Genomic DNA, 57,671 nt, shown 5'->3' with positions numbered 1-57,671 from the left:
GGCGTCGGTGACCTGCTGCGAGCGGTTGCCCTTGGCCAGCATGACCTTAGAGCCGCCCGCCGCCTGGAACTGCTCGACGTAGGAATCCATGCGCCCGGCCGTGGTCGGCCCGAAGGAGCCGGAGGCGTAGCCCTCGGGGGTCTTCGCCGGGCCCGCGTAGTACACCGGGTGGTCCTTCAGGTACTGGGGCATCTCCTCGCCCGCGTCGAGCCGCTCCTTGATCTTGGCGTGCGCGATGTCGCGGGCCACGACCAGCGGGCCGGTCAGCGAGAGCCGGGTCTTGACCGGGTACTTGGTCAGCTCGGCGAGGATCCGGTCCATGGGCTGGTTGAGGTCGATCTTCACGACCTCGCCCTCGTCCAGGTGCGCGTCCTCGGTCTCCGGCAGGAAGCGCGCCGGGTCCGTCTCCAGCTGCTCCAGGAAGACGCCCTCGGCGGTGATCTTCGCGACGGCCTGGCGGTCGGCCGAGCAGGACACGGCGATGGCGACCGGGCAGGAGGCGCCGTGCCGGGGCAGGCGCACCACGCGCACGTCGTGGCAGAAGTACTTGCCGCCGAACTGCGCGCCGATGCCGATCTTCTGGGTCAGCTCGAAGACCTTCTCCTCCAGGTCCTTGTCCCGGAAGCCGTTGCCGAGCGCGGAGCCCTCGTCGGGCAGCTCGTCCAGGTAGTGCGCGGAGGCGTACTTGGCGGTCTTCAGCGCGTACTCGGCGCTCGTGCCGCCGACCACGATCGCCAGGTGGTACGGCGGGCAGGCCGCCGTGCCGAGCGAACGGATCTTCTCCTCCAGGAACTTCATCATCGAGGCCTCGTTGAGGACGGCCTTCGTCTCCTGGTAGAGGAACGACTTGTTGGCGGAGCCGCCGCCCTTCGCCATGAACAGGAACTTGTACGCGCCGCCGTCGGTCGCGTACAGCTCGATCTGCGCGGGCAGGTTGGAGCCGGTGTTCTTCTCCTCCCACATGGTGAGCGGAGCCATCTGCGAGTAGCGCAGGTTCAGGTTCTTGTACGCGTCGTAGATGCCGCGGCTCAGCGCCTGCTCGTCGCCGCCCTCGGTCAGCACGTTCTGCCCGCGCTTGCCCATGACGATGGCGGTGCCGGTGTCCTGGCACATGGGCAGCACGCCCGCGGCCGCGATGTTCGCGTTCTTCAGCAGGTCGAGGGCGACGAACTTGTCGTTGGCCGAGGCCTCCGGGTCGTCGATGATGCGGCGCAGCTGGGCCAGGTGCGCGGGCCGCAGGAAGTGCTGGATGTCGTGGACGGCCTCCTCGGCGAGCTTGCGCAGCGCCTCCGGCTCGACCTTGAGGAAGGTGCGCCCGTCGGCCTCGAAGGTGGAGACACCCTCGGCGGTCACCAGCCGGTACGGGGTGGTGTCCTCTCCCAGAGGGAGCAGATCGGAGTACGCAAACTCTGGCATGACGCCCAATTCCTCACTTGGCAGACAGCACGCGCTCGCCTCCATTGGCGGCACCCGACCAGCGTAGAACGGGCGGGGCGCGAGGTGCCGGTGAGGTAAGGCTCACTTGGGCGCGGGCCGCCACGCGCCCGGGCCGGCTACGCGGTGCGGATGCGGCCCATCGAGGGGTAGTCGCGATCTATCGCGTTTGGGTAGGCTGGCGCCGTGGACCTAGAGAAGCGCTCCCAGACACCTCCCCCCGAGGCGCGGCCGGACCTCAGGGCCTCGGACGCCGACCGCGAGCGGGCCGCGGACGTCCTCGCGGACGCGCTCGCCACGGGTCGCCTCGACCCGCAGGAGCACGGCGAGCGGCTCGACGGCGTCTATGGATCGAAGACGCTCGCCGAGATCGCGCCCTATCTGGCCGACCTGCCCGACCCCGAGGCCCACGGCGGGACCTCGCTCGCGAAGGCCCCGACGCGCCCCTCGCCCGGCGCGATCCCCGAGAGCGCCGACGACACGCTGTACGGCGTCTTCAGCGACGCGACCCGCAAGGGCCGCTGGCGCCCCGGCCGCCGCACGCACGCGTACGCCGTCTTCGGGGACGTGCTCATAGACCTCAGCGAGGCGGTCTTCGAGCACCGCCAGATCGTCGTCAAGGGCTTCTCCGTCTTCGGCGACGTGAAGGTCCGCGTCCCGGAGAACGTGTCGCTGCGCGGCCGCGGCACCGCCGTCTTCGGCCGCTTCGAAGTGGACACCCTCGAAGCCGCGGAGCGTGACGCCCCGGTGGTCTTCGTGGAGGGCTTCGCCGTCTTCGGCGACCTCACGGCCCGACCCCGGCACGGCAAGCTCATCCGCGACCTGCGTGGCCTGCTGCGCAAGCGCCTGGAGGGCTGAGCGGGCCGCCGCGTCCCCGGCGCACCCCGCGGCTCCCCGGTGGCGGCACGTTTCGGCCAGGCGAACTCGGTATCAGGAACCGGAACTTCCGTGCACCGGGACTCAGTGCATAGGCCCGCACACAGCGGGTAGAGCTTCGTGCATCGTCTCTCGCTCGCGAAGCCGTCGTCAGGAGTAGACCGTGCTGCAACCGACGCATCAGTCCCTGCAGGTCGCCGTCCCGGCTGAAGGGGCCTCCCCTGCACGAGCGCAGCCGAGTGCGTGGGGAAGGGTGCCAGTGCGGGAGCGGGACCAGGACAACCCATGGCACTCCGACGCCGTCTGCCGCCGCGACGAGGCCGGACTGTTCTTCGCCCCCTCCAAGGAGCCCACCGCCGCGCGCCTCTCCCGCGAGGAAGCCGCGAAGCGGGTCTGCGCGCGCTGTCCCGTCATGGTCGAGTGCCGCGAGCACGCCCTGCTCCAGCCCGAGCCGTACGGCGTGTGGGGCGGTCTGACCGCCGCCGAGCGCCGCGTGGTCCTCGCCCGGCGCCGCCGGCGCGACCTGGAGCTGAAGAAGGCGGCCCGCACGGCCGGCGCGGTAGCGGCCGCGGGCTAGTGCCCTCACGCCGGCCCCGGCCGACCCCTCGGCCACGTACGACGACGGGGGCGCTCCCCGCACGGAGCGCCCCCGTCGTCGGTCGGTCTCCGCGCTACTTCGCCCGCTCGAAGTCGATCGCGCTGTAGGCGCGCAGCTTCGCCAGGCGGTGATCGGAGTCGATCTTCCGGATCGTGCCGGACTTGGAGCGCATGACGAGGGACGAGGTCGAGGCCATCTCGGCGCCGTAGCGCACGCCGCGGAGCAGCTCGCCGTCCGTGATGCCGGTGGCGACGAAGAACACGTTCTCGCCGCTGACCAGGTCGTTCGTGGTGAGCGTGCGGTCCAGGTCATGGCCCGCGTCGAGCGCGCGCTGCTTCTCCTCGGCGTCCTTGGGCCACAGCTTGCCCTGGATGACACCGCCCAGGCACTTGATGGCGCAGGCGCTGATGATGCCCTCCGGCGTGCCGCCGACGCCCATCAGGAGGTCGACGCCGGTGCCCTCGCGCACGGCCATGACCGAACCGGCCACGTCACCGTCCGAGATGAACTTGATGCGCGCGCCGGTCTCGCGGATCTCCTTGACGATGCCCTCGTGCCGGGGCCGGTCCAGGATGACGACCGTGACGTCCTCGGGGGCGGACTTCTTGGCCTTGGCGACGCGGCGGATGTTCACCGACACCGGGGCGTTGATGTCCACGTAGTCGGCGGCCTCGGGGCCGGTGACCAGCTTGTCCATGTAGAAGACGGCGGACGGGTCGAACATGGTGCCGCGGTCGGCGGCGGCGAGGACCGCGATCGCGTTCGGCATGCCCTTGGCGGTGAGCGTGGTGCCGTCGATCGGGTCGACGGCGATGTCGACCTCGGCGCCGGTGCCGTCGCCGATGCGCTCGCCGTTGAAGAGCATCGGCGCCTCGTCCTTCTCGCCCTCGCCGATGACGACGACGCCGTTCATCGAGACGGTGTGGACGAGGGTCCGCATGGCGCGCACGGCCGCGCCGTCCGCCCCGTTCTTGTCGCCGCGGCCGACCCAGCGGCCCGCGGCCATGGCGGCGGCCTCGGTGACCCGGACCAGCTCCAGGGCGAGGTTGCGGTCGGGGGCCTCCGGGGAGACCTCCAATTCGGACGGCAGGTGGTGATGCTCGGTCATCGAGACGCACCTTTCTGATACGACGACGGCCGGATGAGGGTGATGCCCCCGACTCTATCCGCAGGTCGACAAACTGAGCAGAGGGCCCCACGCATGAGCGGACCGGCGGCAGGGGAGGGGGCGCGTGAGAGGCCTGCCGGGGACCTGCGACGATAAGGGGCGTGGCAGGCAGAACTGGCAAGCAGACCGTGCGGAACATGCTGCTCTCGATGGCCGTCATCGGCATCGTCGTGGCAGCTGCCTATGTCTTCATCCCGCACGACGGGTCCAAGGACCCGGTCAAGCGGGTCGACTACCGCGTCGAACTCCTGACGGCCCGGCGGGCGGCGCCGTACCCCGTGGCGGCCCCCAAGGGCCTGCCCGCGTCCTGGAAGCCCACCTCCGTCCGGTACGACGGCGCGGCCCACGACAAGTGGCACCTGGGCTTCCTCGACCCGGCCGGTGAATACGTGGCCGTCAAGCAGTCCACCGGCAAGCCGTCCGAGTTCATCGACGAGGCCACGCGGCAGGCCCGCAGGACGGACGCGACGGAGAAGATCGCGGGCAAGACCTGGCAGCGCTACAAGGGCACGCGATACGACGCCCTCGTGCTCCAGGACAAGGGCGCCACGACGGTGGTCCTCGGCACGGCCCCCTTCCACCAGCTGACGGCGATGGCGGAGTCCCTGGAGATGAAGCGGACCCCGGTGGAGCCGGTGAAGGCGGGCTGACCCGCCCGGCTCGGCTCGTTACGCCAAGAGGCCCCCCGGCGGATGCCGGGGGGCCTCTTGGCGTGCGGTGCGGGTCTCCCCGCCGCGGGCGTCGCTCAGACGGTCGTGATGACCTGGTCGTACTCAAGGCGCGGGGAGCGCGGGAACCAGGCGTCGTCGCCCGGCTTGCCGATGTTGACGACCATCAGCGGGGTGTGGTCGTCGTCCAGGAACTCCTTCTGCACGCCGGCCGGGTCGAACCCGGTCATCGGGCCCGCGGCGAGGCCGGCGGCGCGGATGCCCACGATGAAGTACGCGGCCTGGAGCGCGCCGTTCAGGCCGGCGGCCTGCTCGCGCACCGGGCGCTGCGAGAAGAAGGCGTCCTTCACGCCGGGGGCGTGCGGGAACAGCTGCGGCAGCTCCTCGTGGAACTCGTTGTCCGCCGACAGGATCGCGACGAGCGGGGCCGTCAGGGTCTTCGGGCGGTTGCCCTCCGCCATGTGCTGCACCAGCCGCTCACGGGCCTCCGGCGTACGCACCAGGGTCACGCGCAGCGGCGACTGGTTGAACGCGGTGGGGCCGTACTTGACCAGGTCGTAGACGGCCTGGATCTGCTCGTCGGAGACCGGCTCGTCGGTGAAGGTGTTGGCGGTGCGGGCCTCGCGGAAGAGCAGGTCCTGGGCGGCGGGGTCAAGAACGAGGGACATCTGTTTCAGCCTTCTCAATCTCAGAACGTCGTCGTACGGCGGGCCGTACGTCAGAGGTGGGGACGTGGGGATGACCTTACTCCGGTGAGGTTCAATCTTCAACTAAAGCGGGGGTGGGGTGAGCTACGCAACATCAGGGGGTGAGCCGGGGGCGGGCCCTTGGGGGGCAGGCCCCGGTGAGGCCCGGTGCGGCCCGGTGCGGGCCGGAGCGGGCCCGGGGGCCTGCCCCGGGGCTCAGTCCTCTTCGCCGTCCTCGCCGTCGGCCAGCGCCGCGTCAAGGCGGGCCCGGGCGCCCTCCAGCCAGCGGCGGCACACCGCCGCCAGCTCCTCGCCCCGCTCCCACAGGGCCAGGGACTCCTCGAGCGAGGTGCCTCCGGCCTCCAGGCGGCGCACCACCTCGATCAGCTCGTCCCGCGCCTGCTCGTAGCCGAGCGCGCCCGCCGTCCCGGTGGTTTCGTCCGTCTTGCTGGTCATGCGCCCACCCTAGATGTCGACCCGTACGGGGAAATCGCCCTCGGCGACCCGCGCGCGCAGCTCCTCGCCGCCCGTCACCTCGTCCGCCGCTCGGACGACCGCGCCGTCCTGCTTCTGCAACACCGCGTACCCCCGCTGGAGCGTGGCCTTGGGGGAGAGCGCCACCACGCGCGCGTGCGTGTGGGCCAGCTCCGATTCCGCGCGGTCGAGGAGGTGCCCGAGTGTGCGCCGGGCCCGGTCCACGTACGCCGTGACCTGCTCCTCGCGCTCCTCGACCATGCGGTGCGGCCGCTCCATGCACGGCCGGGCCAGGGCGTGCGCCAGGCCCCGCTCCTCGCGCTCCAGGAACGCCGCCACGCTGCGCCGCGCCCGCTCCCGCAGGAAGGCGACCCGCTCCAGCTCCTCGCCGACGTCCGGTACGACCTTCTTCGCGGCGTCGGTCGGCGTCGAGGCGCGCAGGTCCGCCACGTGGTCCAGGAGGGGGTTGTCCGGCTCGTGGCCGATCGCCGACACCACCGGCGTACGGCAGGCGGAGACCGTCCGCACCAGCTGCTCGTCCGAGAACGGCAGGAGGTCCTCCACGCTGCCGCCGCCGCGCGCCACGATGATCACGTCGACCTCGGGCAGCTCGTCCAGCTCCTTGACGGCCTGCACCACCTGGGGCACCGCGTGCACGCCCTGCACCGCCACGTTGCGCACCTCGAAGCGGACGGCGGGCCAGCGGTGGCGGGCGTTCTCCAGGACGTCGCGCTCGGCGGCCGAGGCGCGGCCGCAGACCAGGCCGATCAGCTGCGGCAGGAACGGCAGCGGCCGCTTCCGGTCGGCCGCGAACAGGCCCTCGCCTGCGAGCGTCTTCTTCAGTTGCTCCAGGCGGGCGAGTAGCTCACCGACCCCGACCGGCCTTATCTCCGCCGCCCGCAGGGACAGCTGGCCCCGCGGCGCGTACCACTCCGGCTTGGCGTGGACGACGACGCGGGCGCCCTCCGACACGACGTCCGCGACCGCGTCGAACACCTGGCGGTAGCAGGTGACGCTCACCGAGATGTCGTGCGACGGATCGCGCAGCGTCATGAACACCACGCCCGCGCCCGGGCGCCGGGACAGCTGCGTGATCTGCCCCTCGACCCACACGGCGCCGAGGCGGTCGATCCAGCCGCCGATGAGGCGCGAGACCTCGCCTACGGGGAGGGGGGTGTCGGCGGACGTGTTGAGACCCATGACGCCCGAGAGTAGCCGCCCCGGCTGACAGCGCCGCCGCTCCGCGGCGGCCGGGGTTCTCCGCCGCTCCGCGGCGGGGTCTCCCACCCGCCCGCCCGTGTCTCCCCTGCTTTGCCGGCGCGGGTCGTATCCCCGCCGCTCCGCGGCGTACTCGCCCACCCGCCCGCCCGCATCTCCCCTGCTTTGCCTGCGCGGGTCGTATCCCCGCCGCTCCGCGGCGTTACCCCACGTCCGGCGCGCCCCTCCGTACGCCCTGCACCGCCAGCACCACCAACCCCACCGCCAACCAGATCGCGCCCACCACCTGGGCGGAGCCCGACGCCTCCGTGATGACCGCGACGACGATCGCCGCGCCGAGTACGGGCATCAGGACGTGCCGCCACCAGCTCACCGGGCCGCCCTGCCTGCGGATCGCGAACCAGCCCACCACGCTCGCGTGCAGCAGGGCGAAGGCCGTCAGGGCGCCGATGTCGACGACCGAGACCAGGTGGTTCATGCCGTCGCCGCGGCGCGCGGCCCACACGGCCGCGACCAGCGTCACGGTCGCCGCGCACAGCAGGGCCACGCGCGGCGTGCCGGACTCCGTACGGGACAGCAGCCGGGGCAGGCGCCGCCCCCGGCTCATCGCGAAGAGCAGCCGGCCCGCCGCGGCCTGCCCGGCGAGCGCCGCGAACGCCGCGCCGACCGCCTTGCTCACCGCCACCAGGTCGTGCAGCCAGGAGCCGACGGAGGCGTCCACGGCGGAGTAGAACGCGGAGCCCTGGCTGTCGGGGTTCGCGGCCAGGTCGGCGGAGGACATCGGGGTCAGGAGCGCCACCAGGTACGTCTGCGCCACGAACAGGACGCCCGTCAGGGCCAGGCAGAACAGGACCGCCCGCGCCACCTTCGCCGAGCCCCCGGTGACCTCCTCCGCGAACGAGGCGATCGCGTCGAAGCCCAGGTAGGACAGGACCGCCACGGACACCGCGCCCACCACCGCGGAGAGCGCGAACGCCCCCTGCGTACCGTCGCCCGACAGGGGGGAGAGCCAGCCCCGCTCCGCCCCGTCGCGCGCGAGGACCACGATCGCGGACACCCCGAACACCACCAGGACCACGATCTCCATGGCGAGGACCGCGAAGCCGACCCGCGCGGCGGGACGTACGCCCCACAGGTTCAGGGCGGTCGTCACGGCCACCGCGATCGCCGTCCACACCCACCGGGACACCTCCGGCACCAGCTCGTGCATGGCGATCCCGGAGAAGAGGTAGGCGACGGCCGGGATCAGCAGGTAGTCCAGCATCGCCATCCAGCCCGCGATGAAGCCGGCGCCGTTGCCGAGGCCCACGCGCGCGTAGGCGAAGACCGAGCCCGCCTGGGGCACGACGCGCACCATCTGGGCGTAGCTGAAAGCGGTGAACGCCATGGCGATCGTCGCCACGACGTACACCAGTGCCACCGCGCCGTGCGACTTGGCGTCAAGCGTCCCGAAGACGCCGACGGGCGCCATCGGGGCGATGAAGAGGAGCCCGTAGACGACGAGGTCGCGGAAGCCGAGGCTGCGCCGCAGCCCCTCGCCCTCCGTCGCGGTCGCGGCGGACCCCTGGCCCCCGTCGGACGGCGGGTGCGCATTCGTGCTGTGGGCGGACATCGTGCCTCCGGGTGCCTGACGCTGATCGCACACTTGGCTCCCAGTCTCCCCACACAGGCGATCTTTGACCTCTCGTATGCGGCCTTACGATGGGCTGTATGACTGCAACGCCTGGCTCCCGCCGTGTCCTGCTCGCCGCTCCCCGTGGCTACTGCGCGGGTGTGGACCGTGCCGTGATCGCCGTCGAGAAGGCCCTGGAGCAGTACGGGGCCCCGATCTATGTCCGCCACGAGATCGTCCACAACAAGTACGTCGTGCAGACCCTGGAGAAGAAGGGCGCGATCTTCGTCGACCAGGTGGAGGAGGTGCCGGAGGGGTCCATCGTGATGTTCTCCGCGCACGGCGTCGCCCCGACCGTGCACGAGGAGGCCGCCGAGCGGAAGCTCGCCACGATCGACGCGACCTGCCCGCTGGTCACCAAGGTCCACAAGGAAGCGGTCCGGTTCGCCAAGGAGGACTTCGACATCCTCCTGATCGGCCACGAGGGGCACGAGGAAGTCATCGGCACCTCCGGCGAGGCCCCCGACCACATCACGCTGGTCGACGGCCCGGACGACGTCGCGAACGTCGAGGTCCGCGACCCGGACCGGGTCGTCTGGCTCTCCCAGACCACGCTCTCCGTCGACGAGACGATGGAGACGGTCGGCGCCCTGAAGAGCAAGTTCCCGAACCTGCTCTCGCCGCCGAGTGACGACATCTGCTACGCCACGCAGAACCGCCAGACCGCGGTCAAGAAGCTCGCCGAGGACGCCGACCTGGTCATCGTCGTCGGCTCCAAGAACTCCTCGAACTCGATCCGCATGGTCGAGGTCGCCCTGGAGGCCGGCGTGCCCGCCTCCTACCTGGTGGACAACGCGGGCGAGATCGACGAGGCCTGGCTGGAGGGCGTGACCACGGTCGGCCTCACCTCGGGCGCGTCCGTCCCGGACGTCCTGGTGGACGGCGTCATCGAGTGGCTGGCCGAGCGCGGGTACGCGGACGTGGAGACGGTGAAGACGGCCGACGAGTCGATCACGTTCTCGCTGCCCAAGGAGCTGCGCCGGGACCTGCGTACGGAGGCCGCGGAGCTGTCCGGGAAGAAGTAGACCACCGCGTCGGCGCCGGTCCGGCGTCGTACGGTGGGGCCATGCAGATCTTCGGTGTGGACATCGGCGGATCCGGGATCAAGGGCGCTCCCGTGGACCTGGACCGCGGGGACCTGGCGGACGAGCGGCACAAGGTGCTCACGCCGCATCCGGCCACGCCCGAGGGCGTGGTCGAGCGCGTGTGCGAGGTCGTCGAGCACTTCGGCTGGTCGGGCCCGGTCGGCGCCACCTTCCCCGGTGTCATCACGGACGGCACGGCCCGCACGGCGGCCAACGTCGACAAGAGCTGGATCGGCACGGACATCCGCGGTCTGATCTCCGAGCGGCTCGGCGGGGCCCCGGTCACCGTCCTGAACGACGCGGACGCGGCGGGCGTCGCCGAGATGCACTTCGGCGCGGGCGCCGGCCGCACCGGCACGGTCATCATGCTCACCCTCGGCACGGGCATCGGCAGCGCCGTCTTCACCGGCGGCCACCTCGTGCCGAACACGGAACTCGGCCATCTGGAGCTGCACGGCCACGACGCGGAGAAGCGCGCCTCGTCCAAGGCCCGCGAGGACGAGGACCTCACCTGGGAGCACTGGGCGCACCGCGTGCAGAAGTACCTGACGCACGTGGAGATGCTGTTCTCGCCCGAGGTGTTCATCATCGGCGGCGGCGTCAGCCGCAAGGCCCACAAGTTCCTGCCCCTGATCAAGGGCGTCCGGGCCGAGCTGATCCCGGCGAAGTTGCAGAACAACGCCGGGATCGTGGGGGCCGCGATGGCCGCGAAGGCCACCGCGGGGGACTAGGGCGGAGCCGGGGCCCCGCGTCCGCGGGGGCCCTCGTCGCGCCGCGCGCTCGTCCTCAGACGCCGGATGGGCTGATTCTGTCCCGCTCGGCGGCTTGTGGGGCACGGCCGCCCGGGCGCGGCGGACGCTGCTGCTTGCGCTGCGCGCGCCGGCGCCCCATCAGGCGCAGCTTGCGCACGGTCACGATCACCCCGGCGACCAGCGTGCCGCCGTACAGCCAGCCCGCGTGCAGGGCCAGCGAGGTGAGCAGGCCCATGACGTGGCCGCCGAAGCCGCCCGTGCCCTCGGCGATGGGCAGCACCCCGGCGGCGAAGGCGATCGGCACGGCGACGGGTGCCGTGACCAGGTCGGCGGGCCGCACCCAGAGCGCCGTGAGCGCGCTGACCGGCAGGAACAGCACTCCGTACGCGACCATCGAGCCGCCGAAGAGCAGCCGCAGCAGGCACGCGAGCAGGAGCATGACGACGGCCGCGAACAGGCCGCTACCGAGCCCGGTCAGGCGCGGGTTCGGCATGCGGCGCAGCTTGCGGTACAGCGGCATCCGGTTCAGGGCGCGGTACACCGGGGTTCTGCGCAGGAGGCGGGTGACCGGGGACGAGGGGCCGGGCGGCCGGGAGGCGGCCCGGTAGACCGCCGCCGACTCCGTGGGGCTGCCCTGCCCTGGCAGGGGCGCGGCGGGGCGCGGCCTGGCGCGCGGGGGACGGGTCCTAGGTTGCTCCACCGCACCAACCTAGGTCGGGCCGGGGGCGGAACCGGGACTGGGACACGCGTTTTGGCCGAGCTTGGTCCCGCGTTCGACGCGGAGGCGGTACGCGGGCGGGGCGCGGGGCGCGGCACACCGTAGACTGGTGGATCGTGCCCCAGGCAGTGCGGGGCCGGTGAGGGACCACCGCGGGCCCGGATGTGCGCCGCGCGCCCCCGGACGCCGGGGACGGCGAGTGCGGCGGCCGGTCCGCCCACGCGGCCCTCACACAGCCCCAGCCAAGACCCCACTCCTCACGTACGGGAAGTCGCAACGTGTCGCTCACGATCGGAATCGTCGGTCTGCCCAACGTCGGCAAGTCGACCCTGTTCAACGCCCTGACCAAGAACGACGTCCTTGCGGCCAACTACCCGTTCGCGACGATCGAGCCGAACGTGGGCGTGGTCGGCGTCCCGGACACCCGCCTGGACAAGCTCGCCGAGATCTTCGGCTCCCAGAAGGTCCTCCCGGCGACCGTCGACTTCGTGGACATCGCGGGCATCGTGCGCGGCGCCAGCGAGGGCGAGGGCCTGGGCAACAAGTTCCTGGCGAACATCCGCGAGTCCGACGCGATCTGCCAGGTCATCCGCGCCTTCGCGGACGAGAACGTCGTCCACGTCGACGGCAAGGTCTCGCCCAAGGACGACATCGAGACGATCAACACCGAGCTGATCCTCGCCGACCTCCAGACCATCGAGAAGGTCCTGCCGCGCCTCCAGAAGGAGTCGCGCATCAAGAAGGACATCGCCCCGAAGGTGGCGGCGGTCGAGGCGGCGAAGGAGATCCTGGAGAAGGGCGACACCCTCTTCTCCGCGGGCATCGTCCAGGGCTCGGGCAACGAGGAACTGCTCCACGACCTGCACCTCCTCACCACCAAGCCCTTCCTCTACGTCTTCAACGTGGACGAGGACGAGCTGACCGACGACGACTTCAAGGCCGAGCAGCGCGCCCTGGTCGCCCCCGCCGAGGCGATCTTCCTCAACGCCAAGCTGGAGGCCGACCTCGCCGAGCTGGACGAGGACGACGCCCTGGAGCTGCTCCAGTCCGTCGGCGCCGAGGAGCCCGGCCTCGCCACCCTCGCCCGCGTCGGCTTCGACACCCTGGGCCTCCAGACCTACCTGACGGCAGGCCCCAAGGAGTCCCGCGCCTGGACCATCAAGAAGGGCGCGACGGCCCCCGAGGCGGCCGGTGTCATCCACACCGACTTCCAGAAGGGCTTCATCAAGGCCGAGGTCATCTCCTTCGCCGACCTGGTCGAAACGGGCTCGGTCGCCGACGCCCGCGCCGCGGGCAAGGCGCGCATGGAGGGCAAGGACTATGTGATGCAGGACGGGGACGTGGTGGAGTTCCGCTTCAACGTTTAATTGAATTTTAATTAAATTTCCATCTGCAGAGTTGCAGATCAAGAGGGGCCCCTCAGTCCGAGACGGGCCCCTCTGGCGGCTCAAAGCACGCAGGTCTGGCGCTCGAGACGGGTGCGCCAATCTGTCCCTGCACGGGCGGCGGGGGCGAGGCAGTGGATCTTGTCGTGAACGGTTTATTTGCCAGATCAGATCGCTTAGTTGGGCATAGGCTAAGAGGTCTTGTCACAGGTAGGGGCCGGATGCGGCCTGGTCAAGGAGCAGCAGCGTATGAGCGGGCAGGCACGGCGTCGTGAGCAAGTCCCGGAGCAGCTGAAGGCAGCGGCCCGGAGGTCTCCCAACTTCGGGCGGCTCTACACGATGCAGCCCCTGCTGGCGATCTACGGCGCACAGGCCGAGCAGTCCGTCTTCACCAACCCCAACGTCTCGTACGTTGCCTCCGGCCAGTTCGGCGAGGTGCTTGCCGAGGAGCTGGTGCGGCGGGCCGGAGTGCGCGTCGAGGGAACCCGGCAGGTCGACCGGCTGGCCGGACTCCAGCGCGCCGGCCTGCTCCCCGGTCGCACTCGGGACGCCTTTGACACGCTCCGCCGGGGGCGCAACGACGCCGCGCATAATCACCTCTTCGACACCAGCAAGGCCCTCAAGGCCGTCGAACTTTGCTTTCACCTCGGCCAGTTCTTCTCCCGCGCAATCGACGACGTGCGAGAGATCGCTGCGTTCGTGCCGCCTCGGCTGCCTAGTGAGGTGGCGGGCGGATCTGCCGAGCTGGCCGAACTCCGCGAGGCGCTCGGTCGCTACCAGCGCAACCTCGCCGAGTCCCGAACTCGCCTCAGCGAGGTTGGTGACCGGCTGGAGGCCGAGCGGCGCGGCCGGGAGGAGGCCGAGAGGCTGACCGAGGCCGCTGAGCGGGCCCGTGCTGAGTCCGAGGCGGAGGTGGCCCGCCACCGGGACGAGATCGAGCGGCTCCGGCGCGCCCACCAGGACCATTACGACCAGGAGCGCCTCAAGCCCCGACCGGTCAGCGTCAACGCCCGTGAGGCGATCGTCGCCCGCGCCCAGCGGCCCGAGCCGCTCAACGAGGTACAGGCTCGCGTCCGCATCGACGAGATGCTCACCCAGGCTGGCTGGACGGTCCAGGATTACGGCGACCTCAACCCACTCGCCTCCCAGGGCGTCGCGGTCCGAGAGTTCAGCCTGGCCACCGGCCGCGCCGACTACGTCCTTTATGTCGATGGCATGATCGTCGGCGTTATCGAGGCCAAGCGTGAGGGCACCCCTTTGGCCGGCGCCCTCGCGCAGAACGAGCGGTACGCGGGCGGCGTCCTCAAGGAGCACTCCATGGCGGTCTGGCGCGAGGGGGAACCGTTCGCCTTCCGCTACGCCACCACCGGCGCCGAGACGTTCTTCCTCAATCTCCTCGACCCGCACGCCCGCTCCCGCTCGGTTTTCGCTTTCCACCACCCGGAGACCTTCGCCGCCTGGATGAAGCGGGCCACAGAGCACCCGGATACCCCCACCTTCCGGGCCGCCCTGCGCACCGCGCTGCCGGTCCTGGAGTCGCACGACCTGCGTACGGCACAGGAGGAGGCGATCGTCGGCCTGGAGAGTTCACTCGCCCAGGACAAGCCGCGCGCACTGATCCAGATGGCCACTGGTGCGGGCAAGACCTACACTGCGGTTACCGCGTCGTACCGGCTGCTCAAGCACGCGCGTGCGCGCCGCATTCTCTTCCTTGTCGACCGCAACAACCTCGGCCGCCAGGCCAAGGCCGAGTTCGACCGCTACAAGACGCCGGACGAGAACCGCAAGTTCACCGACCTCTACAACGTCGACTCACTCGGCCGGTCCGGTCTCCAGGAGACGTCCTCCGTCGTCGTCTCCACGATCCAGCGCATGTACGCGCTCCTCAAGGGCGAGTCGCTGGAGGATACCGCTGAGGCAGAGGACCGCGAGGACTCCTCTACCCTCGACGAGAACTACATGACCGACCGTCCGGTCACCGTCGAGTACAACCCGGCCGTCCCGATCGAGTCCTTCGACTTGATCGTCATCGACGAGTGCCACCGCTCCATCTATGGCCTGTGGCGTGGCGTCCTGGACTACTTCGACGCCCACCTGGTCGGCCTCACCGCCACCCCTACGCGGCAGACCAAGGGCTTCTTCGACGGCAACATGGTCTCCGAGTACACCTACGAACAAGCAGTCGCCGACGGCGTCAACGTCGACTTCGACGTGGTCACCATGGACTCCTCCATACGGGAGGACGGTGGCGCGAAGATCGACAAGGGGACGACGGTCCGTATCCGCGACCGCAAGACCCGCGCCCAGCGTTACGAGGAGCTGGACGAGGACTTCGTCTACACGGTGGGCCAAATCGGCCGCACGGTGATTGCCGAGGACGAGATCCGGGCCGTCCTCACCGCGTACAAGAACAACTGGCAGCGCTGGTTCCCGGGCCGGACCGAACTGCCTAAGACGCTGGTCTTTGCGGCGAGCGATGACCATGCGGACGAAGTCCTCAAGCAGGTCAAGGAGGTCTTTGGGCGCGGAGACGCCTTTGCCAAGAAGATCACCTACCGCTCCCGGGACAAGGGCGACGACCCCGAGCAGCTCGTCAACGACCTGCGAAACTCGCCATTGCTGCGGGTCGCCGTCACGGTCGACATGATCGCGACGGGTACGGACGTCAAGGCCCTGGAGTGCGTGATCTTCCTGCGGGCCGTTCGCAGTCCTGTCCTCTTTGAGCAGATGAAGGGACGCGGCGCCCGCACGATCGACGCCGACGACCTGAAGGCGGTCACTCCAGATCCGGCCGCCGACCTGGCCAAGGACCGTTTCGTTCTGGTCGACGCGGTGGGCGTCACAGCATCGCCGCTGGTCGACACCCGCCCGATGCTGCCGCCGGACGGCGGCAGTCTCAGCTTGATCAAGCTGATGGACAAGGCGGGCAGCCGCTCGCTGACGGCCGAGCAGGCCGAGACGCTCGGGCGCCGGCTGGCCCGACTTGACCGCAAGCTCACGAAGGAGGAGCGGGAGCGGATCGAGCAGGCGTCGGGCGGGGTGTCACTGGCGGACATCGTCCGGAAGATCACCGACGCGGTGGACGTCGACACTCAGGACCGGGCGTACCGGGAAGGCGGCGCGGATCGCGCGCGGCGGCTGGTCCACGACTCTGTCGAAACTCTGACCACACACCCGGAACTGCGGAAGCTGATCATCGGCATCAAGCAGCAGCACGACCTCACGTACGACGCGACGACCGAGGTCACGCTGAAGGTGAATGAGGTCCCGAGGGAGGAGCGGGCGGCGAAGGAGTTGGCGGAATGGCGCCAGCTCCTGGAGAGCCGCAAGCGTGACGAGGCGGCGGCGGAGGCAATCGCTCTGCAGGTGATCCTCGGCAGCGGCTCGAGGGTGCGGCCGCAGGAGGCGCGGGCCCACCTGAAGGAACTGATGGCGGCCATCAAGGCCGCCAGGCGGAACTGGACCCCGAAGGTCATCTGGGACCACTACGAGCTAGTCGGCGAGGCGGCCGAGTCGCTGACGAAGTCAGCTGGCTTGGGTGACCTCATGAACCTGGTCCGCTACACGCTCGGCGCGGACGACCAGCTTCGCCCGTATCGTACGGTGGTCGAGGAGCGCTTCGAGGGCTGGCTGCTGCGGCAGAGCCAGGCGGGTGCGGAATTCACCGAGGACCAGCTTTGGTGGCTGCACCGTATCAAGGACGCGATCGTGGTCGACCTGGGGATGGAGCGTGAGGACTTCGGCCACATGCCGTTCTCGGAAAAGGGCGGCGGTCCGGGCTTTGCGAACGCCTTCGGTGGTAGGAACCAGGCGCTGGAACTGTTGGACGAGCTGAATCGGGGATTGGCTTGAGCGAGGGATTGAGTGACGAGCTGCCAGAGGGGTGGTGTGAGGCATCCCTGTCTGACCTCATTTCCCTCGACGGAGTTTCTTCCGACGGCGACTGGGTCGAGAGTAAGGATCAGGACCCTAATGGTGATGTTCGGCTGGTGCAGTTGGCTGACATTGGAGATGGGGAGTTCCGTGACCGCAGTGATCGGTCACTGAGCTCTGAGACTGCTCAGCGCTTGAAGTGCACCTTCCTGGAGCCCGGTGATGTGCTCGTGGCGCGAATGCCAGATCCGCTCGGTAGGGCTTGCATGTACCCGGGGGGGCCTCGCCGGGCGGCAACCGTGGTGGATGTTCGCATCCTTCGTCCCGGAATTGGTGGCGTGCATCCCAGGTGGCTCATGTGGGCCATCAACTCTCCGCAAGTGCGCAGTCAGATTTATCGATACCAGACAGGGTCAACGCGAAAGAGGATCTCGGGAAAGAATCTCGGCCAGGTTCGTTTGCTTGTCCCTCCGCTGGCTGAACAGCACCGCATCGTCGAGGCCCTCGAAGAGCAGCTCTCCCGGCTGGATGCCGCTGATACGTCCTTGGAACTAGCGATCCGCAGGATCGACTACCTGCGGGTCCGAACCACTGACTTTGTGACAGCCTTCGCCGTACCTGATGGCGTCCCCACAGCCTCGCTTCCTCCTGCTGCTGGGACTATCGATGGCAACTTGCCAAAAATTCCAGAACATTGGACTTGGATGCGCCTGGAGGAGCTGGCTGAGGTTGTCGGGGGCGTGACCAAGGACAAGAAGAAGCAGTCCGACCCGGATATTCCTGAGGTTCCCTACCTCCGTGTCGCGAACGTTCAGCGCGGGCGGCTCGTGCTCGACAGCGTTCATGAGATCCGTGTGCCTACCGCTAAAGCGGATCAGCTGCGGTTGAGATCCGGCGATGTTCTCATGAATGAGGGAGGGGATCGGGACAAGCTTGGACGCGGCTGGGTCTGGGAGGGGCAGGTAGAGAACGCCATTCACCAGAACCACGTATTCAGGGCCCGAATTCGAGGAGATCTAATCAAGCCCGAGCTGTTGTCGCATTACGCGAACGGCATGGGGCGATGGTTCGAGGTGAATGGCAAGCAGAGTACGAACCTTGCTTCAATCAGCCTGAGGAAGATCAAGAGCCTTCCCGTTCCGGTGCCCCCGAGGGGCGAGCAGGACGAGATTCTGCAAAGACTCAAGGAGGGCCTCGCACAGATCGACCGGATGGCAAAGGCTGTCGCTATCGCACGGCTACGTGCGTCCAGACTACGCAACGGCCTACTCCGTAAAGCCTTCAGCGGCGGACTTGTTCCCCAGAACGCGGCAGACGAACCCGCCGCCACCATCCTTGCCCGCATCGCCGCCGAGCGCGACGCTGCCAAGCCGGCCCTCAAGGCCAAGCGCGCCGCGCGCCTCCGCAAGGGGGCAGCCTCGGCCAAGGCGGCCGAGCCTGCCCCAGCCCCAACCCCCGCCCCCCTCACCAGCATTCAGCAGGAGCTCTTCCAGTGACCGCCCCCGCTACAGATGACGCAGCCGCACCCTGCGCCGAGGGTGTCCCGCTCACCGAGACGCCCAAGTCCAAGAAGGCCGCCGCGCAGACCAACACCCTGGTCGCCAAGCTCTGGAACTACTGCAACGTCCTCCGCGACAACGGCATGTCCACCATTGAGTACGTCGAGCAGCTCTCGTACCTGCTCTTCCTGAAAATGGTCGACGAGATCGAGAACGACGAGTGGGGTGGCCGCGACCTTAGCGCCCTTGTGCCCGCCAACTACAACTGGAAGTCGCTAGTCAGCAAGCGCGGTACCGAACTCGAAGCGCACTACCGCGCCATCCTGGAGCACTTGGGCCGTAAGCCCGACACCACCATCGGCACGATCTTCGCCGACGCCCAGAATCGGATCACCAAGCCCGCACTGCTCGAAAAGCTGGTCGTCGAGCTGATCGGCCGCGAGGAGTGGACGGTCACCGGCACCGACCTCAAGGGTGACGCCTATGAGGGCCTGCTCGCCAAGGGTGCGTCGGACACGAAGACCGGCGCCGGCCAGTACTTCACGCCGCGCGCGCTCATCGACGCGATGGTGGACGTGACCCGGCCGGGCCCGGACGACACCATCACCGACCCCGCCTGCGGTACCGGAGGCTTCCTGATTGCTGCCCACGCGTACGTCACCCGGCACCACGTCCGGGACATGGGCATCGACGCCCGCAGGGCGTACGACAGCGGATCCAAGATCTGGGGCACCGAGCTGGTCACCGGCACCGCCCGCCTCGCCGCCATGAACATGCTCCTGCACGGCATCGGCAAGAGCGACGGCCCGAGCCTGATCGACGTCGGCGACGCGCTTGCCGAGAAGCCGAGTGGCCGGCACGCGAGTCTGGTCCTCGCCAATCCGCCCTTCGGCCGGAAGTCCGCGATTACCGTGATCGGCCAGGACGGCGAGTTGGAGAAGGAAGACATTCAGTACGACCGTGACGACTTCACGGCCACCACCACTAACAAGCAGCTCAACTTCCTTCAGCACATCATGTCGTTGACAGCAGTCAACGGCCGTGCTGCCGTCGTCCTCCCTGACAACGTCCTCTTCGAGGGCGGCGCGGGCGAGAAGGTCCGCCGCAAGCTCCTTGACGAATTCGACCTGCATACGATCCTGCGCTTGCCCACTGGCATCTTCTATGCAGGCGGCGTCAAGGCCAACGTACTGTTCTTCGACAAGAAGCCCCCGCGCGCCGACGGCAAGCCGCACACCGCCGTCACCTGGATCTACGACTTCCGCACCGGCCAGCACTTCACCATGAAGCAGCGCCCGCTGACCCGCGCCCACATGGACGACTTCGTCGCCCGGTACAAGGCAGGCGAGCCGCTGACTGCCCGCGTCTCGGACTTGGACGAGAACGGTCGCTGGAAGTCGTACGCGTATGAGGACTTGATCAGGCGCGACAAGGTCAACCTCGACATCACGTGGATGAAAGACCCGGCCCTGGAGGACGCGGACAGCGACCTGGAGCCTGAGGTCATCGCCGAGGAGATCGTGCGCGATCTTCAGTCCGCCCTGGCCGAGTTCACGGCCATTGCGAAGTCCTTGGGCGCGGATGTTGATGTACCGGAGGCAGAAGAGGTCTGACGATGGCCGGAAGGCTTGCGTCACGCGCTGGAGGGCTGCAATGCCGAGTGCCTTGTAGCCCTCGGCTTTTTCGCGCGGTTACTGTCGGCATTCCATCAGAGGTGGCGATGCTGAAGTCCCTACGATGCACTGGCTCGATAATGGAGCAGTTGCGACAGCCACCACGGCGGACATCTGTGGGCCGGCCCAGCCACCTCTTTTGGGACAGTGCCAGCGGCGAAGCCTCCTACGCCGTCTCCGGCTCCGGTAGTGGCCTGGCCTCTGGGCTGATCGCCCAGAACGCTGAGCCAACGCCTCGACGCGAGCCGGCCGACCCCGTACGTGTCGCGGAGCGCTCCGGACGCCTGCTGTAAGGAAGTGAAGGGCCGGACCCGGGGCTGAACCGATCAGATCGAGCCACAACATGACCGGGATCTGAAAAGCCGCTTGACCGGCCTCTGTGCCGTACAGGGAATATCAGGAGTCCACGTTCCGGAGTTCTCCGTTCTCCTACGCGCCGTACAGAGGTATGCATGGCCATCGCGCACCCCCAGACCCGTCAGTTCGAATCGTTCGTCACGAACTTGTCGTACGCACGCAAGATGGTGCGAGCCGGGCAGGCGCTGGAGGTGCTCAGCCCGAAGGGTATCGACACCGCTGATTTCTACCGGGCAGCCTGGGTGCAGTCCATCGCCGCCCTCGAACACTGGGTGCAGGGAGAGGTGTTGCGCCGGGTCGCCGAGGAAGCCGCCAAGGACGATCCGGACATGCCGCGTAAGCTGCGTGAATACCCGTTGCCGCTGCACTGCGTGGAGCGGGTGCAGCGGGGCGAGACGACCACAGCCGAGGTGGTCGCGGAACGGGTGCGCCAGGACATCGCCCACCAGACCCTGCAGAACCCGGACGCCATCGCGAAGGTGATGGCGCTCGTCACCGATGTCAAAGTGTGGCGGGAGGCGGCGAAGTGGGTCAACCGGTGGAGCCAGTATCGGACTTCATACGACGACAAACGGCTACGCGGCCAGTACGTCCTGCTGCTCCGCCGCCGAAACCAGATCGCACACGACGCGGATCTGATCGACGGTGACCTCAAGCAGCGCCGCCCGATCGGCGAGGCTGATGTCACGGACGCGCTGAATTGGATCGAGCGGATTGCACTCGCGCTCGCGTATGCGCTGGAGGGGGAGGCGTCCAAGCCCTCAGGACATCCGGCTCCGGCCCCGACTCCGGCCGGCACTTCGGAAGCGCCAGGTGGAGATCAACTGGACGTCGACTGAATGATCGATGACGAGCCCCGTGAACTGGCCTTCGGGCGCTTTCAATCCTCGGGTTTGACCTTCGGCCATGCGCTCCGCCGATTCAAGTGGCTGACTGCTGTCGTCGACCTGGCGATGATGAGGCATGTTCACCGAAAAGTGTGGATTAGCGGTGAGTGTCTTGCCCGCGTGTGAGGTGATAGTGACGATCTCAAGGACAGGCGTCCGGTAGATCGGAGTGTGGGTGGCGCACGTCTTTCAGAGGGGCAAGCGGGATGTGCGCGATCGGAACTATCCCTGCATGTGCCCAAGATGCGGTCACGCCTGGACCGTGCGGTACCGGGAGCCAGGCGGCAGGCGAGGGCGGCAACGGGAGAAGTCGTTTCCACGGAGGATCGGCCTGGACGGTGCGGACGCCTTCGCCGCCAAGGTGGAGAAGGACAAGAATGCCCGCGGCTGCATCGATCCTGCGCGTGGCGCCATGTTGCTGTCTGTCTGGGCTGAAGAGTGGCTTGATCGAAGAGTCATTGGTGAACCAACCCGCCGCAACTACGAAGGGTTCATCCGTAACCATCTCGTGCCGAGTCTTGGTCGCAAGCCGCTGGCTGGGCTGGCGCGCCGGGACTTTGAGGAGTTCGTCAGGCGCTGCAGCATGAGGGTGGTGCAGTGAACCAGCGCGACGGATACCACGAGAGTCTCCCGATGATGTAGCAGTTCGACGTGGTCATTCTCGGGGAAGTGTGCGCACGGTGCCCCCTGTTGATCAAAAGTGCGACGCTGGCGGTTCGCGAAGTGCAGTAACGGAGAGCGCTGACCGCCGTTGGCCAGTCGTACAACCGGTCATCGTGTTCTCCGCCACGGCCAGCGAGCTGAGGTCGGCCGGCCTGGTCGACCTGGACGGCCATGCCAAGTACAGGCTCGTAGCCTGCGGCACTTCTTGGCCCCCACGGCCTGGCCAACGGTGTGCTGATCCACGAGATGTCGCGCTGGCCGGGCCACCGCTCGGTCGCGACTACGGTCGACATCTACGGGCATCTGTTGCCCAGCGTGTGGGATCGCTGTGGGACGTTCTACAGCACGCCATGCGGCCCGCGTCCCCGAGCGCGACGTCTTTCCCGCCCGAGGAGGCGAGCTGGAGCGCTGGCAATCGCGCTGCGTAGGAGTATGAGAGCTGGCTCGTCTGCATGGTGCTGGGATGGAACGCCCGTGCTGGGATGGTGCTGGGATGGCCCTTGCAAAACCCGCGTTTCCGCAGGTGGGGGCTCTGTACTACGGATTCTGCTTCAACGTCTGATCCGCTCGCGCGGAAGGGGCCGGGTCCTGGTGGACCCGGCCCCTTCCGCGTCGTGCGGTACGGCGTCAGGTCTCGCGGGTGGGGGTGAGCTTGTCTAGGTCGAGGCTGATCTTGAACGGAAGCTCCCGTTCGAGGGTGTGGCGGAAGATGCCGGCCGGGGCGTAGGAACCGGTCGGTTCGTCGAGTTCGTAGACGTGGACGACGGGTGCCCCGCCCTCGTCCTCGACGCACCAGTAGTGGGGGATGCCTGCCTCGGCGTACTTGCGGAGCTTGACCGTGCGGTCCCGGTGGGCGGATTCGGGGGAGGTGACCTCGACGACGAGCTGGACATCCGCCGGGTCGTAGGACGTGCGGTCGGGGTCGTACATGGCTGTCGTCACGAGAAGGTCGGGCTCGGGACGGTTGCGGGTGTCGAGCCGGACGGTCATTTCCCGCTCGACCTCCACCCCTTCCGGGGCCTGTCGCATGAGGGCGACCGTCAGCGCCGTGACGAGGCGGCCGTGCCAGGACCTCTGTGGCGACATCAGGAAAACGAGGGCTCCATCGATCAGCTCGGTGTGGCGCGGGGCTTCCGGAAGGTGGTCCAGGTCCTCCGCGAACCAGCCCTCGGGGCGTGGCGGGCGCATCCAGTCGGGCAACGCGGTCATGCCCTCACCGTACCGAGGGGCGGCTGCCCAGGGGGCGTTGTTGACGCCCCGCCCCCTCGTCCCCACCGTGGTCCGGTATGGATGACGACGATCTCTGTGGGGCCGGGGCCGGGGAACTCGCGCGGATGGTGCGGGAGCGGGAGGTGTCCGCCCGGGAGGTGATGGAGGCGCACCTGGGGCGGGTGGAGCGGGTGAACCCGAGGGTGAACGCCGTGGTCAGCGTGGAGGGCGAGAGGGCGCTCGCCCTGGCCGCGGAGGCGGACGAGCGGCTGGCCGGGGGCGCGGACGTGGGGCCGCTGCACGGGCTGCCGGTGGCGTTCAAGGACACGCATCAGACGCGGGGGACGCGGACCACGCTGGGCTCACGGGTGTTCGCCAACTGGGTGCCCGACGAGGACGAGCTGATCGTGGCGCGGATGCGGGCGGCGGGGGCCGTGGGCTTCGGCAAGACCAACGTGCCGGAGTTCGGGGCCGGGTCGCACACCGTCAACGCCGTGTTCGGCGCGACGCGCAACCCGTACGACCTCGGGCGGTCCGCGGGCGGCAGCGGCGGGGGAGCGGCGGCCGCGCTCGCGGCGGGGCTCCAGCCGCTCGCGGACGGCAGCGACATGGGCGGCTCGCTGCGCAATCCGGCCTCCTTCTGCAACGTCGTGGGGCTGCGGCCGACGCCAGGCCGGGTCCCGTCGTACCCGACGGCGAACGTGTGGGACAGCCTGACCGTGCCGGGGCCCCTGGGGCGCACCGTCGCCGACGTCGCGCTGCTGCTCTCCGTCGTCGCGGGGCCGGATCCGCGCTGTCCGCTCTCGTTGGACACCCCGCCCGCCGCGTCGTTCCGGGCGCCCCTGGAGGGCGAGACCGCGGGGCTGCGCGTCGCGTGGGCGCCGGATCTGGGCGGCCGGGTGCCGGTCGAGGCCGACGTACGGGACGTACTGGACCGGCAGGGCGCGGTGTTCGAGGCCCTCGGGTGGCGGGTCGAGGAGGACTGCCCGGACCTGGACGGGGCCGACGCCGTCTTCCGCGTGCTGCGCGCGCAGTCCTTCCTGCTGGGGCTCGGGCCGCTGCTCGACGAGCACCGCGAGCTGCTCAAGGCGAGCGTCGTGTGGAACATCGAGGAGGGCCGGAGGCTGCGCGGCGCCGACCTCGCGGCCGCCACGGCCGAGCACACGCGCATCCTGCTCGCCGCCGCCGGGTTCTTCGAGCGGTACGACGTCCTCGTGGCGCCGGTGAGCCAGGTCGCGCCCTTTCCGGTGGAGTGGGAGTACCCGCGGGTCGTGGACGGGCAGGCGCAGGAGACGTACATCGACTGGATGCGGTCCGCGTCGCACGTGTCGCTGCTCGGCGCGCCCGCCCTGGCCGTGCCCGCCGGGTTCACGGCGGCCGGCCTTCCGGTCGGGATCCAGATCGTGGGGCCGCCCCGGGCCGAGCGGGCCGTCCTGGAGGCGGGGGCCGCGTTCGAGGCAGCGACGGGGTGGGGGCGCAGGCGGCCCGCGCTGTGAGCAGGGGTGCGGCCCCCGCCCGTGAGGGGGCGGGGGCCGCGGTGCGAAAGGGGGTCAGCCGAGGACGAGCAGGGTGGCGAGGCCGGGCCCGAAGGCGCCGCCGAGCTGGTAGCTGAGGGCGAACAGGCCGATCGCGGTGGGGCGCTGGGCGTCCGTGGTGGCGGATGCGGCGTGCACGGAGAGCGTGGCGTTGGCGCCCGTCGCGGTGAAGGCCGCCGCGCCCGCGGCGAGCAGGAGCAGCGCGCCCGAGGTGGCGAAGACCGCGGTGAGGGCCGCCGCGAGGCCCACGGTGACCAGGACGGCGCGCACCGCCGCGCGCCCCATGCGGACCGAGGCCGCGGCGAGCAGCCAGGACGCGGCCGACGCGACGAGCAGGGTGACCAGCTGGCCGGTGCCGATCGTGCCGGTGGTCCAGCCCGCGCGGTCCTGGAGCAGCCGCGGCACGGTGAACAGGAGCGTGAAGTACGAGGTGGACAGGGCCGCGCCGAGCACCGCGGAGGTCAGGAAGAGCGGCGAGCGCAGGAGCCGGGCCGGGACGAAGCCCTCGGGGCGGCGGCGGACGTGCGCGGCGAGGAGCGCGGCGGAGACCAGGGCGCCGGCGAGCGCGGGCAGCGGGGCGGTCGGCAGCAGGATCAGGGACGTGGCGAGCGCGATGAGGAGCGTGGCGCCGCGGGCGTCGAAGCGGCCCTGGGCGGGCGGGGTCTGCCCCGCGTACCGGGCGACCGCCGGTACGGCGATGAGCGCAAGGGCCGAGACGGCGAGCGCGAGCCGCCACGAGACCGCGTCGGTGAGCGTCGCGCCGAGCAGCGGGCCTGCCGCGCCGAGGACGCCGAAGCCGGAGCTGATCACGCCCATGCGCCGGGCGTTGCCCGCGAGGCTCATCGCGATGGCGACCAGGCCGGCGCCGCCGAGGGACTGGGCGGCGCGTCCGGCCAGGGCCACGGGCAGCCAGGGCGCGGCGGCGACGAGGGCGGTGCCGCCGAGGACGAGGGCCGTGCTCAGCCGCAGCACCGTGGCGAGGCCGCGGCGGCGCAGGAGCCCGGCGAGCAGCGGGGTGCCCGCCGCCATGGCCCAGGCGAAGGCGGTGACCAGCCAGGTCGCCGTGGCCGTGGGGACGCCGAGGGAACGTGCCATGTCCGGCAGGATCAGCACCGGGGCGTTGGCCCCGGCGGCGACGGGCGTGGCGAGCAGGGCCAGCCAGCCGATGGGGACCTGCCCTGAGCGGGCGGGCGCGGTGGCCTTGGCGGCGGCGCCGCGCGGGACGGCCTTGCCGGTGACGGTCGCGGTGGACATGGGAACCCCCTGAAGTGAGTGGTGTGCGGCGGCGGCCGGGTGTCAGACCGTGGTGACGACGTCGGCGTAGGGCAGCCGGGGCGAGCGCGGGAACCAGGCGTCCGGGCCGGGCCTGCCGATGTTGACGACCATCAGGGGCTCGTGGTCGTCGTCCAGGAACTCCGCGCGCAGGCCCGCCGCGTCGTACCCGGTCATCGGACCGGCGGCGAGGCCCGCCGCGCGTACGCCGACGAGGAAGTACGCGGCCTGGAGGGCCCCGTTGAGCACGGCCGACCGCTCGCGCACCGCGCGCTCGGAGAAGTACGTGCGGCCGGTGTCGGGCGCGTGCGGCAGCAGGCGCGGCATCTCCTCGTGGAACTCGTGGTCCGTGGCGAGGAGCGCGACGAGCGGGGCGGTGGCGGTCTTGGCGCGGTTGCCCTCGGCCATGTGCTTCAGGAGCCGCTCGCGCCCCTGCGGGCTGCGGACGAGCACCACGCGCAGCGGCGACTGGTTGAAGGCCGTCGGACCGTACTTGACCAGGTCGTAGATGGCCTGGACCTGCTCGTCGGTGACCGGCTCATCGGTGAAGGTGTTGGCGGTGCGGGCCTCGCGGAAGAGCAGGTCCTGGGCCTCGTGGGTGAGGGCGAGGGCGGCGTTGGCGGTGGCGGGCACGGCGGTCTCGGCGGTGGCGGAAACGGCGGTCTGGGCGGTGGCGGAAACGGCGGTCTGGGGGGTGGCGGGCATGGCGTGCTCCTGGATTCTCTTCGCGTTCGTTCTCTTCACCCTCGTCTTCTGAGGAGTGAGAGTTTCAACGTTGAGATAAAAACACGCGGGTTCGTTCAGCGTCAAGTGTCTTAGCATTGAGAAGACGTCCGTTGAGAGAGTTAAAGCGAAGGAGAGTGGGTCCGCATGAGCGACGCCGTGGACGCCATCGTCGGGCAGTGGGAGAAGGAGCGCCCCGAGCTGACCGACGCCCTGTGGCCGGTGCAGCTGATCGCCAGGGTGCAGCGCATGCACCGGCTGCTCGACCGGGAGGCCAAGGCCTTCCATGCCCGGCACGGGGTGGAGACGGGCGAGTTCGACGTCCTCACCACGCTGCGCCGCTCCGGGCCGCCGTACGCCCTGACCGCCGGCGCCTTCCTGAAGGCCGCCATGGTGACCTCGGGCGCGATCACCAACCGCATCGACCGCATGGAGGCCAAAGGCCTGGTCGAGCGCGTCCGGGACGACGCCGACCGGCGCACGGTCAAGATCCGCCTCACCGAGCGCGGCCAGGACCTCACGGACATGCTGATGGTCGAGCACCTGGACAACTACGACCGGCTCCTGGACGGCCTCGACCGCGAGGAGGTCGAGCGCGCCGCCGAACTGCTCCGCAAGTTCCTCGAACTGCACGGCGACACATCGATCACGTGACGCGGCGGGGGTCCGGCCCGGTGGCGGGGTGTCGTCGGGTTCGCGCCAGGAGCGCGACCCGCAGGCGTGGCGCCGGAAGGGCGGGCGGGCTTCGGGGGCCCGCCCGTCGCTGCTTTTCGGCCATGACCCGCACATGGCAATCGTGTTACGTCCGAACCCCACCCTTGTGCGTCCCCTGGGGATCCGCCAACCTTTCGACGGCGACAGAGAGTTGAACACTGATCAACTCGGCGTAGACATGCCGTCGCTGCATTGTCATGCCCCTGTCGCATCCCCCACAGGCGCACCACCGATCGAGGAGGACCCCTCAGATGGCAGTGACGCGTCACAGTCGACGAAGACTGACAGGTGCCGGCACGCTCGCACTGACCGCCGCGACGGCGGTCGCTCTCGGCGTCGTGTCCGCTCTCCCGGCGGCCGCCCAGCCGAAGGGCGCGGAAGGCAGGATCCAGTACGCGGGCGCCCCGGGCGCCGTCGCGAACAGCTACATCGTCACGCTCGACGAGGACGCCGCGAAGGCGGATTCGGCCAAGGGTCGCGCCGTGGCGAAGAAGCACGGCGCGGAGATCGAGCGCACGTACAAGAAGGTGCTCAACGGCTACGAGGTCGAGGCCTCGGAAGCCGAGGCGAAGAAGCTGGCCGCGGACCCGGCCGTCACCTCCGTCGTGCAGAACCGCACCTACACCGTCGCCGCGACCCAGCCCAACCCGCCGTCGTGGGGTCTGGACCGCATCGACCAGCGCAACCTCCCCCTCGACCAGAAGTACACGTACCCGGACAAGGCCGGTGAGGGTGCCACCGTCTACGTCATCGACACCGGCGTCCGCAAGAGCCACCAGGACTTCGGCGGCCGTGCCGTCGACGGCTACGACGCCATCGACAACGACAACGTCGCGCAGGACGGCCACGGCCACGGCACGCACGTCGCAGGCACCGTCGGCGGCACCGCGCACGGCGTCGCCAAGAAGGCGCGGATCGTCGGCGTCCGCGTGCTCAACAACCAGGGCTCCGGCACCACCGCCCAGGTCGTCGCGGGCATCGACTGGGTGACGCGCAACGCCACCAAGCCCGCCGTGGCGAACATGAGCCTCGGCGGCCCGGCCGACAGCGCGCTCGACACGGCCGTGCGCAACTCCGTCGCGGCCGGCATCACCTACGCCGTCGCGGCGGGCAACGAGAGCACCAACGCCTCGACCCGCTCACCCGCACGCGTCACCGAGGCCATCACCGTCGGCGCCACCACCAGCACCGACGCCAAGGCCAGCTACTCCAACTTCGGCACCGTCCTCGACCTGTTCGCCCCGGGGTCGGGCATCACGTCGGCGTGGAACACCAGCGACACGGCGACCAGCACCCTCAACGGCACGTCGATGGCCTCGCCGCACGTCGCGGGCGCCGCCGCTCTGTACGTCGCCGAGAACCCCTCGGCGACCCCCGCCCAGGTCTCCCAGGCCCTGGTCGCCGCGGCCACCCCGAACGTCGTCGGCAGCCCCGGCACCGGCTCGCCCAACCGCCTGCTGTACGTGGGCGGCGGTGGCACCAACCCGCCGGGACCGAAGTTCGAGAACGGCGCGGACTTCTCCATCACCGACAACTCCTCCGTGGAGTCCCCCCTCACCGTCTCCGGCGTCCCGGGCAACGCCCCGGCGACACTCAGCGTGCCGGTCGCCATCAAGCACACGTACATCGGTGACCTGAAGATCGAACTCGTCGCCCCCGACACCACGGCGTACGTCCTCAAGGACTTCGGCGTGGGCGGCAGTTCGGACGACATCAACACCTCGTACACGGTCAACGCCTCCTCCGAGACCGCCAACGGCACCTGGAAGCTCCGGGTGACCGACAACGCGAACCAGGACGAGGGCACGCTCGACAGCTGGGGCCTCCAGTTCTGAGCCCCCGCTCGCGGCAGTGACATGAAGTGATGACTGACCTCGTCCCCGTGGCGCGGTTCCGGGTCCGCCCGGCCGCCCGCGGGGACGAGGCGCGCCCGGGCCGGTCGGGGCGCGCCCGGGCCGGTCGGGAAGGTGACCCTAAGGGCCTTTTGTCTGCTTCTGTGATAGTTCTGTGGCGTGGTCATCCGCGCGCTCCTGGCAGCCCTCTGCCTGCTCAACGCCGCGCTCGCGGTGCTCGTCGCCGCACCACTGCCCCGCGTCCCCGCCCTCGTGGCCGTCGCCGTCGCGGTCACCTCCTGGAGCCTGGTCCTCGTGCCGCCCGCGCTGCTCGGCCTCGCGGCCGCCGCGTGCGCGGGGCGGCGGAGCCCGTGGTGGGCGGGCGCCGCCGCGCTCACCGCGTTCGCGGCCCTGGTGTACGGGGCGATGCCGTACGCGGCGGCGTACCGCACCGCCGAGCGCCAGGGCGCGACCCTTGACCTCGGCACGTACGTGAGCGGCGGGGTCAACTACGCCAAGACACCCGACCGGGGGCGCGGCATCACCTACACGCGCCCCGGCGGCGAGCGCGTCAAGCTCGACCTGTGGACCCTGCCCGAGCGCCCCGCGGCGCGTCGCCCCGCCGTGGTCTGGGTGCACGGCGGCGGCTGGAACAAGGGTCACCGCAGCCAGTCGCCCCGGTGGAACCGCTGGCTCAACGCGCGCGGCTGGTCGGTCTTCGACATCGACTACCGCCTCGCGCCCCGCGTCACCCAGCTCGACCAGATCCGTGACGTACGGTGCGCGGTGCGCTGGGTGCGGCGGCACGCGCACGCCTACGGCGTGGACCCCGACCGCCTGGTCCTCGCGGGCAGTTCCGCCGGGGGCAATCTGGCGCTCGCGGCGGCCTACGCGCGGGCGCCCTCCTCGCCCGCCCCGGGCGCATGGCGTGCGGCGGGTACGAAGCGTGAGCGTCACGAGCGGTCGGCGTGCGCGATGCGTGACAGCGCCGTGGCCGGAGTGGTCTCCCTGTACGCGCCCACCGACATGCGGCGCCTCATCGAGCGGACCGTGCTGCGCGCCGATCCGCTGATGCCGCGCCTGATGGGCGGCTCGGCGGCCGGGGCGCCCGAGCGCTACCGGCTCGGCTCGCCCGCGCGGCTCGTGCACCGCCGGGTGCCGCCCACGCTGCTCCTGCACGGCGGCGCGGACCGGGCGGTGCCGGTGGCGCAGGCCCGTGACCTGGCACGCCGCCTCGCCGTCGCCGGAGCCTCCGCGCGGTACGTGGAACTGCCGTGGGCGGACCACTGCTTCGACGTCAACTGGGGCGGCTGGGCGAGTCAGGTCGCGCGGGCCGCGCTCGGGCGCTTCCTGGACGGGATCGCGGGGCGGTCAGCGCGCCCGGGCGACCTCACCGGCCGGACGGATGAGCGTCAACTGGCCGGTAATGGGAGATAGTTGAGGGATATAGCGCCGGGAACGCGCTGCGTAAAGCCCCATGGGCCGGGAAATCATCACTTCGAGTGATTCCTTGGCCTAGGGTTGCGGCCAACAACCCACGGTTGCCACGCTGTTGCTGTCTGTCAACCTGATGGGAGTGGCCAGTGACTTTCGGTGAGCAGCCGGCGTATTTGCGCGTCGCGGGTGATCTCCGCAAGAAGATCACCGACGGTTCGCTGCCTCCGCACACCCGGCTCCCCTCGCAGGCCAGGATCCGCGAGGAGTACGGCGTCTCGGACACGGTCGCCCTGGAGGCCCGCAAGGTCCTCATGGCCGAGGGCCTGGTCGAGGGGCGCTCCGGCTCCGGCACGTATGTGCGCGAGCGCCCCGTCCCGCGCCGCATCGCGCGCACCGGATTCCGCGGCCCCGGCACCTCCTCGCCCTTTCGCCAGGAGCAGGCCGCCGACGGCACCCGCGGCACCTGGGAGTCCCGCAGCGAGCAGGCGGAGGCGACCGCCGCCGTCGCCGAGCGGCTCGGCATCCGTGTGGGCGACCGCGTGATGTGCACCAAGTACGTCTTCCGGGACGCGGGCGAGGTGATGATGCTCTCCACCTCCTGGGAGCCGCTCGCCGTCACCGGCCGCACCCCCGTGATGCTCCCGGAGGAGGGCCCCCTCGGGGGCTGCGGCGTCGTCGACCGCATGGCCGCCATCGACGTGGTCGTGGACAACGTGGCCGAGGAGGTCGGCGCCCGCCCCGGCCTCGCCGAGGAACTGCTCGCGCTCGGCGGGGTGCCCGGTCACGTCGTCCTCGTCGTCCAGCGCACGTACTACGCCTCGGGGCGCCCCGTGGAGACCGCCGACATCGTCGTGCCGGCCGACCGGTACCGCGTCGCGTATCACCTGCCCGTGCGCTGACCGTCCGCCCCGCGCGCGGTGCCCGCGCTCCGGCGGGCGCTCGCCGGGGCTGGATTCCGGACGTTCTCGCGGCCCGACTCGCCCTGGCCCGACGCCCGTTGATCGCCCGGTCGACGCGGCGGGTCGCCGCCTGGCCCGTTCCCGTGTGCGTGCCGAGCGTGCCGGTGGGCGGGGCGCACGGTGACGGGGCGCCTGGGTCAACAGGGCGTAAAGGGGGCCGAGTCAGGGCTCGTCGCGGCCGGTTGTGGCCGGCGAAGGGGGCGCATCCGTGAGGGTGCGCCCCCTTCGTGCTGGCCGATTGCGTATCTCTTTGTGCAAAGTCGTATCCGCTGCGTAAAGGTCGGGCGTAAGCTCGGGCATATGCGGAATGCGGTTTCCTTACTGATCGAGGCGTGAGGTGCGCCAGGGGTGGGGAGCGGAGGGACGGCATGAACGACGGGACGGTCATACTTCCCTGGCTCGTGATACGGCAGGACGACAACGGCAACCGCTACCGCGTCGGAAGGTACGCGACCAAGGCCGAGGCGCAGAAGATCGCCGACAGCCTGGACGACCGCGGACACAAGCAGCTCTATTGGATCGAGCGGCTGAACCAGAACGGCGGACGGTGACGTCGCGGGCGTAGGCTCCGGCGCATGACTGAGCGGATCGTGGTGGTCGGCGCCGCCCTGTACGACGGTGAGCGCCGCCTTCTGGCCGCGCGCCGCAGCGCGCCCGAGGAACTGGCCGGGCGCTGGGAGCTGCCCGGCGGCAAGGTCGAACGCGGAGAGCGCGACGAGGACGCGCTGGTGCGCGAGCTGAAGGAGGAGCTGGGCGTCGACGCGGAGGTCGTCGACCGCGTCCCGGGGGAGTACCCGCTCGGACGCGGCTATGTGATGCGGGTGTGGCGGGCCCGCCTCCTCGCGGGCGAGCCGAAGCCGCTCCAGGACCACGACGCGCTGCGCTGGCTGGAGCCCGATGAGCTGTGGGCCGTGGACTGGCTGGCGGCGGACGTGCCGGCCGTCCGGGCGCTCGGCCACGCGGGCCGGGGTGAACGGTAGCTCCGCAGGGGACTCCCCAAGCTCCGCAGGGGACTCCCCAAGCTCCGTAGGGAACTCTCCCCAAGCTCCGTAGGGGACTCCCCACGGCCCGCCCCTGGCTCCCCCGGGCGCGGCCCCGGCGTGGTGGGCGAGGGCCCGGCGCTCCGCTGTGCGGCGCGGGGCGCCAGGGGGCGCGCGAGGTTCGTCAAGGTGAGGTTCTGCTTCTCGTACGCCGTTCGTGCCACAGTGCCACCTTGAACACGGTAATCCCACCGGGATATCGGGTATGTGCCCATTAACCCCATGAAACCGGACATGGATCCGTCGCTCGGCTGGGAAGTGATCGGCGTGCTCGACACCGAAGGCGACTGCGCCGAGTGGGACTTTCCCGCGGACCCGGGCGCCGTCCGTAGGGCCCGCGCCGTCGTCCGCGAGCAGCTGGGCGACTGGGGCCTCGCCCCCCTGGGCGACGTCGCCGTGCTGCTCGTCAGCGAACTGGTGACCAATTCCCTGCGGTATGCGTCGGGCCCCATCGTGGTCCGCCTCGTCCGCCCCAAGGGCCCGCTGGACCCGCTCCTCGTGGAGGTCTCCGACCCCGTGCCCGACCCGCCGCGCGAGCGCGTCGCCGCGCCCGACGACGAGGGCGGCCGGGGGATCCAGCTGGTGGCCAGGTCGTCGAGCCGCTGGGGCACCCGACCGGGACGTACGGGAAGAGCGGGCAAGACGGTGTGGTTCGAGCTGGCGCTGCCCGGTTAGAAGACAGAGAGCGTCGGTACGTACAAGTGCACGGGACAGGCGCAAGGCGGTCACGGGCCAAAAAGCGGTAAGTGCGTGCTGTGATCGTGAACGGCGTGTGGCACGGCCCCGTAGTGCTGGATACTGCGGGCAGCCACATTCGGTGACCGGTGCCGGACGCGGTGAGCTGGAGGGGACGGTTCGCGTGAGCGAGATACCAGCGAAGGCGACGGGTGCGACGCGGCCGACGGCGCGGGCGGGGTGGGCAGCCTCCCCGGCGGCCGGAGACCCGGCCGGCACCGCGGCGTCGAGCGCGGGCGAGGGTGCGCGTACCACCGCAGGTGGCGGCGTGGACCACGGACCCGTCGGCGCGGCGGCCGAGCACGGCCGCGGCCTCGCGGGCGCGAGCGGACCCGAGCGTCCTCACGGCGGAGCGGACAGGCCCCCGGGCGCCGCGGGCGACGTACCCGCGAAGGGCCCGGGCGGCGGCCTGCCGAGGCGGGAGACGGGCGGCGCCGCGCGGCCCGACGACGGCCGTGGCGTAGGGCGCGGCGGGTCCGGGGCGGTAGGTGCCGGTGCGGCGCATGGCGTAGCCGGGGCGCGGGACGCCGTCGACGCGCGTCACCAGGGCGCGGGCCGGCCCCGCCCGCGCGTCGAGGACCAGGCCCTCACCCAGGGCGACATCATCTGGCAGAGCAGCCCGCCGGGCTCCCTCTACGACTACATCAAGGTGGCGTCGTTCTCGATCGGCCCGGACGGGCTCGTCGACCAGTGGAGCGGCCGGGCCGAGCGGCTGTTCGGCGTGCCCGCGCGGGACGCCGTCGGCAAGGACCCCATCGAGGCGTTCGTCCCCCGGGAGCTGCGTCCGCGCGGCCACCGGAAGATGGCCGAGATCCTCGACGGCCGGGAGTGGACGGGGTCGGTCCCCTTTCGTCTGCCCGAGCCGGTCGAGCCCTTCGCCGGGGACGCGGAGCCGCGGCCCGCCTCCGGCGCCCCCGTCCGCGAAGGCGTCGCCGAGGTCTATGTCATGCCCGCCAGGACGGCGGACGGCGAGCGGTCCGCCGTGTGCATCGTCGTCGACGTCCTGGCGCTCCGGCAGATCGAGACCGACCTCGCCGCCTCCCAATCCATTTTCGGCCAATCTCCCTTCGGATTCCTCCTGTTCGGCACGGACCTCAAGGTGCAGCGCGCCAACCGCCGCTTCGCCGCCGTCTTCGGCGGCGCCGTCGACGACCACCGCGGCCGCACCGTCCACGACTACCTGCCGCGCAACGAGGCGGACCGCATGCAGGCCGCCCTGCGCCGCGTCCTGGAGACCGGCGAGGCCGTCACCGACATGCAGATCGTGGGGCCCGCCCCGGGCAGCAGCGAGCGCCGCCACTGGTCCATCAACCTCTACCGCGTGCACAGCGGTTCGGGCCGCCCCATCGGCATCGCGGGCCTCGGCAACGACGTCACCAGCCGCCACGTCGCCGCCCGCGAGGCCGCCCACGCCCGCCGCAACCTCGCCCTCCTGAACGAGGCGGGCACCCGCATCGGCAACTCCCTCGATCTGGAGACCACCGCCCGCGAACTCCTCGACGTCGCCGTCCCCGGCTTCTGCGACCTGGCGTCCGTCGACCTCTACCAAGGCCTCCTCGACGGCGACGAGACACCGCCCGGCCTCGCCGACGGCAGTGCCGAGCTGCGCCGCGTCGCCTTCGCCAGCGCCGTGGCCGACGCGCCCTTCCCTGAGGGCACGGGCCCCATCGACGTCGGCTCCGTGCACCGCTTCCCGTTCACCTCCTCCTGCGCCGACGCGCTGCGCACCGCCCGGGCGCGCCTGATCGCCGCCGGTGACGACTGCGGGCCGACCCGGCTGACCGGCGGCCTCATCCAGTCCACGCTCGCCGTGCCGATGGTCGCCCACGACACCGTGGTGGGCCTCGCCCAGTTCTCCCGTACGAAGGGCAGCGAGCCCTTCGGCGAACGCGACCGGGCGCTCGCCGGTGAGCTGGCCGCGCGCGCCGCCGTCTGCATCGACAACGCCCGCCTCTACCGCCGCGAACACGAGCGCGCCCTGATCCTCCAGCGCTCCCTCCTGCCGCCCGGCGACCCGGAGGCGGCCGGGCTCGACATCGCCTGCCGCTATCTGCCGGGCAACGCGGCCACCGAGGTCGGCGGCGACTGGTTCGACGTCATCGAACTGCCCGGCCACCGCACCGCCCTCGTCGTCGGCGACGTCATGGGCCGCGGTCTGCGCGCCGCCGTCACCATGGGCGAACTGCGCTCCGCCGTACGGACCCTGGCCCTGCTCGACCTGGAACCCGCCGAGGTGCTCTCCGCGCTCGACGAGATCGCCCGCGGCCTCGGCAACCCCTCGGGCCCCCGGCACGCCACCGCGGGGCGCGGCGGCCGCGACGCCGACGACCTCGCCGAGGTGTACCTGGCCACCTGCGTGTACGCCGTGTACGACGCCGTCACCCGCCGCGTCACCATCGCCAACGCGGGCCATCTGCCGCCCGTCCTCGTCGAACCCGACGAGAGCGCGCTCATGCTCGACGTGCCGCCCGGCATGCCGCTCGGCGTCGGCGGCGAACCCTTCGAGGAAGTCGAGGTCGACCTGCCCGAGGGCGCCCTGCTCGCCCTCTACACCGACGGCCTCGTCGAGTCCCGCGACCACCCCCTCGACGAGGGCCTGAACGCGTTCGTCGGCGCCCTCACCGACCCCGGGCAGGCCCTGGAGGACATCTGCGACCACGTCCTCAGCACCCTCGACACCCACCACGGCGAGGACGACATCGCGCTGCTCATGGCACGCGTGCAGGGGCTGCCCGCCGAGCACGTCGGCGACTGGACGCTGCCGCGCGAGCCGCGCTCGGTGGGCCACGCCCGCGAACTGGCGTGCGCGCGCCTGCGGGAGTGGGGCCTCGACGCCCTCGTGGACACCGCCGAACTTCTCGTCAGCGAACTCGTCACCAACGCCCTGCGGTACGGCGAGGGCGAGATCCGGCTCCGGCTGCTCCTCGATCGCACCCTGGTGTGCGAGGTGTGGGACGCGGGCCTGGTGCAGCCGCGCCGCCGCCGCGCCCGCGACACCGACGAGGGCGGGCGCGGGCTCCAGCTCGTCGGCCTGCTGAGCGCGGCCTGGGGCTCGCGGCGCACTCCGCGCGGCAAGACGGTCTGGTTCGAACTGGCGCTGCCGGACGGGGACACTCCGCCGATGGACGCGGCGGAGGCGCTGATGAGCCTGTTCTGAGGGTGGGCCTGTGCTGAGGGTGGGCCTTTCCGGGCGAGCCCTGGCGGGGCCGGGCCGGGGGGCTCCGTGGGCGCGGGCCCGCTTCAGGTGGTGGCCTTGAGTGCCGCGAGCCGGGCCTCGACCTCCGCCTCGTCGCTCAGGCTCTCCAGCTGCTCGAACTGCGCGTCGAGCGTCGACGCGGCCAGCTCCTCCCGGCCGAGCGCCCGCGCCTCCTCCCTGCGCACCTTCTCCTCGAACCGGCTCAGCTCGCTCGTCGGGTCGAGGACATCCAGGCTGCGGGCGGCGTCGGCCATCCGGTTCCGCGCCTGCGCGGCCTTGGCCCGGGCCACCAGCTCGTTCCGCTTCGACTTCAGCTCCGTCAGCTTGATCTTCATCGAGTCGAGGCCCTCCTTGAGCCGCGCGACCACGTCCCTCTGCGCGGCGATCGTCGGCTCGGCCTCCTTGGTCTCCTTCTCCGCGCGCAGCTGCCGCCCCAGGGCGACCTTCGCCAGGCCGTCGAAACGGTCGGCCTCCACGGCGCTCCCCGCCATCCGCAGCGCGTCCGCCTTCCGGCTCGCGGCCAGCGCCTTCGCGCCCCACTCGACGGCCGCCTTCTGGTCCTCGCCGTGGTCCTGCTCCATGAGCCGCAGGTCACCGATGGTGGCCGCGACGGCCTGCTCGGCCTCTTCGATGTTGTCCGTGTACTCGCGGATCAGCTGGTCGAGCATCTTCTGCGGGTCCTCGGCCTGGTCGAGGAGGGCATGCACATTGGCCTTCGCCAGCTGGGTCACACGCCCGAGGATGGTCTGCTTGCTCATGTCGTCGCTCTCCTAGTACGAGGCCTTGGCAGAAGGCTTTGGTACGGGGCCTTGGCAGAAGGCCTTGGTACGGGGCCCGGGCCACGGGGGAGTGGCGCCCGCCCCGCTCAGAACCGTCCGCCGCCCCCCATCCGCCCCCGCGTCCCGCCCCCTCCGAACGCACCGGGGCCGCCGCCCCCGAACCCGCCGCCCCCCGTCCCGCGCCCCAGCCCGCCGAGGACTTCCCCGAGGACGATCCCGCCGAGGACGGCACCGCCCATGCCGCCGCCCCGGCCGCCCGCACCGAAACCCCCGCCGTACGGATTGCCGTACGCGCGGACGTCCCGCTCGGCGAGCGCCTGTGCCTGTCGCGCCAGGGAGTCGGCCCGCTGCGCCTCGGCGAGCGCGGCGGCGGGCTCGGACCGCGGGGCGGCGGGCTCGGGCCCGCCGCGGCCGGGGCCCGTGCCGCGCGGGCCCGGGCCGCCTGCCGCCGCCCGCTCCAGGCGGCGCTCCGCCTCCGCTAGCCGGGTCCTGGCCTCGGGGCCCACCGCGCCCCGGTGCGTCGTCACAAAGTCCTGGGCGGCGGCGACGGCGCTGCGCGCGGTGAGCAGGGCCTGGTCGAGGAGTGCCCGGGCCCGGTCGTCCTCGCTCTCGCGCTGCCGCGCCCCGGCCAGGGCGTGGTCGAGCGCCGCGTCGGCCTCCTCGACGCGGCGCAGCGCGTCGATCGGGTCGTACGCCCCCGCCGACAGCGTGCGCCGCACCTCCGCCACGACGGCCTCGGCCCGCGCGATCCTGCCGCGCAGATCGCCGGTCGGCGTGCCCTCGCCCGCGCCCTCCAGGAGCCCGCGTGCCTCGGCGAGGTCGGCCTCGGTCTCGCTGAGCGCGCCCGGCAACCGCCGGTCGGCCTCGGCGAGTTCACCGGCGAGCCGGGCCACGCCGTCGACGAACGTGCCCGCCTGGTCGACGGCTCCCTCGGCCGCGCGCAGATGCACGGCGGCCGTGCCGTTGTCGGCGGTGCCGACGGCCGCGCGGGCCTGGTGCAGCTGGCTCGCGGCGAACGCGAGCCGGTCCTTGGCCTGCGCCACGCTCCCGACGACCGCCTCGGTCGCCGTCGGCGCATACGCCGAGCGCAGCTCCTTCAACGTCGACTCCGCCTCCATGGCGCGCGCGTCGACCTGCCGGAGCATCGCCTCGGTGTGCTCCAGGGCGCTCGGCGCGGTGCGCTCAAGGGACCGCAGCTCGTCGAACGCGGCGGCCTCCGCGTCCAGCCGCCGCCCCGCCTCGGTGCACCGCGCCACGATCTCGTCGAGCATCCGCCGCCGGGTCGCCTCGTCCTCGGCAGCGGCGTCGTCGAGCCGCTGCCGCAGCCGGAACGCCGCCATCAGCTCCGCGCGCGCATACGCCACGGCCTCCGTGAAAGGCCGCGCCGCCTCCTCGCCGAACTGCGCGGTCGCGAAGCCCAGTTCCTCGGCGCTGGTGCGCACCGCGTCATCGGTCTCTACGAGCAGCCGCCCGGCCCGGGCGTCCAGCTCGGGCAGCGGGGTGAGCCGCTGCCCCTCGCCCCGGCCGCCGGGCGTCGTCCGCGTGCTGAAGCGCCGCTCGCGCCGCCGGTACGCGACCGCCGCGAAGGCCGCCGCCACGCCGACCGCGACCACGGGCAGCACCAGGTCGCCCGCCACCCCGTCATCAGCGCCGCTCCCGCCGCCCGGGTCCGCCTCACCCGGAGTGATCGCGGGCCGGGGCACGGGCTCCCCGGCGAGCACGGCCCCGTACCCGCGTGCCGCGCCGATCGCCGCGCCCGCCCAGTCGTGCTGCCGCAGGGCGGGCTCGACGGCGGTCGTGGCGACGTCCCTGAGCTGTGCCTCGCCGAGCCGGGAGCCCTGCTCGGCCGAGTACGCGTACTGCCGGTCGTGGGTGGCCACGGCGAGGAGCACGTCGTCCGTCCCGAGGCCGTTGCGCTCGGCCGTGGCGTGTGCCCAGTCGCGCGCGGGACGTCCGGAGAAGTCCCGGACGTAGGCCACGAAGAGCTGGATCTTCCGGTCGTCGTAGAGCTGGTCGAGCGCGTCGGCCACGGCGGCTCGTCTGTCCCCGAGCGCCCCCGTCCTGTCGGTGATCTGGCCGTCGCGGTCCAGGCGCACGGGGTCGTCGGCGGGCGCGGCCCGCACACCGGGCGCGTCGGCCCCGGCAGGCGTCGCGTGCGCCGAGGTGACGGCTCCTGGCAGTCCGCAGCAGGCGAGGAGCACGGCCGCCGCGGCCCGCGTGGCGGTGCGTGCCCACGCGGACGGCGTGGACGGCACGGCGGGCGCGGGCAACGCGGAGCGCCGGGACGACGGGAACGACGTCACATCTGGCAGCGTAGGGCGGTCTCCGGGGCCTCGCGACCGGGGGCCGGAGGCCTCTCGTACGGTGGGGGTGATCGGGCTGAGGGGAGGCCGGCGGTGGACGGGGTCTGGGCGGGTGTGCGGGAGCGGGTGCTCGCGGTGCGGGAGGCGCCGCACTGGCGTGAGGTGTTCGGCGCGGACTGGCTCGGCGAGTACGGCCATGGCTTCCTCCTGGAGCCGGCCCTCACGGAGCCCGAGGTGCGGGCCGTCGAGCGCCACCTGGGTGTGGAACTCCCCGGTGAGTACCGCTCGTTCCTCCGCCGGGTCGGCGCGGGCGGCGCTGGCCCGGACTACGGCCTCTTCACCCGCCGGCCGCCCGCCCCGGACGACGAGCCGGACTCCGGGGCCTGCGCGCTGCCGTTCCGCCCCGAGGGCACCGATGAGCTGGCCGGCCATGAGGCCGAGCAGCCAAGCGCGGACGACTACGCCGACGACGAGGCCCTGCGCCGTGACTACGCGGCCTGGGAGGCGCGGTACGACTCGCTCCACGACTCCCTGACCGACGGCACCCTCCACCTGGGCCACCAGGGCTGCGGCTACTACACCCTCCTCGCCGTGACGGGACCGGAGCGCGGCACCCTGTGGGACGACGTGCGGGCCGTCGGCGAGGGCGTGCAGCCCGTGACGCGGCAGGACACGCCCCGGGTCACCTTCGCCCAGTGGTACCTGTCGTGGCTGGAGCACGCGGAGCGGACGGCGGCCGAGGGCCGTCCCCGGCTCTACGGGACCTAGCTCGCCCGGCCTTGCGGGACGCTGCCTGCCCGGCTCTACGGGACGTACCTCACCTCCGGGAAGCGGGGCGACGGGCCGTCCAGAAGGTGGTCGTCGCGGTCGCGCAGCCAGCGGTCGAAGAACGACGCCACATAGGCGCGCTGGGCGGCGACGGCCCGCTTCGGGTCGGCGGTGCCTATGTGCTTCTCGATGGTTTCTCGGGAGGCGCCGGTCTGCGGCAGGACGGCTGCCAGGTCGGTGTACGTCTGGTGCCGGGCGCCGCGGAGGGTGAAGTCCCGCTTCCAGCCCGGGGTGTGGGACCAGAAGGCGCGCCATGAGGGCTCGGTGGTGTGGTCGCTGCCGTCGCGGCCCATGAGGAGCAGCGGGCGGTCGACGCCGTGCCGGGCGACCGGGGTGAGGCGTGTGCCCTGCGGTTCGCCGTTCAGCTCCAGGGTGCCGTCCAGATTGACGGCGGCCTTGACGCGCTTGTCCTCGTACATCGTCTCGGCGGCGGCGACTCCTCCGGCGGACTGGCCGACCATGCCCACGCTGCCGCGGTCGACCACTCGGGACAGGCCGTGCGGCAGGTCGCCGAGCCGGTCGAGGACGAACTTGTCGTCGGCCACGCGGGTGTCCAGGACCTTCTTCAGGAGCCGGGAGAGGGACCGGTCGTCCGTGACCTCGGCGAGCGCGTCCCGCAGGGGCTTGTCGCCCTTGACCGAGCCGTCGGGGAACTGCACGCCCGGCGCCTCATAGGTGTGGTCGACGGTGATGACCACATAGCCGCGGCTGGCCATTTCCTCGACCAGGGAGGTGCCCCAGGTCCGCGGGTCGTTGGCCCCCGCCGCATACAGCAGCACCGGGCGCCGGCCGCCCCGGGTGTCGACCGGGGCGGCCTGGTGCGCGTGGGTGCGCATGCCCGCCCAGTCGACGGCGCCCTTCGCTATGCCGTGCGGCGCGGCGGCGTCCCACCGCTCGGCCGCGCCCGGTGCCATGTACGGCGCGGGGCGTGAGGTGCCACCTGCCTTCCGGGCCGGATACCAGACGCTCACCATCAGCTCCCGATACGGCTGTGAGGTGACCCAGGGGTCGTGCCGGGAGTGGTCGACGAGGCGGGACGTCACCGTGCCGACGGGGTGGGGGCCGGTCGGGGCGGGCAGGACAGGGCGCACCCCGTCCTCGGGATTCTCGGGCTGCGCGCGCACCGTGTCCTGCGGCCGCGCGGAGGCAGGGGCGGTGGCCCCGGCCCCCAGCGTCACCGCCGCCGCGAGCCCCGCCGCCACCAGCACCTTCATCGAGCGCGAACTCCGCGCCGTACGCATGTCCATGCCTCCATGCTGGCCGCGTGCCCGCGTCGAAACCATGGGGGTGATCACGAGACTTGTCTGGGGGTTTACCCCCACAGCCACCCCCCACAGCCACCCCCCACAGCCACCCCCCACGGCCACCCTCCGCGGCGGGCCCGCGCGCGGCTGCGGCGGAGGCTGACAGCCCGCGGACAACCCGCGGACAGCCCACCCGTCGCCCCACCCCGCGCGCGGGCTACTGCCCGCGCCGCCGGATCTTGTTCCCCAGCCAGACCAGCGGATCGTACTTGCGGTCGACCGCCCGCTCCTTCAGGGGGATCAGCGCGTTGTCCGTGATGTGGATGCCCTCGGGGCACACCTCCGTACAGCACTTGGTGATGTTGCAGTAGCCGAGTCCGTGCTCGTCCTGCGCGGTCGCCTTGCGGTCGAGGCCGGTGTCCGCCGCCGCGTCCAGCGGGTGCATGTCCAGCTCGGCGACCCGCATCAGGAAGCGCGGCCCTGCGAACGCCGCCTTGTTCTCCTCGTGGTCACGCACCACGTGGCAGGTGTCCTGGCACAGGAAGCACTCGATGCACTTGCGGAACTCCTGGGAGCGGTCCACGTCCTCCTGCATCATGCGGTACTCGCCGGGGCCCACGCCGGACGGCGGCACGAAGGAGGGCACCTCCCGCGCCTTGGTGTAGTTGAAGCCGACGTCGGTCACCAGGTCGCGGACGACGGGGAACGCCCGCAGCGGCGTGACGGTGATGGTCTCCTCGCGCGTGAACACCGACATGCGGGTCATGCACATCAGGCGCGGCCTGCCGTTGATCTCCGCCGAGCAGGAACCGCACTTGCCCGCCTTGCAGTTCCAGCGCACCGCGAGGTCCGGCGCCTGGGTGGCCTGGAGGCGGTGGATGATGTCGAGGACCACCTCGCCCTCGTTGACCTCGACCGTGAAGTCCTCCAGGCCGCCCCCGCCGGTGTCGCCGCGCCAGACCCGGAAACGCGCGTCGTACGCCGTGGACGATGCAGCTGTGCTCACTCGTAGAGCTCCTCTTCGGCCAGGTACTTGACCAGCTCCTCCTTGTCGAAGAGAGCGAGCAGGTCCGGGCGGACGGGATCGGTTGTGACGCGCGCGAGGTCGATCTGGCCGCGCACCGGGTCCGTGGCCGCGAGGCCTCCGGTCGGGTCGGTGAGGCGGCACAGCAGGTTCACGCGGCGCCACTCGCGGCTCATCCCGGGGTGGTCGTCGCGGGTGTGCCCGCCGCGGCTCTCGGTGCGCTCCAGGGCCGCGCGCGCCACGCACTCGCTGACGAGCAGCATGTTCCTGAGGTCGAGCGCCAGGTGCCAGCCCGGGTTGAACTGCCGGTGCCCCTCGACCCCGGCACGCCGCGCCCGCACCCGCAGCTCGGCGAGCTTCTCCAGGGCCCGCTCCATCTCGCCTTCCCGGCGGATGATGCCGACCAGGTCGTTCATGGTCTGCTGGAGTTCCTGGTGGAGTGTGTACGGGTTCTCCGGAGGCGCCCCGTCCGACGGGCCCTCCGCACTGAACGGACGCAGTGCTTCCGCCGCCGCGGTGTCCAGCTGCGGCTCGTCCACCAGAGGGCGCACGGCCAGCCCGGCGGCGTAGCGCGCCGCGTGGAGACCGGCGCGGCGGCCGAAGACGAGCAGGTCGGACAGGGAGTTGCCGCCGAGCCGGTTGGAGCCGTGCATGCCGCCCGCGACCTCACCTGCCGCGAACAGGCCCGGCACGCCGTGGGCCGCCGCCGTGTCGGACTCGACCGCGACGCCGCCCATCACGTAGTGGCAGGTGGGGCCGACCTCCATGGCCTCGGCGGTGATGTCGACGTCCGCCAGCTCCTTGAACTGGTGGTACATCGACGGCAGGCGGCGCCGGATCACCTCGGCGGGCATCCGCGTCGACACGTCGAGGAACACCCCGCCGTGCGGTGAGCCGCGCCCGGCCTTCACCTCGGAGTTGATGGCCCGTGCCACCTCGTCCCGTGGCAGCAGCTCGGGTGGCCTGCGGTTGTGGTCCGGGTCCTCGTACCAGCGGTCGCCCTCTTCCTCCGACTCCGCGTACTTCTCCTTGAAGACGTCGGGGATGTAGTCGAACATGAAGCGCTTGCCGTCGGAGTTCCGCAGTACGCCGCCGTCGCCGCGCACGGACTCGGTGACGAGGATTCCTTTCACCGACGGCGGCCACACCATTCCCGTCGGGTGGAACTGTACGAATTCCATGTTCAGCAGCGGCGCGCCCGCGAGCAGCGCGAGCGCGTGCCCGTCGCCGGTGTACTCCCAGGAATTCGACGTCACTTTGAAGGACTTGCCGATGCCGCCGGTGGCGAGCACGACGCTGGGCGCCTCGATGACGAAGAACCGTCCGCTCTCCCGCTCGTAGCAGAAGGCGCCGCTGACCCGCTCGCCCTCCTTGAGTACGCGCGTGACCGTGCACTCCTGGAAGACCTTCAACCGGGCTTCGTAGTCCCCGAATTCTTTCTTGTCCTCCTGCTGGAGGGCCACGATCTTCTGCTGGAGGGTACGGATCAGTTCGAGTCCCGTACGGTCGCCTACGTGGGCGAGCCGGGGATATTCGTGGCCGCCGAAGTTGCGCTGCGAGATCCGGCCGTCCTTGGTGCGGTCGAAGAGCGCGCCCCAGGTCTCCAGTTCCCACACCCGGTCGGGTGCTTCGCGCGCGTGCAGTTCCGCCATCCGCCACTGGTTGAGGAACTTTCCGCCGCGCAGGGTGTCACGGAAGTGCACCTGCCAGTTGTCGCCGGAGTTCACGTTCGCCATGGCCGCGGCGATGCCGCCCTCGGCCATCACCGTGTGCGCCTTGCCGAACAGCGACTTGCAGATCACGGCCGTGCGCGCGCCCTGTTCGCGTGCCTCGATCGCGGCCCTGAGGCCCGCCCCGCCGGCCCCCACGACGACGACATCCCACTGCTGCCGCTCCACTTGAGACATTCAGAACGCCCCTATTTCGTCTTTCATCCATCGTCCGTCGTCGTCAGAAGAGTGCCGGGTCGTCGAATGCGCCGGAGGCGATCAGATACACGTAGAAGTCGGCGAGCGCGACACTGATCAACGATGCCCAGGCGAGCAGCATGTGACGGCCGTTCAGCCAGCCCACCGACTGCCACATCCGATAGCGCACCGGGTGCTGGGAGAAGTGCTTGAGCTTGCCGCCGACGATGTGCCGGCATGAGTGGCAGGAGAGCGTGTACGCCCAGATCAGCACGATGTTCACCAGGAACACGAGCGTGCCGAGGCCCATGTGGCCCCACTCGTAGTGCTCGTTGCGGAAGGCGAGCACGGTGTCGTACGTGAGGATTCCCGCGACCGGCACGGCGGCGTAGAAGAAGTACCGGTGGATGTTCTGGAGGATCAGCGGGAAACGCGTCTCGCCCGTGTACTTGCCGTGTGGCTCGGCGACCGCGCAGGCGGGCGGGGACGCCCAGAATCCGCGGTAGTAGGCCTTGCGGTAGTAGTAGCAGGTGAGCCGGAAGCCGAGCGGGAAGATGAGGATGAGCAGGGCGGGGGAGAGGCCCCACCAGCTGCCGAAGATCTCCCAGTTCGGGCCGTTCTTCATCGGCTCGCAATTGTCCGCGACGCACGGCGAGTAGAACGGCGAGACGTACGGCGCCTCGTAGTAGTCGGAATTGGCGAACGCCCGCCACGTCGAGTACACGACGAAGGCGAACAGTCCGGCGGCGGTCGCGGCGGGCTGGAGCCACCAGCGGTCCGTCCGCAGATGGGCAGCGGCGATCGCGGCGCGCGTGCCGTGCCGTACGCCGCCGGGGGCCGTGCCCTTGTTGAGATGGGGTTCGGTGCCAGTTGCCAACGAGGCTCCACTCCTTCGTCGACGGGTGGGTTACGACGGGCGCGGGCCCGGGGGCCGGGTGGGCTGGGCCGGGCGGGCCGGGGCCGGGCTAGGGCGCGCGGCGGTGGCGGGCGCCCAGGCCCTCGTCGTCCGAGTCCGTCCACAGGGAGGTGTCGTACGGGGTGTCCGGCACGGGCACCATCGCGGGCCGTGCGGGGGGCGGGGGCGCCTGGGCCGGGCGCGTGGGCGGGGAGTCGGGTGCCACGGCCGCGCGCAGCAGCGCGACGCTCTCGCGCAGGTGGTCGGTGTCCATGCGGACCCGGCGGAAGTCGACGCCCGCCGCTTCCGCCTCGGCCTGCCGCTCGATGCGGCCCACGGTGCGGACGAGGTCGTCGACACAGCGCTGAATAGCCGTCAGGTCGTCTTGCAGAGCCATGACTTGCCCTCGCTTCAAGGGGTGCGGTCGTAAACGCTCATGCGCCTGCGAGTGTCGCGCCTCACATCCCGGCTTGGGAAGGGATCTGTCGCGATTGGGTCCGGGAAGGGGGTGGGGTTGGCGCGTGTCCGCCGGAGCGCGCCCCGGCGTCCCCGGTGGGGCCGCGCTCCGGCTCTCCCTTCGCCGGGGTCCGGCTGGTGTCTTCCTCCCGCCCACCCGCCCCTCCATCGACCTCCGGCCTCGTCCTCGCTCGCCGGACGGGTTTGTTTCTCCCACCCGCCCGCCCTTTCTTCGCGCTGGCGCGCTCGTCCTCGCTCGCCGGACGGGTTTGTTTCTCCCATCCACCTGCCCCTTCTGCGCGCTGCCGTGCTTGTCCTCAAGCGCCGGACGGGCTTGATTTCCCCCGCCCGCCTTTTCTTCGCGCTGGCGCGCTCGTCCTCGCTCGCCGGACGGGTTTGTTTCTCCCATCCACCTGCCCCTTCTGCGCGCTGCCGCGCTTGTCCTCAAGCGCCGGACGGGCTGAGGGTCTGGGCTGGTCCCGTCGTTCGTGGGGCTGGGGCGTCGGTGGCTGGGATCTAGGTCGGCCTCGTCGTTCGTGGCGTCGGGTCGATGACGGGTTTGATCGTGAGACGGCACGCGCCTCTGTCGCTTTCTGCCGCTCGTCCGTTTCTTCTTCCGGCCCGCAGCCCCGGACGGGCTGAGGGTCTGGGCTGGTCCCGTCATTCGTAGGGCTGGGTCGATGGAGGGTTTGATCGTGCGGCGGCACGCGTCTCCTGTCGTTCGCTGCAAGCGCGCGCGGCCGCCGCAAGAAGAGGCAGAGCGTCGGACGGGCCGGGGATCTCGGTCGGCCCCGTTGTCCGTGGGGCTGGGGCGTCGGCGGGCTTCGTCGGGAAGCGGGGCCTTCTCTGCCGGCAAGGCGCACAGGGGGGCGAGGGCGTTGCGCCGCATGGGTGGGTTCTGGGGGGAGGGTCGTCGTGTCGCGGGTCCCGCCGCGCCCCGTCGCGTTCAGTGGGGGTGATACATGTGATCAACTCCATATTCCGCCCGAAATGCCGCATATCGCACATCCCTGGAAACGTCGCCGCGAACGGCATCGCGAGCCCCGGAGGTACCCCTCATGTCCCACGACCGCGCCAGGCCGCCGCGACCGGTCCGTCCGAAGGCCACGGTCCGATCCGCCGTGTTCCTCGCCGCCGGAGTCCTCGCGCTGCCCGCCCTCACGGGGTGCGGCGCGGACGACGAGACGAGCACCCCGGCGGCCGCGCAGGACATCGCGCCCGCCGCCCGGGGCCTGGTGGCCGACGGGGGCACCGTGAAGTGGGCCGTCGACGCGCTGCCGGAGACCTTCAACACCTTCCAGTCGGACGCCGACGAGGCCACGTCCCGGGTGGCGAGCGCCGTCCTGCCCTCCCTGTACCGCCTCGACGCGCAGGGCCGCGTGCAGCCCAACCCGGACTACCTGGAGACCGCGAAGGTCGTCGAGCGCGAGCCCCAGCAGGTCGTGCTCTACAAGCTGAACCAGCAGGCCGTGTGGAGCGACGGCCGGGAGATCGGCGCGGACGACTTCGCCGCCCAGTGGCGGGCCCTGTCCGGCAAGGACAGCGCGTACTGGACGGCCCGCAACGCGGGCTACGACCGCATCGAGAAGATCGAGCGCGGCGCCAACAACCTGGAGGTGCGCGTCACCTTCGCGCAGCCGTACGCGGACTGGCGCTCGCTGTTCTCGCCGCTGTACCCGAAGGAGGTCATGGGCACCCCCGACTCCTTCAACGACGGCGCGCGCACCAAGCTGAAGGTCACCGCGGGCCCCTTCGCCCTCAAGGACGTCGACCGGGAAGCCGGCGAGGTCACGCTCCGGCGCAGCCCCCGCTGGTGGGGCAGGCCCACCAAGCTCGACTCCCTCGTCCTGCGCGAGGTACCGCGCGAGCGCCGTGCCGCCGCGCTGGCCGCGGGCAAGGTCGACCTGGCCGACGTGGACGCCGACGAGGCCGCCCGGATCGCCCTGGCCGCCCGCGACAAGGGCTCCCGCGGCCCGCTCGCCCACGGCCCCGGCGCCCGGCGCAGCCCCGCGGACGCCCTGCTCTCCTGGGCCCTCGCCCACGGCACGGACGAGGAGGCCGCCGCGGTCGAGCAGGAGGCCCGCGAGCGCACGGGCCGGGCCGTCGCGCGCTACGCCGACGAGCAGGCGGGCCTGCGCGGCTACACCGTCCGCAAGTCCCTGGAGCCCGCCTACACCCAGCTCGCCCTCAACGGCGCCGAGGGCCCGCTCGCCGACGACCGGGTCCGCCGCGCGGTCGCCCGCGCCCTGAACCGCGGCGAGCTGGCCGAAACGGTTCTGAAGCCCCTCGGCCTGCCCGCGCGCCCGGTCGGCAGCCACCTGGCCCTGGCCGGACAGGACGCGTACGCGGACAACAGCGGGGCGCTCGGCGACCAGGACACCGCCGAGGCGCGGGCGCTGCTCGCCGACGCGGGCTGGACGCCCGGCGGCCCGCTCAAGGAGAAGTACGAGAAGGAGAAGAAGTACGAGAAGGAGGAGAAGGAGAAGACGGCCGGGGGCGAGGCCGACGGCGGCACGGACGCCGATGACGCCGAAGGCGCCGGGGACGGCGGCGACACCTACATCGTCGGCGAGGACGACCAGAAGCCCGGCGACACCGGCACCTCGGTCCTCGCGCCGGCCCCCGCGGCCGCGTTCCAGCAGGCCGTCCTGGTCCGCCAGGCCGACGCCCTCACCGCGCCCCGCGACGCCGACAAGGAGCAGCGCAAGGACCCGGGCGGCCCGGCCAGGAAGCATGCGCGCAAGCACGCCGAGAAGCACGCCAAGGGCGGCGCCCCGGGCGCCTACGCCCCCAGGGGCACCGCCGCCCCGAAGGCGGGCAAGGGAGCGGGCGGGCCGCTCGCCAAGGACGGCAAGCCGCTCACACTCCGCTTCGTGCTGCCGTCCGGCGACGGCTCGCAGGCGCTGCGCGGCGTCGCCGACCGCATCTCCCGGATGCTGGAGCGTATCGGCGTCCGTACGGAGATCGCGAAGGTCGCGGACGAGAGCTACTTCAAGGACCACATCGCGTCCGGCCAGTACGACCTGGCCCTGTACTCCTGGCCCGCGTCCGCCTTCCCGGCCACCGACGCCCGGCCGATCTTCGCCAAGCCGGTGCCCGCCGCGGACGGCTCCCTCAACGTCGAACAGAACTACACCCGCGTCGGCACCGACCACATCGACCAGCTCTTCGAGCAGGCACTCGCCGAGCTGGACGAGGGCGAGATGCGCTCCCTGGTGAAGAAGGCCGACGCCCGCATCTGGGCGGCCGCGGGCTCCATCCCCCTCTACCAGCGCCCCCAGCTGGTCGCGGCCCGGCCGAACCTCGCCAACGCCGGAGCCTTCGGCTTCGCGACCCCGCTGTACGAGGACATGGGCTACCTGAAGCCCGGTGCCAAGCCCGGCAAGGGCCCCTCCGAGGGGTGAGGCAGGGCCCCCGCCGGGCCGGTTCCGGCGAAGGCCCGTAGAATGGGGTAAGGCCGTGGCGTGTGTCTGCCCGGCAGGGCGCGCGTACCAAAAGAGAAAAGTACGCGCAGCCTTCCACTCTTCCCGGGAGAAGCGCACCTCGCATGCCCACGCGCCACGACATTCGTAACGTCGCCATCGTCGCCCACGTCGACCACGGCAAGACGACCATCGTCGACGCCATGCTCAAGCAGGCGGGCGCCTTTGCCGCGCACGCCGCAGAGTCCCTCGACGACCGCATGATGGACAGCAACGACCTGGAGCGTGAGAAGGGCATCACGATCCTGGCCAAGAACACGGCGGTCAAGTACCACCCGAAGGACGGTGGCGACCCGATCACGATCAACATCATCGACACCCCCGGCCACGCCGACTTCGGTGGCGAGGTCGAGCGCGGTCTGTCGATGGTGGACGCGGTCGTCCTTCTGGTCGACGCCTCCGAGGGTCCGCTGCCGCAGACCCGCTTCGTGCTCCGCAAGGCCCTCCAGCAGCGCCTGCCCGTCATCCTGTGCATCAACAAGACGGACCGCCCGGACTCCCGCATCGACGAGGTCGTCAACGAGACGTACGACCTCTTCCTCGACCTGGACGCCGACGAGGACCAGATCGAGTTCCCGATCGTGTACGCCTGCGGCCGTGACGGCGTGGCCTCGCTGACCAAGCCCGAGGACGGCACGGTGCCGGCGGACAGCACCAACCTGGAGCCGTTCTTCTCGACGCTCCTGGAGCACGTCCCGGCCCCCGAGTACGACGAGTCGGCCCCGCTCCAGGCCCACGTCACCAACCTGGACGCGGACAACTTCCTCGGCCGCATCGCGCTGCTCCGCGTGGAGCAGGGCGAGCTGCGCAAGGGCCAGACCGTCGCCTGGATCAAGCGCGACGGCTCGATCTCCAACGTGCGCATCACCGAGCTGATGATGACCGAGGCCCTCACCCGTAAGCCCGCGGAGAAGGCCGGTCCCGGTGACATCTGCGCCGTCGCGGGCATCCCCGACATCATGATCGGTGAGACCCTCGCGGACCCGGAGAACCCGATCGCGCTCCCGCTGATCACGGTCGACGAGCCCGCGATCTCCATGACGATCGGTACGAACACCTCGCCGCTGGTCGGCCGCGGCGGCACCGGCAAGGGCGCGGACGCCAAGTCCGCCGTCAAGGACCGCAAGGTCACCGCCCGCCAGGTCAAGGACCGCCTGGACCGCGAGCTGATCGGTAACGTCTCGCTGCGTGTCCTGGAGACGGGACGCCCGGACGCCTGGGAGGTGCAGGGCCGCGGTGAGCTTGCGCTCGCCATCCTGGTCGAGCAGATGCGCCGCGAGGGCTTCGAGCTGACCATCGGCAAGCCCCAGGTGGTCACCCAGGAGATCGACGGCAAGACGCACGAGCCGGTCGAGCGCATGACCATCGACGTGCCCGAGGAGCACATGGGCGCCGTCACGCAGCTCATGGGCGTCCGCAAGGGCCGCATGGACAACATGTCCAACCACGGCTCCGGCTGGGTGCGCATGGAGTTCGTCGTCCCGTCCCGCGGCCTCATCGGCTTCCGTACGGAGTTCCTGACGAACACCCGTGGTACGGGCATCGCGCACTCCATCCACGAGGGCCACGAGCCGTGGTTCGGCCAGCTCCAGACCCGTAACAACGGTTCGCTGGTCGCCGACCGCGCGGGCGCGGTGACGCCGTTCGCGATGATCAACCTCCAGGAGCGCGGTGTGCTCTTCGTGGAGCCCGGCACCGAGGTGTACGAGGGCATGATCGTCGGTGAGAACTCGCGCTCCGACGACATGGACGTGAACATCACCAAGGAGAAGAAGCTCACCAACATGCGTGCGGCTTCCGCGGACAACACCGAGAACGTGGTGCCGCCGCGCAAGCTCTCCCTGGAGCAGTCCCTGGAGTTCTGCCGCGACGACGAGTGCGTCGAGGTCACCCCGGAGGCGGTCCGCATCCGCAAGGTGAACCTGGACCAGCGTGAGCGCGCCCGTGCGGCGTCGCGCGCCAAGCACGGCTGAGCCACGCAGGCGTGGCCTAGCCTCTTCGGTTGTCTTTCATCTGCGGCTCTGCCGTGGCTGGTCGCGCAGTTCCCCGCGCCCCTTCAGGGCGTTCGGCGCTGAGGCCGGTTTCCCCCGCACGGGTGCGTGTGGGGGAAACCGGCCTCCCGCGCGTTCGGGGGCGGTCGACGGACCTCGGCAACCGGTTTTTGCCCACGATCTGTCCGCTATACGGACTCTCTTGACCGTTAGATGGGTAACACGTCCGTTTCGCAACCATCTATCTGGGATCGGTTTGTCCGGATTTTGGAAGTTGTCCAGGCCAGGTGTGATTGAACCGAGACCAAAAGGGTGTGGTCGGGCCGTACCTCATGGCTAATAGTTGACCGCGTATAGCTCGGGTCAATGGGTCACGCGCTGTGGGGAGCGCCGACTCACGAGCACACTGGGGTACTCGATCTTCGCCGGCAGGGGTGTCGGTGCTGCTTCACGTACCCCCTCTTGTAGTGAACAAGTGGACTCATGAGGAGGAACCCCATGCGTGGTGCCAGGAGCGCCAAGTGGGTTGGGGGCGCGATTGCGATCGCCCTTGCCGCGACGGCCTGTGGTGGCGGCGACAGCGGCAGTGACGACAAGAACCGGGCGATCGACAAGAACGGCACCTTCGTCTACGCGAGTGGCGAGCCGCAGAACCCGCTTCAGCCGGCGAACACCAAGGAGGCGTACGGAAGCGACGTCATCCACACGCTGTTCACCGGTCTCGTCGACTACACGCCGGGCACCGGCAAGCTGGTCAACATGAACGCGGAGTCGGTGACGCCGTCCAAGGACAACAAGACCTGGACGGTGAAGCTCAAGCCGGGGTGGAAGTTCCACAACGGCGAGGCGGTCACCGCGAAGTCGTACGTCGACGCCTGGAACTGGGCGGCCCACACGCCGAACAACCAGACCAACAGCTCTTGGTTCGCGGACATCGCGGGTTACGCCGACGTCCACCCCGAGAAGGGCAAGCCGAAGACCGACAAGATGTCGGGTCTGAAGGTCAAGGGCGAGAACGAGTTCACGATCACGCTGACCACGGGCATCCCGTACTACGCGTACAAGCTGGGCTACGAGGTCTTCTCCCCGCTGCCCTCGGGCTTCTTCAAGGACCCGAAGGGCTACGGCGAGAAGCCGGTCGGCAACGGCCCCTACAAGTTCGCCAGCTGGGACCACAAGAAGTCCATCAAGGTCACCCGCTACGACGGCTACCAGGGCCCGAACAAGGCCAAGAACGGTGGCGTCACCTTCAAGAACTACGCCTCCCCCGAGGGCGCGTACAAGGACCTGGTGTCGAACAACGTCGACTCCATGAACCAGGTTCCCGAGGGCGAGCTGGCCAACTATCAGGAAGACCTGGGTGATCGCGCGATCAACCAGGACTACTCGATGATCCAGACGATCGCGTTCGCCCGCTACACCAAGCAGTGGAAGAACATCGACGTCAAGGTCCTCCAGGGCCTGTCGATGGCGATCGACCGCGACACCATCATCAAGACGGTCCTCAACAACACGCGTGAGGCCGCCACCGGATGGGTCGCCAAGGAGGTCATCGGCTACAAGGCCGGTGCCTGTGGCGAGTACTGCAAGTACGACGCCAAGAAGGCCAAGGACCTGATCAAGGCCGGCGGCGGCGTGCCGGGCAACAAGGTCTCGATCCAGTACAACGCCGACCAGCCGCACAAGGGCTGGGTCACCGCCGTCTGCAACAGCATCAAGCAGGCGACCGGCGTGAACTGCGTCGGCGACCCGAAGACCGACTTCCAGGCCGACACGCAGACGCGTGACGCCAAGAAGGTCAAGTCGATGTACCGCTCCGGCTGGGTCCTCGACTACCCGTTCAACGGCAACTTCCTGCGCGACCTCTACGGCACCGGCGTCGGCGGCAACCAGAGCGGCTTCTCGAACAAGGAGTTCGACAAGCTGACCGCGAAGGCCGACAAGGCCCCGACGACCGAGAAGTCCGCCGAGCTGTACAACGAGGCCGAGCGCAGCCTGCAGAACAGCTTCCCCTCCATCCCGCTCTGGTACGGCAAGCTCCAGACCGGCGCCTCCAACAATGTCACCGGCGTGAAGTTCGACCAGCAAGCAGCCCCGATCTTCACTGAAGTCCAGGTGTACAAGAAGTAGTTCGCGAGGGCTTTGCCCGTGGTGCCGACCGGTGATCCCGGCCGGCGCCACGGGCGGCTTCGCACAGGACGGAGGCTTCCATGGGGCGCTACGTCGCGCGGCGACTGCTCCAGATGATCCCGGTCTTCATCGGGACCACTCTTCTCATTTTCTTGATGGTCAATGTTCTGCCCGGCGACCCCGTACGGGCGCTGTGGGGGGACAAGCCGCCGGACCCGGCGCAGATGGAGGCCATTCGCCACCAGCGCGGTCTCGACCTCCCGCTCTGGCAGCAGTATCTGCACTACATGAAGAACCTGGCCGTCGGTGACCTGGGCACCAACATCGGTGGCCGGCCGGTCGGCGACATCCTCAGCCAGGCGTTCCCCGTCACCGTGCGGCTCACCCTGCTCGCCTTCGGCATCGAGATGATCCTCGGCATCGCCCTCGGCATGCTCGCCGGCGTGCGCCGCGGCCGCGTCGTGGACAACCTGATCCTGGTCTTCACGCTGCTGGTCATCTCGGTCCCGGTGTTCGTGCTCGGCTACATCGTCCAGACGGTGTTCGGACTCCAGCTCAAATGGACCGAGCCAACGGTCCAGGACGCCACGGACATCACGCAGTTGATCCTCCCGGCGATCGTGCTCGGCTCGCTCTCCCTCGCGTACGTCGCGCGTCTGACGCGTACGAGCATCGCGGAGAACCTGCGCGCCGACTACATCCGTACCGCCGTCGCCAAGGGCCTGCCCAAGAGCCGGATCATGACGCGCCACCTGCTGCGCAACTCGCTGATCCCGGTGGTGACCTTCCTCGGCACCGACATCGGCACCCTGATGGGTGGCGCGGTCGTCACGGAGGGCATTTTCAACGTGCCGGGCGTCGGCAACACTCTGTTCGACGGTCTCGCACGCCGTGAGGGCCAGGTCATCGTCGGCACGGTGACCATCCTGGTGCTCGTCTACCTGGCCGCGAGCCTGATCGTTGACCTGCTCTACGCGGTCCTGGACCCGAGGATCCGTTATGCCTGACGTCACCAAGACCACTCAGCCGGACGCGGCCTCCGACGCCGCGATCAAGGCCGCGGCGCCGCCCGAGAGCGCGGCGGGACCGGCACCGGGCAAGCCCCGCTCGCTTGCCGCGGACGCCTGGCGGGACCTGCGACGCAACCCGTTCTTCGTGATATCCGCGCTCCTGATCGTGCTGCTCGTGCTGATCGCGATCTTCCCGGGCCTGTTCACGAGCGCCGACCCGACCAAGGGCGACCTGCGCAACCACTTCCTGGAGAAGCCGAGCTACACCCACTTCTTCCAGCCGGAGTGGTTCGGCTACGACGGCCAGGGCCGCTCCATCTACGCCCGCGTGCTGTTCGGTGCCCGCAACTCCATCACCGTCGGCATCTGCGTCACGCTCGCCGTCACCGTCATCGGTTCGATCCTCGGCATGCTCGCCGGCTACTTCGGCGGCATCTGGGACGCGATCATCTCGCGCCTCACCGACGTGTTCTTCGGCGTCCCGTTCCTGCTCGGCACCATGGTCGTGATGAACGCCGTGACCGACCGCACGGTGTGGACGGTGGTCGGAGCCCTCGCGGTGCTCGGCTGGACCCAGATCACCCGCGTCATGCGCGGTTCGGTGATCACCACCAAGCACTCCGACTACGTGGTCGCGGCCAAGGCGCTCGGCGCCAGCACCGGACGGATCCTGATCCGGCACATCCTGCCGAACGCGGCGGCGCCCGTGATCGTCGTCGCGACCATCGCGCTCGGCGGCTACATCACGGCCGAGGCGACCCTCTCCTTCCTCGGCATGGGCCTGTCGGACGACGCGATCTCGTGGGGCAGCGACATCTCCGACGCCGCCAAGCAGCTGCGCAACGACCCGTACATCCTGTTCTTCCCGGCCGGCATGCTGAGCCTGACCGTCCTGGCGTTCATCATGCTGGGCGACGCCGTGCGCGACGCCCTCGACCCCAAGCTGCGCTGAGGGAGGCGTACGTGACCACCATCGAGAAACAGGCGGACGTGCCCGCCCCCCGCAGCCCCGAGCAGGCGCCCCTCCTCGAAGTCCGGGACCTGCACGTCGAGTTCCACACGCGCGAGGGCGTGGCCAAGGCCGTCAACGGCGTCAACTACACCGTGGAGCCGGGTGAGACGCTCGCCGTGCTCGGCGAGTCGGGCTCCGGCAAGTCCGTGACCGCGCAGGCGATCATGGGCATCCTCGACATGCCGCCAGGCAAGATCGGGAAGGGCGAGATCCTCTTCCGCGGCCAGGACATGCTGAAGATGTCCAACGAGGAGCGCCGGAAGATCCGCGGCCGCAAGATCGCGATGATCTTCCAGGACGCGCTCAGCTCCCTGAACCCGGTGCTCAGCGTGGGCTACCAGCTGGGCGAGATGTTCCGGGTGCACCAGGGCCTGGGCCGCAAGGAGGCCAAGGCCAAGGCCGTCGAGCTGATGGACAAGGTCAAGATCCCGGCCGCCAAGGAGCGGGTGAACGACTACCCGCACCAGTTCTCCGGCGGCATGCGCCAGCGCATCATGATCGCGATGGCGCTCGCCCTGGAGCCGGACCTGATCATCGCCGACGAGCCCACCACGGCCCTCGACGTGACGGTCCAGGCGCAGGTCATGGATCTGCTCGCGGAGCTTCAGCGCGAGTACAACATGGGCCTGATCCTCATCACGCACGACCTCGGCGTGGTCGCGGACGTGGCGGACAAGATCGCCGTCATGTACGCGGGCCGGATCGTGGAGACGGCGCCGGTGCACGAGCTGTACAAGCGCCCGGCGCACCCGTACACGCGCGGCCTGCTCGACTCGATCCCGCGCCTGGACCAGAAGGGCCAGGAGCTGTACGCGATCAAGGGTCTGCCGCCCAACCTCCTGAGGATCCCCTCGGGGTGCGCGTTCAACCCGCGCTGCCCGAAGGCGCAGGACATCTGCCGCACCGAGACCCCGAAGCTCGCCCCGGTCACGGAGCGGGACGGCGGGGAGCTGGTGGGCCGCGGCAGCGCGTGCCACTTCTGGAAGGAGACGATCCATGGCTGAGGACCTCAAGAAGGGCGCCGCGGACGTCACCGACGCCACGCCGAACGTCACCGAGGTGGAGAAGGTCGACGCGGAGACGCCGGAGGAGGCCGTCGCGGCCATCGAGGCCCCCGCCGAGCGCGGCGAGCCGATCCTCCAGGTCCGCAACCTGGTGAAGCACTTCCCGCTCACCCAGGGCATCCTCATCAAGCGCCAGATCGGCGCGGTGAAGGCGGTCGACGGCATCTCCTTCGACCTCTACCAGGGCGAGACCCTCGGCATCGTGGGCGAGTCGGGCTGTGGCAAGTCCACGGTCGCGAAGCTCCTGATGACCCTGGAGCGGGCCACCGCGGGCGAGGTCTTCTACAAGGGCCAGGACATCACCAAGCTGTCCGGCCGGGCCCTGAAGGCGGTCCGCCGGAACATCCAGATGGTGTTCCAGGACCCGTACACCTCGCTCAACCCGCGCATGACGGTGGGCGACATCATCGGGGAGCCCTTCGAGATCCACCCCGAGGTGGCCCCGAAGGGCGACCGCCGCCGCAAGGTCCAGGACCTCCTGGACGTGGTCGGCCTCAACCCCGAGTACATCAACCGCTACCCGCACCAGTTCTCGGGCGGTCAGCGCCAGCGCATCGGCATCGCCCGCGGCCTGGCCCTGAACCCCGAGATCATCATCTGCGACGAGCCGGTCTCGGCCCTGGACGTGTCCGTCCAGGCCCAGGTCATCAACCTGATGGAGAAGCTCCAGGACGAGTTCAACCTGTCCTACGTCTTCATCGCGCACGACCTGTCGATCGTCCGGCACATCTCGGACCGCGTGGGGGTGATGTACCTCGGCAAGATGGCCGAGATCGGCTCCGACGAGCAGATCTACGAGCACCCCACGCACCCGTACACGCAGGCGCTCCTCTCGGCCGTCCCGGTCCCCGACCCGGAGGCCCGCGAGGGCCGCGAGCGCATCATCCTCACCGGCGACGTCCCGTCCCCGGCCAACCCGCCCTCGGGCTGCCGCTTCCGCACCCGCTGCTGGAAGGCCCAGGACAAGTGCGCCGAGGAGGTCCCGCTGCTCGCGATCCCCGAGCGCTTCAAGGGCGTGGACACCCCGGCCGCCCACGAGTCGGCGTGCCACTTCGCGGAGGAGAAGGACGTGGTGCACGCGGCGTGACACCGCGAGCGCAGTCGTAGCGCGGGCGCCCCCGCTCGTCGAGGTAGGCGTCGAACGGAACACCGCCCTTGCTGAACCCTTTCGCCACCGCCGCCCGCAGCGCGTCGCGGTACGGGGCGGA

The 57,671-nt window shown here is 70.7% G+C and carries 45 protein-coding genes (1 of these 45 running past the window's edge); 28 read left to right on the top strand and 17 right to left on the bottom strand.

Annotation, left to right across the window (positions count from 1 at the left end; genetic code table 11):
- On the bottom strand, positions 1 to 1,416 hold the 5' portion of the coding sequence (locus tag AC07GB_RS28665) for a fumarate hydratase (RefSeq protein ID WP_478850395.1). 249 nt of this gene lie to the left of the window's left edge; the window shows 1,416 of its 1,665 coding nt (coding positions 1-1,416); the start codon lies at positions 1,414 to 1,416; the stop codon falls past the left edge of the window.
- Between the two features lie 204 nt (positions 1,417 to 1,620).
- On the opposite strand from AC07GB_RS28665, the gene AC07GB_RS28660 reads away from it, so the two are divergent.
- Both AC07GB_RS28660 and AC07GB_RS28655 read left to right on the top strand, forming a co-directional pair.
- A complete protein-coding gene (locus AC07GB_RS28660) occupies positions 1,621 to 2,292 on the top strand; it encodes a DUF1707 SHOCT-like domain-containing protein (protein ID WP_478850393.1) in 672 nt (223 codons plus the stop codon).
- Positions 2,293 to 2,473: 181 nt separating this feature from the next.
- Positions 2,474 to 2,887 (top strand): WhiB family transcriptional regulator, encoded by a 414-nt coding sequence (locus AC07GB_RS28655; RefSeq protein ID WP_478850391.1) that lies wholly within the window; start codon positions 2,474 to 2,476, stop codon positions 2,885 to 2,887.
- Positions 2,888 to 2,981: 94 nt separating this feature from the next.
- Here the strand turns inward: AC07GB_RS28655 and glpX are convergent, their stop codons facing one another.
- Positions 2,982 to 4,016 (bottom strand): class II fructose-bisphosphatase, encoded by a 1,035-nt coding sequence (gene glpX, locus AC07GB_RS28650; RefSeq protein ID WP_478850389.1) that lies wholly within the window; start codon positions 4,014 to 4,016, stop codon positions 2,982 to 2,984.
- A gap of 161 nt (positions 4,017 to 4,177) precedes the next feature.
- On the opposite strand from glpX, the gene AC07GB_RS28645 reads away from it, so the two are divergent.
- On the top strand, positions 4,178 to 4,726 hold the full coding sequence (locus AC07GB_RS28645) for a DUF4245 domain-containing protein (RefSeq protein WP_478850387.1): 549 nt from the start codon (positions 4,178 to 4,180) through the stop codon (positions 4,724 to 4,726).
- A gap of 95 nt (positions 4,727 to 4,821) precedes the next feature.
- Here AC07GB_RS28645 and AC07GB_RS28640 read toward each other — a convergent pair whose 3' ends face one another.
- From AC07GB_RS28640 to AC07GB_RS28625, 4 genes are all read right to left on the bottom strand, one after another.
- Complete coding sequence (locus AC07GB_RS28640) at positions 4,822 to 5,412, bottom strand: malonic semialdehyde reductase (protein ID WP_478850385.1); 591 nt, start codon at positions 5,410 to 5,412, stop codon at positions 4,822 to 4,824.
- A gap of 234 nt (positions 5,413 to 5,646) precedes the next feature.
- Positions 5,647 to 5,886: an exodeoxyribonuclease VII small subunit gene (locus AC07GB_RS28635; protein ID WP_478850383.1), complete on the bottom strand. Its 240-nt coding sequence runs from the start codon at positions 5,884 to 5,886 to the stop codon at positions 5,647 to 5,649.
- A 9-nt stretch (positions 5,887 to 5,895) separates the two neighbouring features.
- Positions 5,896 to 7,104 (bottom strand): exodeoxyribonuclease VII large subunit, encoded by a 1,209-nt coding sequence (gene xseA, locus AC07GB_RS28630; protein ID WP_478850381.1) that lies wholly within the window; start codon positions 7,102 to 7,104, stop codon positions 5,896 to 5,898.
- Between the two features lie 220 nt (positions 7,105 to 7,324).
- On the bottom strand, positions 7,325 to 8,734 hold the full coding sequence (locus AC07GB_RS28625; RefSeq protein WP_478850379.1) for an APC family permease: 1,410 nt from the start codon (positions 8,732 to 8,734) through the stop codon (positions 7,325 to 7,327).
- A gap of 89 nt (positions 8,735 to 8,823) precedes the next feature.
- Between AC07GB_RS28625 and AC07GB_RS28620 the strand changes: the two genes are divergently transcribed.
- Positions 8,824 to 9,819 carry a 4-hydroxy-3-methylbut-2-enyl diphosphate reductase gene (locus tag AC07GB_RS28620; RefSeq protein WP_478850377.1) on the top strand — a complete coding sequence of 332 codons (996 nt, stop codon included), beginning with the start codon at positions 8,824 to 8,826 and terminating at the stop codon, positions 9,817 to 9,819.
- A gap of 41 nt (positions 9,820 to 9,860) precedes the next feature.
- Positions 9,861 to 10,610, top strand: coding sequence for a polyphosphate--glucose phosphotransferase (gene ppgK, locus AC07GB_RS28615; RefSeq protein ID WP_478850375.1), 750 nt, complete (start codon positions 9,861 to 9,863; stop codon positions 10,608 to 10,610).
- A gap of 55 nt (positions 10,611 to 10,665) precedes the next feature.
- Here the strand turns inward: ppgK and AC07GB_RS28610 are convergent, their stop codons facing one another.
- Positions 10,666 to 11,331: a DUF6542 domain-containing protein gene (locus AC07GB_RS28610; protein ID WP_478850373.1), complete on the bottom strand. Its 666-nt coding sequence runs from the start codon at positions 11,329 to 11,331 to the stop codon at positions 10,666 to 10,668.
- 296 nt (positions 11,332 to 11,627) lie between these two features.
- On the opposite strand from AC07GB_RS28610, the gene ychF reads away from it, so the two are divergent.
- The 6 genes from ychF (at position 11,628) to AC07GB_RS28580 (ending at position 21,624) form a co-directional block, all read left to right on the top strand.
- Positions 11,628 to 12,716 carry a redox-regulated ATPase YchF gene (ychF, locus tag AC07GB_RS28605; protein WP_478850371.1) on the top strand — a complete coding sequence of 363 codons (1,089 nt, stop codon included), beginning with the start codon at positions 11,628 to 11,630 and terminating at the stop codon, positions 12,714 to 12,716.
- Positions 12,717 to 12,983: 267 nt separating this feature from the next.
- Positions 12,984 to 16,586: a type I restriction endonuclease subunit R gene (locus AC07GB_RS28600; protein WP_478850369.1), complete on the top strand. Its 3,603-nt coding sequence runs from the start codon at positions 12,984 to 12,986 to the stop codon at positions 16,584 to 16,586.
- A 401-nt stretch (positions 16,587 to 16,987) separates the two neighbouring features.
- Positions 16,988 to 18,103 (top strand): restriction endonuclease subunit S, encoded by a 1,116-nt coding sequence (locus AC07GB_RS28595; protein ID WP_478850367.1) that lies wholly within the window; start codon positions 16,988 to 16,990, stop codon positions 18,101 to 18,103.
- Entirely contained in the window at positions 18,100 to 19,719 is a 1,620-nt protein-coding gene (locus AC07GB_RS28590; RefSeq protein ID WP_478850365.1) for a type I restriction-modification system subunit M, read from the top strand. Before AC07GB_RS28595 ends, AC07GB_RS28590 begins: the two co-directional genes overlap by 4 nt.
- Before the next feature lie 512 nt (positions 19,720 to 20,231).
- Positions 20,232 to 20,975, top strand: coding sequence for a hypothetical protein (locus AC07GB_RS28585; protein WP_478850363.1), 744 nt, complete (start codon positions 20,232 to 20,234; stop codon positions 20,973 to 20,975).
- A 409-nt stretch (positions 20,976 to 21,384) separates the two neighbouring features.
- Entirely contained in the window at positions 21,385 to 21,624 is a 240-nt protein-coding gene (locus tag AC07GB_RS28580) for a tyrosine-type recombinase/integrase (protein WP_478850361.1), read from the top strand.
- Between the two features lie 689 nt (positions 21,625 to 22,313).
- Here the strand turns inward: AC07GB_RS28580 and AC07GB_RS28575 are convergent.
- Entirely contained in the window at positions 22,314 to 22,895 is a 582-nt protein-coding gene (locus AC07GB_RS28575) for a Uma2 family endonuclease (protein ID WP_478850359.1), read from the bottom strand.
- A gap of 77 nt (positions 22,896 to 22,972) precedes the next feature.
- Between AC07GB_RS28575 and AC07GB_RS28570 the strand changes: the two genes are divergently transcribed.
- Positions 22,973 to 24,391: an amidase gene (locus AC07GB_RS28570; RefSeq protein ID WP_478850357.1), complete on the top strand. Its 1,419-nt coding sequence runs from the start codon at positions 22,973 to 22,975 to the stop codon at positions 24,389 to 24,391.
- Positions 24,392 to 24,445: 54 nt separating this feature from the next.
- On the opposite strand, the gene AC07GB_RS28565 is transcribed toward AC07GB_RS28570, so the two are convergent.
- Both AC07GB_RS28565 and AC07GB_RS28560 read right to left on the bottom strand, forming a co-directional pair.
- Complete coding sequence (locus AC07GB_RS28565) at positions 24,446 to 25,684, bottom strand: MFS transporter (RefSeq protein ID WP_478850355.1); 1,239 nt, start codon at positions 25,682 to 25,684, stop codon at positions 24,446 to 24,448.
- A gap of 42 nt (positions 25,685 to 25,726) precedes the next feature.
- Positions 25,727 to 26,407: a malonic semialdehyde reductase gene (locus AC07GB_RS28560; protein WP_478850353.1), complete on the bottom strand. Its 681-nt coding sequence runs from the start codon at positions 26,405 to 26,407 to the stop codon at positions 25,727 to 25,729.
- A gap of 165 nt (positions 26,408 to 26,572) precedes the next feature.
- Between AC07GB_RS28560 and AC07GB_RS28555 the strand changes: the two genes are divergently transcribed.
- From AC07GB_RS28555 to AC07GB_RS28520, 8 genes are all read left to right on the top strand, one after another.
- Positions 26,573 to 27,079 carry a MarR family winged helix-turn-helix transcriptional regulator gene (locus AC07GB_RS28555; RefSeq protein WP_478850351.1) on the top strand — a complete coding sequence of 169 codons (507 nt, stop codon included), beginning with the start codon at positions 26,573 to 26,575 and terminating at the stop codon, positions 27,077 to 27,079.
- A gap of 311 nt (positions 27,080 to 27,390) precedes the next feature.
- Positions 27,391 to 28,974, top strand: coding sequence for a S8 family peptidase (locus tag AC07GB_RS28550; RefSeq protein ID WP_478850349.1), 1,584 nt, complete (start codon positions 27,391 to 27,393; stop codon positions 28,972 to 28,974).
- 177 nt (positions 28,975 to 29,151) lie between these two features.
- The gene (locus AC07GB_RS28545) at positions 29,152 to 30,408 is read left to right on the top strand and encodes an alpha/beta hydrolase (RefSeq protein ID WP_478850348.1); all 1,257 of its coding nucleotides are present in this window, start codon (positions 29,152 to 29,154) and stop codon (positions 30,406 to 30,408) included.
- 146 nt (positions 30,409 to 30,554) lie between these two features.
- The gene (locus tag AC07GB_RS28540; protein ID WP_478850347.1) at positions 30,555 to 31,307 is read left to right on the top strand and encodes a GntR family transcriptional regulator; all 753 of its coding nucleotides are present in this window, start codon (positions 30,555 to 30,557) and stop codon (positions 31,305 to 31,307) included.
- A gap of 428 nt (positions 31,308 to 31,735) precedes the next feature.
- Positions 31,736 to 31,918, top strand: a complete 183-nt coding sequence (locus AC07GB_RS28535; protein WP_030687960.1) for an SPOR domain-containing protein — start codon at positions 31,736 to 31,738, stop codon at positions 31,916 to 31,918.
- A gap of 24 nt (positions 31,919 to 31,942) precedes the next feature.
- The gene (locus AC07GB_RS28530; protein WP_478850346.1) at positions 31,943 to 32,347 is read left to right on the top strand and encodes a (deoxy)nucleoside triphosphate pyrophosphohydrolase; all 405 of its coding nucleotides are present in this window, start codon (positions 31,943 to 31,945) and stop codon (positions 32,345 to 32,347) included.
- 282 nt (positions 32,348 to 32,629) lie between these two features.
- Positions 32,630 to 33,082, top strand: coding sequence for an ATP-binding protein (locus AC07GB_RS28525; protein ID WP_478850344.1), 453 nt, complete (start codon positions 32,630 to 32,632; stop codon positions 33,080 to 33,082).
- 142 nt (positions 33,083 to 33,224) lie between these two features.
- Entirely contained in the window at positions 33,225 to 36,299 is a 3,075-nt protein-coding gene (locus tag AC07GB_RS28520) for a SpoIIE family protein phosphatase (protein WP_478850342.1), read from the top strand.
- A gap of 83 nt (positions 36,300 to 36,382) precedes the next feature.
- On the opposite strand, the gene AC07GB_RS28515 is transcribed toward AC07GB_RS28520, so the two are convergent.
- Together AC07GB_RS28515 and AC07GB_RS28510 are read right to left on the bottom strand one after the other, a co-directional pair.
- On the bottom strand, positions 36,383 to 37,096 hold the full coding sequence (locus AC07GB_RS28515) for a PspA/IM30 family protein (protein ID WP_478850340.1): 714 nt from the start codon (positions 37,094 to 37,096) through the stop codon (positions 36,383 to 36,385).
- Positions 37,097 to 37,203: 107 nt separating this feature from the next.
- A complete protein-coding gene (locus AC07GB_RS28510) occupies positions 37,204 to 39,297 on the bottom strand; it encodes a TPM domain-containing protein (protein ID WP_478850512.1) in 2,094 nt (697 codons plus the stop codon).
- A gap of 216 nt (positions 39,298 to 39,513) precedes the next feature.
- On the opposite strand from AC07GB_RS28510, the gene AC07GB_RS28505 reads away from it, so the two are divergent.
- A complete protein-coding gene (locus AC07GB_RS28505; RefSeq protein ID WP_478850338.1) occupies positions 39,514 to 40,188 on the top strand; it encodes an SMI1/KNR4 family protein in 675 nt (224 codons plus the stop codon).
- Between the two features lie 35 nt (positions 40,189 to 40,223).
- Here the strand turns inward: AC07GB_RS28505 and AC07GB_RS28500 are convergent, their stop codons facing one another.
- From AC07GB_RS28500 to AC07GB_RS28480, 5 genes are all read right to left on the bottom strand, one after another.
- Entirely contained in the window at positions 40,224 to 41,495 is a 1,272-nt protein-coding gene (locus AC07GB_RS28500; protein ID WP_478850336.1) for an alpha/beta hydrolase family protein, read from the bottom strand.
- 214 nt (positions 41,496 to 41,709) lie between these two features.
- On the bottom strand, positions 41,710 to 42,498 hold the full coding sequence (locus AC07GB_RS28495; RefSeq protein WP_478850334.1) for a succinate dehydrogenase/fumarate reductase iron-sulfur subunit: 789 nt from the start codon (positions 42,496 to 42,498) through the stop codon (positions 41,710 to 41,712).
- A complete protein-coding gene (locus tag AC07GB_RS28490; protein ID WP_478850332.1) occupies positions 42,495 to 44,423 on the bottom strand; it encodes a fumarate reductase/succinate dehydrogenase flavoprotein subunit in 1,929 nt (642 codons plus the stop codon). Before AC07GB_RS28490 ends, AC07GB_RS28495 begins: the two co-directional genes overlap by 4 nt.
- Positions 44,424 to 44,466: 43 nt before the next feature.
- The gene (locus tag AC07GB_RS28485) at positions 44,467 to 45,300 is read right to left on the bottom strand and encodes a hypothetical protein (RefSeq protein WP_478850330.1); all 834 of its coding nucleotides are present in this window, start codon (positions 45,298 to 45,300) and stop codon (positions 44,467 to 44,469) included.
- Between the two features lie 88 nt (positions 45,301 to 45,388).
- Entirely contained in the window at positions 45,389 to 45,715 is a 327-nt protein-coding gene (locus AC07GB_RS28480; RefSeq protein WP_478850328.1) for a hypothetical protein, read from the bottom strand.
- Positions 45,716 to 46,832: 1,117 nt separating this feature from the next.
- On the opposite strand from AC07GB_RS28480, the gene AC07GB_RS28475 reads away from it, so the two are divergent.
- The 7 genes from AC07GB_RS28475 to AC07GB_RS28445 all read left to right on the top strand — a co-directional run bounded on the left by AC07GB_RS28475 (position 46,833) and on the right by AC07GB_RS28445 (position 57,550).
- A complete protein-coding gene (locus AC07GB_RS28475; protein WP_478850326.1) occupies positions 46,833 to 49,178 on the top strand; it encodes an ABC transporter family substrate-binding protein in 2,346 nt (781 codons plus the stop codon).
- A gap of 143 nt (positions 49,179 to 49,321) precedes the next feature.
- Positions 49,322 to 51,229 (top strand): translational GTPase TypA, encoded by a 1,908-nt coding sequence (typA, locus tag AC07GB_RS28470; RefSeq protein ID WP_366794356.1) that lies wholly within the window; start codon positions 49,322 to 49,324, stop codon positions 51,227 to 51,229.
- A 516-nt stretch (positions 51,230 to 51,745) separates the two neighbouring features.
- On the top strand, positions 51,746 to 53,377 hold the full coding sequence (locus AC07GB_RS28465; RefSeq protein ID WP_478850324.1) for a peptide ABC transporter substrate-binding protein: 1,632 nt from the start codon (positions 51,746 to 51,748) through the stop codon (positions 53,375 to 53,377).
- Between the two features lie 80 nt (positions 53,378 to 53,457).
- On the top strand, positions 53,458 to 54,384 hold the full coding sequence (locus AC07GB_RS28460) for an ABC transporter permease (RefSeq protein ID WP_478850322.1): 927 nt from the start codon (positions 53,458 to 53,460) through the stop codon (positions 54,382 to 54,384).
- The gene (locus AC07GB_RS28455; protein ID WP_478850320.1) at positions 54,377 to 55,339 is read left to right on the top strand and encodes an ABC transporter permease; all 963 of its coding nucleotides are present in this window, start codon (positions 54,377 to 54,379) and stop codon (positions 55,337 to 55,339) included. The genes AC07GB_RS28460 and AC07GB_RS28455 overlap by 8 nt, the downstream gene beginning before the upstream one ends.
- Positions 55,340 to 55,350: 11 nt before the next feature.
- Positions 55,351 to 56,403 carry an ABC transporter ATP-binding protein gene (locus tag AC07GB_RS28450; RefSeq protein ID WP_478850318.1) on the top strand — a complete coding sequence of 351 codons (1,053 nt, stop codon included), beginning with the start codon at positions 55,351 to 55,353 and terminating at the stop codon, positions 56,401 to 56,403.
- A complete protein-coding gene (locus AC07GB_RS28445; protein WP_478850316.1) occupies positions 56,396 to 57,550 on the top strand; it encodes an ABC transporter ATP-binding protein in 1,155 nt (384 codons plus the stop codon). Before AC07GB_RS28450 ends, AC07GB_RS28445 begins: the two co-directional genes overlap by 8 nt.
- The last annotated feature ends 121 nt before the right edge of the window (positions 57,551 to 57,671 follow it).

Source organism: Streptomyces sp. NPDC045778, assembly GCF_056431945.1.
The sequence above is the reverse complement of the archived record's forward strand: the minus strand, read 5'-3'. Positions and strand labels throughout refer to the sequence as shown.

Coding starts and splice junctions, on each gene's coding strand:
- AC07GB_RS28465 (WP_478850324.1), top strand. CDS start 51,746: ATGCGTGGTGCCAGGAGCGCCAAGTGGGTTGGGGGCGCGATTGCGATC.
- AC07GB_RS28575 (WP_478850359.1), bottom strand. CDS start 22,895: ATGACCGCGTTGCCCGACTGGATGCGCCCGCCACGCCCCGAGGGCTGG.
- AC07GB_RS28515 (WP_478850340.1), bottom strand. CDS start 37,096: ATGAGCAAGCAGACCATCCTCGGGCGTGTGACCCAGCTGGCGAAGGCC.
- glpX (WP_478850389.1), bottom strand. CDS start 4,016: ATGACCGAGCATCACCACCTGCCGTCCGAATTGGAGGTCTCCCCGGAG.
- typA (WP_366794356.1), top strand. CDS start 49,322: ATGCCCACGCGCCACGACATTCGTAACGTCGCCATCGTCGCCCACGTC.
- AC07GB_RS28445 (WP_478850316.1), top strand. CDS start 56,396: ATGGCTGAGGACCTCAAGAAGGGCGCCGCGGACGTCACCGACGCCACG.
- AC07GB_RS28480 (WP_478850328.1), bottom strand. CDS start 45,715: ATGGCTCTGCAAGACGACCTGACGGCTATTCAGCGCTGTGTCGACGAC.
- AC07GB_RS28530 (WP_478850346.1), top strand. CDS start 31,943: ATGACTGAGCGGATCGTGGTGGTCGGCGCCGCCCTGTACGACGGTGAG.
- AC07GB_RS28570 (WP_478850357.1), top strand. CDS start 22,973: ATGGATGACGACGATCTCTGTGGGGCCGGGGCCGGGGAACTCGCGCGG.
- AC07GB_RS28455 (WP_478850320.1), top strand. CDS start 54,377: ATGCCTGACGTCACCAAGACCACTCAGCCGGACGCGGCCTCCGACGCC.
- AC07GB_RS28640 (WP_478850385.1), bottom strand. CDS start 5,412: ATGTCCCTCGTTCTTGACCCCGCCGCCCAGGACCTGCTCTTCCGCGAG.
- AC07GB_RS28565 (WP_478850355.1), bottom strand. CDS start 25,684: ATGTCCACCGCGACCGTCACCGGCAAGGCCGTCCCGCGCGGCGCCGCC.
- AC07GB_RS28500 (WP_478850336.1), bottom strand. CDS start 41,495: ATGGACATGCGTACGGCGCGGAGTTCGCGCTCGATGAAGGTGCTGGTG.
- AC07GB_RS28635 (WP_478850383.1), bottom strand. CDS start 5,886: ATGACCAGCAAGACGGACGAAACCACCGGGACGGCGGGCGCGCTCGGC.
- AC07GB_RS28585 (WP_478850363.1), top strand. CDS start 20,232: ATGGCCATCGCGCACCCCCAGACCCGTCAGTTCGAATCGTTCGTCACG.
- AC07GB_RS28535 (WP_030687960.1), top strand. CDS start 31,736: ATGAACGACGGGACGGTCATACTTCCCTGGCTCGTGATACGGCAGGAC.
- AC07GB_RS28490 (WP_478850332.1), bottom strand. CDS start 44,423: ATGTCTCAAGTGGAGCGGCAGCAGTGGGATGTCGTCGTCGTGGGGGCC.
- xseA (WP_478850381.1), bottom strand. CDS start 7,104: ATGGGTCTCAACACGTCCGCCGACACCCCCCTCCCCGTAGGCGAGGTC.
- AC07GB_RS28600 (WP_478850369.1), top strand. CDS start 12,984: ATGAGCGGGCAGGCACGGCGTCGTGAGCAAGTCCCGGAGCAGCTGAAG.
- AC07GB_RS28550 (WP_478850349.1), top strand. CDS start 27,391: ATGGCAGTGACGCGTCACAGTCGACGAAGACTGACAGGTGCCGGCACG.
- AC07GB_RS28475 (WP_478850326.1), top strand. CDS start 46,833: ATGTCCCACGACCGCGCCAGGCCGCCGCGACCGGTCCGTCCGAAGGCC.
- AC07GB_RS28525 (WP_478850344.1), top strand. CDS start 32,630: ATGAAACCGGACATGGATCCGTCGCTCGGCTGGGAAGTGATCGGCGTG.
- AC07GB_RS28555 (WP_478850351.1), top strand. CDS start 26,573: ATGAGCGACGCCGTGGACGCCATCGTCGGGCAGTGGGAGAAGGAGCGC.
- AC07GB_RS28460 (WP_478850322.1), top strand. CDS start 53,458: ATGGGGCGCTACGTCGCGCGGCGACTGCTCCAGATGATCCCGGTCTTC.
- ppgK (WP_478850375.1), top strand. CDS start 9,861: ATGCAGATCTTCGGTGTGGACATCGGCGGATCCGGGATCAAGGGCGCT.
- AC07GB_RS28620 (WP_478850377.1), top strand. CDS start 8,824: ATGGGCTGTATGACTGCAACGCCTGGCTCCCGCCGTGTCCTGCTCGCC.
- AC07GB_RS28625 (WP_478850379.1), bottom strand. CDS start 8,734: ATGTCCGCCCACAGCACGAATGCGCACCCGCCGTCCGACGGGGGCCAG.
- AC07GB_RS28560 (WP_478850353.1), bottom strand. CDS start 26,407: ATGCCCGCCACCCCCCAGACCGCCGTTTCCGCCACCGCCCAGACCGCC.